Origin of the sequence: Blastopirellula marina (assembly GCF_002967715.1) — a bacterium.
Taxonomy (GTDB): domain Bacteria; phylum Planctomycetota; class Planctomycetia; order Pirellulales; family Pirellulaceae; genus Bremerella; species Bremerella marina_B.
In genome coordinates, this window is the sequence record NZ_PUIA01000074.1 from 230,687 (window position 1) to 288,357 (window position 57,671).

Annotated in this window: 5 protein-coding genes (2 of these 5 running past the window's edge); 2 read left to right on the plus strand and 3 right to left on the minus strand. The window is 52.0% G+C overall.

Translation table 11 applies throughout. From position 1 onward, the window contains the following. The 3 genes from C5Y96_RS23290 to C5Y96_RS23300 form a co-directional block, all read right to left on the minus strand. Positions 1–1,028 carry the beginning of a Calx-beta domain-containing protein gene (locus C5Y96_RS23290; protein ID WP_158261380.1) on the minus strand. 5,746 nt of this gene lie to the left of the window's left edge, so 1,028 of the gene's 6,774 nt are visible here — the first part of the coding sequence; its start codon is at positions 1,026–1,028; its stop codon lies off the left edge, out of view. Between the two features lie 201 nt (positions 1,029–1,229). Next, positions 1,230–11,399, minus strand: a complete 10,170-nt coding sequence (locus C5Y96_RS23295) for a beta strand repeat-containing protein (RefSeq protein ID WP_158261381.1) — start codon at positions 11,397–11,399, stop codon at positions 1,230–1,232. Between the two features lie 84 nt (positions 11,400–11,483). After that, positions 11,484–48,410, minus strand: coding sequence for a leucine-rich repeat domain-containing protein (locus tag C5Y96_RS23300; protein WP_146115783.1), 36,927 nt, complete (start codon positions 48,408–48,410; stop codon positions 11,484–11,486). A 787-nt stretch (positions 48,411–49,197) separates the two neighbouring features. Here C5Y96_RS23300 and C5Y96_RS23305 point away from each other — a divergent pair. Both C5Y96_RS23305 and C5Y96_RS23310 read left to right on the plus strand, forming a co-directional pair. Next, positions 49,198–53,127 carry a beta strand repeat-containing protein gene (locus C5Y96_RS23305; RefSeq protein WP_114322204.1) on the plus strand — a complete coding sequence of 1,310 codons (3,930 nt, stop codon included), beginning with the start codon at positions 49,198–49,200 and terminating at the stop codon, positions 53,125–53,127. Positions 53,128–53,438: 311 nt separating this feature from the next. After that, positions 53,439–57,671: the 5' portion of a Calx-beta domain-containing protein gene (locus tag C5Y96_RS23310; protein WP_158261382.1), read on the plus strand. 390 nt of this gene lie beyond the right edge of the window; only the first 4,233 of its 4,623 coding nucleotides appear in the window; its start codon is at positions 53,439–53,441; its stop codon lies off the right edge, out of view.

The following is a 57,671-nucleotide window of genomic DNA, read 5'->3' on the forward strand; positions in this document are numbered from 1 at the left end:
CCAGCAATGTGGGGAGATGCCTGGCTCGTACCATGTTGCGTTACCAAGCCCCCGGTCGGCCCCGCACCGGTGATCGGAGCCCCAGGGGCCATGATTGAGGTGAGTTCCGGGTGCCGTTGACTGAACGGAGTGATCCGTCCGGGGCCGATCGTATAGGCCTGTGCGCCCGAGCTATAGGTAAACCCGCTTCCAGAAGTATCGTAGACGGCTCCTACCGACAACGAATTAGGGTCCGCAGCGGGATAGGCAACGCCTTGTTGGCTGTTGAAGGTAAAAAAATCGTTGCCGGAAGAGGAAGCCACGATGACATCCAAAGCAGCGAGTGCTGCTAATTCATCGTTGATACCAATCGTGGAAGAAAATGTCTGAGAGGAAGTGTAGTTATTCGTATTTCCCAACGACATGTTAACGCTTGCGATATTGTAGGTGCTGACATTATTCACCACCCACTGCAGTGCCTGTTCGACGTACCCAAAGCTGCCGTTTCCTGAGTCCGTGAAAACCTTTAAATGAATGATGTTTGCTCCCGGGGCCATACCTGTCCAAGTTGTATCGGATGAGGCAACGATGCTTGAAACGTTCGAGCCATGCCCATTTAAATCGGAAGCATCACTGTCGCCGTCGGCAAAGTCGTAGCTATAGACAATGCGATCGGCGATTCCGTTGCCATCGAGATCTGGGCCGAAGAAAGGATGATCTAGATCGATACCCGTATCGAGAATGACAGTGGAAAAGCCATACCCATCGATCAAACTAAAACGAGGGTCGGCTCGGAAGTCATCAATGTTGATCAACGTTGACGATTGTTGCGTCGCCGGAAGAAGCCCGCTATCGGCTGGTAGAACCTCCCCGTCACGATATATGGGGACGTCAGAGCCCGTGGTGCTAATGGCATCGATGGCCGAGAGAACAACCGAATCCTGTAACTTCACATTTTCAGCCGAAGCGAACTCTGGAAAACACACCGTTGCCGATATGACCGTGTGTTCTTCCGCATCCCACCCCAGTCCCGGGTTGACCGATAGCATCTCCCGAAACTCAAGACGTTCCAACAACACGGGGCGACGGAGAGGTTTGCATCGCCAGGTAATCACTCTCGAGGAACTTTCCGCATTTTTGCTTGAGTCTCGCAAGTGTGCTAGTAGTCGTTTGAAGGACATGGGAATACTTGAAAAAAACGGGCCATCAGGTTAATCCGAAATCGGTCACACACTCGCTGCTCGACAGAATCAAATGTCGAATCTATCGTCGTAAAATTCATCACCCCACCAATCGTTAGCAGGCTCAGGCTCGAACGGTAATTCATCGTCTCCAAACATATCCAGCTCAGATCCGCCTGCTGGGATCAAGGTCAGAAGTGCTGTGTCGACCACCTCAGCCATGCTAGCCGAGTTAGGAACCAGCGACAAATCCTGGATGTTCTGGCGTATCTGTTCCGTCGTAATATTGGGGTTACCACGGAACGGTTGCAAGTCTGGCAAACCAAAAAGAACTGCCAGGATCAAATTGCCGTCGGTGGAAGCATCAACGATACCATCTTCATTAACATCTAATGTTTTGTCGGCAATGAGCGACTGGATGATGGTCTCGATCTCTTGACTAGTCAACGGTGAACCACCTCGGAACCGGTTGAGGTCGTTTGTCGGAAAGCCAAACATGACTGTTACGATCAAGTTGCCGTCAGTCGATGCATCTACGATGCCATCATGATTCACATCAAGCGGAGCAAACTGACTGGTGTCATCCGTGCGAATCGTTCCATCAACCACGATGCTGGAACCTAGTTGAGCACCATTTGGGTTGGCCAAGGAAACAGTGAAGGTCTCATCCGCCTCGACGGTCGTATCTCCACTCACCAGGATGGTTACGACCTGCTCTATCTCTCCAATGGCAAAACTTAAGGTAGTGTTTGGAAGGGTTCCTCCAAAGTCGGCAGCATTAGCGGGATTCGCTCCGCTGCCGGCGACAACAACATCAACCGTCGCGGTGCCGGTAGTGTCTCCTGACCGGGTGACTCGGAAAGTGAAGGAAGTTGTTCCACTATCTCCTTCATTCTTGTCGGCATCCAAGGTTTGCAATGCGAACTCGGCGTCATCGTTGCGAATCGTGCCCGTTGCAATCGCAGTCCCCAGTGTTGCACCAGTTGCGTTGGAAAGTGTAACCGAAAATGTTTCGTTGAGCTCGACCAGTATGTCGGCGTTAACATCGATTACGAGAGTCTTCTCCGTTTCGCCGTCACCAAACGAGATGTTTCCACTGGGTAGAGAACCACCAAAGTCCGCGGCGTCAGCTACGTTAGCTCCGCTTCCGGTTACCGCGTAATCAACGCTGGCCGTGCCGGTTGTGCTGCCAGAGCGTACTACGGTAAAGGTAAACTGGGTCGTACCCGTATCTCCTTCGGCCTTATCGGAGGAAAGGGGTGAAATGGACAGTCCTCCATCATCGTTTCGAATCACTCCCGTTGCGAGGGACTGCGTTCCCAATTTGGAGCCGACAGGAGTGGTCAATGTGACCATGAAGAACTCGTCAAGTTCTTCAAGCGTGTCACCGCTGACATCGATCGTAATGATCTTCTCCGTTTCACCATCGCCGAAGTTCACCGTTCCTCCAGGTAAAACGCCCCCGAAATCATTTGCGTCCGCAGGGTTGGCTCCTGAGCCTGTGACAACGTAATCTACGCTGGCTGCACCTGCCGCACTGCCAGAGCGGGTTAACGTGAAGGTGAACGCAGTGATTCCACTGTTGCCTTCGGCTTGATCGGCGGCCAATGGCTGAATTTCCAGTTCACTATCATCATTGCGAATCACACCTTCTGCCGTGGCAACCGTCACGGCAGGTCCACTCGAGTTGGACAAAGACACTGTAAAGGATTCGTCCAATTCGATGTTCGTATCTCCGCTGACATCGATCGTGACCGTTTGTTGTGACACGCCATCTGCAAACGTCACCTGGCCAACGGGGAATGCGCCTCCAAAGTCGGCAGCATTGGCTGGATTGGCTCCACTTCCACTTACGGTAAAGTCGACGGTTGCCGTTCCGGTGGTACTGCCGGTTCGGGTGATAGTGAACGTGTATGCCGTTGTTCCCGAATTCCCTTCGGCCTTATCTGCTGCCAGTGGTTGAATGGCCAACTCGGCGTCGTCATTCAGGATCTTTCCTGTTGCTTCAGAGTTGGTCAGGCTAGCTCCCAAAGGATTGGAGAGTGTCAGAACGAACTCTTCGTCCGTTTCGACGGTGAGATCGCCGGCTACTTGAATGGTAATTATCTTTGTTGTCTCATTCGCTGCGAAGTTAATCGTACCCGATGGCAAGACCCCGCTGGCGAAGTCGCTGGCATCCACAGGTGCGCTGCCGGTGCCTGCGAGGGTATATTCGACACTCGACGCTCCATTTATCGCGCCGCTGCGTGTCACGGTAAAAGTAAAATCTGTTGTTCCAGAGTTTCCTTCGGCCTTGATGGCATCCGTTGCGGCAATCTCAAGAGCGGCGCTGCCAACTTGAATCTCAAAGTTTGCTAATGCAATGTCCCCGTCGTCATCAAACAAAACGACGTTGACCGTATAGGTTCCTGCTGCTGCATAAGTGTGCGTACCATCAAAAGATGCCAGTGTTGGGTTTCCGTTTCCACCTACCTGATCGATCGTAGCCTGACCCGAGTTGGGCGGAGTCGAGTCGCCCCAATCAATTTGGTAGATAAAGTCCTCAGTCGCAGTGACACTATCAAACCCGGAATCGACAACTTGTCCCAGATTTTCAATCGTGAACGACTGCCCCACGAAAACAGTTTGCGGACCGACCACGGAGAGAATCGGAGCGGAATTCGTAACTGTAACATCAAAAGACTCAGTGCCCGTCCCGCCGAAGTTATCCTCTACCGTGACCTGAACGGTGTACACGCCATCGTCTGGGAAGTAGTGAGACAGCGTGAACTGACGATTCAACTGATCAACCGGCGCAGCCTGAGGGCCCGTGCCGTCGCCATAGTCAACGGTAACGGTCCATGAATCACCGCCGAAGTCTGTAAACGAGCCTGTTCTTTGAAATAGAGCGCCCTCGACAACGGTTACATCGGGACCGACATCGGGCACGGGATCCGCATTGACATTAATCAGTTGGATATTTGCGACATCGATGTTCGTGAAGGTAACGGGAGCGAGGCCGGGCGTTCCGGATGTAATGATCTGGCCGTTTTGAGCATCAATGGATACGGAACGACCTTGAGCATCGAAAATCAGAATGTCGCCGCCTTGTAAAGTGCCGCCGCGAACAGAACGTTCGACCGGCAGAGCCTTGATGTAAAAGGTGTCATCAAACTCCGTGCCGATGATTGATTCGATATACGTATCAACTGCCGTATCGTCGGAATGAATTATCACCGATCCGCCCCCAGGCAGGACTTGCGGTGAATCGAACAAATCCAAGTTGATCGTTGCTGGGCCACTCAACGCAGACAAGTCGAGTTGGTCATTCGTTCCGATTCGCTCAAAAATTTCGACTTGGCCTCCATCGGAAAGATGGAAGACATCGCTGCCGATCGGGCTGATACCACCCGTGCGAGTCTCGCCGTATAGCATCGATTTCCCGACACCACCATAGATATGGTCGGAAGCGCCCGAGCCTTCGATCAATAGGCCACCGCTAAAAGTTTGCGCGTCAAAGCTATCGACGGTAGCCTTGCCGGTAAGTACTGCCTCCTCCGTGCTTACCAACTGCAACATGCTGCCATTGGCGTTGTTGGTCAACGCAGTATCGCTTAGGACGAAATTACCACTTCCACCCGAAAACTCGATTCCGTCAGTTCCCTCACCTCCGTCGAAAAGGAAAGTGCCACCTACAACTGCCAGGTCGACTGAGCCACCCAGCATGCGCAATCGGTCGTCACCAATACCGGATTGGAAAGTGAAATTCTTCAGGGAATCACTTAGCAGCCCACCATTGGATTCGATGGTAATCGTATGGTCAAAATCCAAGTTGGGTACCAATCGCATTCCGTTGTCTGTTTGAACCCGCGGGTTGTTCGCTTGATATAGGCTGATTTCGAGAGGCTGAAGTACTGCCCCGGTACCCCCGGTTGTTCCGACGGTGGCACTGCGACCGTTGTCTACCTGGATAGCTCCCCCGTCCAAGTCTCTGTAGAAGAACTCAATGGAACCGTCGGCCGAATTAAGAACAGCCTGAAAAGTGATGGGTTGGGTGGCAGTGTTATCTAAGAACTCGACATTGTTCCACTGCACGACAAGTTTTTGGTCCTCGCCTGGATTGCCAAGCACTTCCCAATATATCGTTTGAGTCAACTCGTCACCGAAAGGACTGATATCCATGCCAGGAACGACTAAGTTATCCCAAAACGGAGCGATCGCAGGCAGATCGAGTTCGGCGATTGGGCCATTGTCCCATTCAATTGTTCCGGCTCCAAATGTAAGGAGTCCATTGGTGCTTACGAACAGTTCGCCATAGGTTTGTCCACCGAAGCCGAATTCAAACCCATTCAACAGGGCGGCAGTCAGGCTGGCATATCCATTGTCACTATCGCCCATTACGAGATCATCGTTGGTGAGTGCTGCACCTGTGGTTGAGATATCATTGAAAAGCGCCACCGTTTGAGGAGTAATCTGAACGCTCTTGCCGGCTCCAACCAGGTCGTTGCCGCCCTGATTGTAGGTCAATAGCAGCGTGTCATCCGGATGGGTTGCCGCTCCTGGGCCCTTGATGCCTACGGTGTAATCACCACTAAACGTATTGACGCCGGTGTTGAAGTAGTTGAAATCAATACGACCATCTGCTTGATAGAGCACGACCTGGAATGTCACGGGGTCGACTTGTCCTGCGAGCGTAGCCCCCGACCATTGAACCGTTAGGGTCATTTCCCCCGCGGATCCTGACAATTTGTACTTTATATCCGTAGCAGTTAGATCACCCCAGAACGGTGCGATTAATGATTCGACAGGTTCGGACTGCAGATCGGTGTTCAGACCTGATACGATTCCGTTGTCGAATGAAATGAGGCCGTTGGTACCGATAAATAGTTCGTCATGCACTTCGCCGCCAATGGGGAACGTGAATCCTCCCAAATCAGCTGTGGTCAGGTGATCATACCCACCAGTTGCATCTCCTGAATCAAGAGTTACGAGTGTGCCATCAGTGCTGATATCGGCAAACAACGGCACCGGCGTTAAGACCGTAGAAAGGCCTGTGCCGACGTTATCGTTGGGGCCATTGTTCAACGCCAGAAACTGCTGACGCTCTGGATTTACGCCCGCTTCCTTAATAGCCACCGTCGCACTGGCTCCCTCGGCACCAGCATGTTCAGTATCGAGGTCCTTGTAGATCAAGTGAACCGAATTATCGGCTTCGCTTAGAATGAGTTGGAAAGTAATGGGACTCGTATTGACGAATTCAATGGCGTTAGAACCGTACGTATTCAATTCCATCTCATTCCACTGAATGATCAATTGTTGCTGATCGCCAGATCCGCGTAGCTCCCAGAAGATGTTTGAGTTCGCGTCGGCCACCGTCCGTGTTACCAGGTCATCCCAAAACGCGGCGATCGCTGGTTGGCTGAGAAAGCTAAAGGACTGGTTATTGGGACTGGTACTGATGGGCGTACTACCGAAGCCCACTAGTCCATCCACAGAAAAAGACAGCGAGTCAAAGGTTTGACCGTAGAACTCGAAGTTAAACTCACCATTAAGTTCATCGGCGGCGTCCAACACCTGGTAGCCGTAGCTCAGACCATTCCCCGCCGTCGGCGTGCCAACTGGATCAATGAGACCGCTGTAGTCCGGTATCATTGCCGTGCCCGTGTTTTCTCCCTGCGGACCAATGTCAATAAAGTCGATGTTGGCGGTCGTAGTCGTTTCTACACCGTACGAACTGAATCGCTGCTGACTGCGCAGTGCCGGTCGATCGGCAACGGGGCCTATGACGTAGGCTGTTTCAGAACTAGCAGCATCCAAGATGAAATTGTCGACACTTGAAAATCGCAGAGGAGCGAACTGGGGGACTTCGGGACCAAAATTTGGCGAAATCAGAAGTGACGTCGTGCCAGTATCGACTGAGTCTGATATCCGAATGTCGTCGCGACTCGTCGACGTTTGCATCGTCAGATTGCTAATCTCTTGAATCTGGACTTCGGTGACGCCCGAATAGACGATTTGGCTGGTACCGATGCTAACGGTCCCTGAGGAAGAGTCGAATCCGCTTGGGCTATAGACACCCACAAGCTGACCTTCTGTGCGAACGTCGTTGACCGTGGTTGCGTCGCCTAAGATCTCCAATGTATCGCCATCGTCGACTTGGCCGACAAACTCGATGATCAAGCCAGGCATCGTGTTCCCATATGCCAAGACCTCCGCGTCTGGCTCGGCGGCCTGCAGTTCCGAAAGGAGACCGTTATAGTCAACCTTCAGGGAATTTTGCCCTTGTTCCCCAACAATATACAAACGACTGACCGCCCCGAAGAGTGCTTCTTGTGTATAGCCGTTGACTTCCCATTGGATGTAGATTTCCTTGCCAGGGTCGACAGATTCATCCTGTTTGTCATCTGCAATCAAGCGAACGATGATGGTGTCGGCAACGCCTGGGAAGCTCCGATACAAAGGTTCAGCACGAGTTACCACGACATCATTGCCATCCCCGCCGACGTAGCTGATTTTGAATTCGTTGCCGTCAATGGTGAAAACTGCACCCTCAGGCAAATCCTGGAAAGTTCCCTGAACCGTTCCCATTCCCACGTTTTGAATGATCGTGAACTTTTCTCCCTGCGACGGTTCAAATCCGGCAAGTAGGGAAAGCTCCAAAACGGCATCATTCAAGAACAGTCCATCGGTAACCTGGACTTGATCGTAGTCGGTACCTGGCGTGCCAAGTCCCGCTAGTTCGACTTGTAACTTCGCCCCAGACTGCATCTCCAGCGACTTCAGTGCAAGCAGTCCCGGGCTGTTCCCAGGGGCGACAATCCCATCGTTCGTGACGACCACCGCACCATCGACGGTTCCATTGCCAATTAGACGGTCACCGGATCCTATCTCAACCCCATTTGTGGCGACAATCGTACCGTTTTCCAGAATTGTGCGAGCACCTAGCTCAGCAAGATCGCTATCGACCAAAGTGAATATCGCACCTGCTTCCACAATAAGATCGCCACCCAAGACGACCCCGCTCGTACTCAACGCATCGCCAGCAGTGACCTCGGAGTTTGCAGAGATTGTCAGCGTGGTTTGCGGACCATTATCCTCCAGTGGACCTTCCACTGTTCCATTTCCTTGGAACGTGGTGGCACCATACGCCAAGAGAGAATTGTTGGGAGCGACCACGCCACCAGTGCCGAAGTCTAATATGCCACTCAAGAGCGCTGCGCCCTTATCGTTTAATTCAACCCGGTTGCCATTAACCAGAAGCGAGCCTTCGAAGAACGCAAAACCGTTATCGCTGTTCACATTCCCGAGAACAAGATTCCCACCGACGGCCTCGATTTTCGTCATCGCGGGATCAGCAAGGACACTCGTGCGGATATCCCCCTCAACTGTGCCAAATCCGCTCAAAAGACTGTTGTTCAACTGTATGCCATTTGCCGCGTTCAATGTTCCGCCAGCCAGGCTCGTTAGTGTTCCCAACTGAGCGGTATCAGAGTCGAGCAGTGTAACCAAGTGGGAGCCGATATCCAGCGTGCCAAACATAGCGTAGCCGAATTCATCCAAGGCATCCCCCAAGATCAAGTCGCCAGTGGCCGCGATATCGCCGGATCCCCAGATGTGCCCATCACCAATCTCGCCTTTGAAGATGACCGACGCGCCGGCGTCGACATAGAGTCCCCCGGTAACCGTTCCGAAACCGGTCAGTTGATCCCCAACGCTATCGAGCCAGATCTCGTTGGAAGCCCCGGAAGGTGCAATCAGCGTTCCTCCTGCTAAGGTGGTAAGCACGCCCATCTGCGCATCACCCGCATCGAGCAAAGTTACCGTATTACTTCCCACATCGAGCGTGCCCCACAACGAATATCCCGACTCATCCGTTGCATCGCCCAGTGTGAGTGGACCGTTCGCGGAAATTGTTCCAGGCCCCCAAACATGACCGTTGCCAATGGTACCAGTGAAATCGACCATCGCACCGGTATCGACAAAGAGACCACCACTGATGGTTCCATTGCCGGTAAGTTGATCACCGGGATCGTTAAGCCAAAGGTGATTGTCAGCTCCCGTAGGGGCGTAGAGTGTTCCCCCATCGATCTCGGTCAGAACACCCAAGATGGCATCGTTTCCATCTCGGATCGTTACCGTATGACTGCCGACGTCGAGATTGCCCCACGACCAAAAGCCAGAGAGGTCGCTTGCATCACCGAGAGTGAGAGAACCTGTTGCCGTGATCGATCCTGGTCCCCAGACGTGGCCGTTACCGATGGTCCCTCGAAATTCTACGGATGCACCATTATCGACGAAGAGTCCACCGCTGACCGTACCATAACCAGTTAACTTATCGCCGCTGTTGTTCAACCACAATTCGTTGTCGGTTCCACTGGGAGCTACGAGAGTTCCCCCTGCAATTGTCGTTAATGTTCCCAGCGGAGCGTCCCCAGAGTCGAGCACTGTCAGCGTTGAAAAGCCAACATCTACGGTACCTTCCGAGAAGAACCCAGATCCTGACGACGAATCGCCTGCAGTCATACTACTGGTGAGCACGAGGGAACCGCCAGTATTAATGTTGACATTGCCGTTGAGCGTGCCATAACCTTCGATCCTCTTTCCATTGAGGACAGTGATTGAATTGCCAGAATAGTTCAGATCCTGACCAATCACGATCGAACCATGGTCAGGGTCGATCTTACCTCCATACACATAGAGAACTGGAGTGGTGACACTTCCGGCACCAGTCAGCAAATCACCTGAGCCCAGAATGACTCCGTGGGTAGCATTAATATCCCCCCAATAGCCGCTGCCATCACCATCTGGGTCGCCATCGCCAAGATCGGTTATGGTACCCAGGCTGACTTCGTTCGAATCTAATAAAGTGGCTGAAGCCCCTTGAAGATAGAACGTACCCTCGTGAAAGAATCCGGAACTGCTATTTTTGTCACCAATGGAAAAGCTGCTTGTTGCTTCAATCTTAGTGCCCGACTCGCCGTAGAAAGGTGCTGCAAGCGTCCCATAGCCGCGCAGAGTGGCTCCGTTCATCAGCCGGATCGTATCGCCGCTATAGTACTGCTGGTCACCAATGACGATATGGTTGCCACCCGTGGGATTTATCGTAGCTCCGTACATGTTGAAAATCGGAGTATCGATACTTCCGGCACCTGTAATCGATCCGCTGCTGTAGAACGTTACCCCATTGCTGGACTGAAAGTTTCCACCTGCCCCTAGATTAACGGTGCCATTTATCTCAGCGCCATCCTTATCATCGAGAATTAGCCCCTGCCAATTGTTTAGGTTGAGACCTCCCCAGATTTGAACACCATTGTTGGATGACGTAGTTCCGATCCGCGCGTTACTACCCCACACCTGCATAGTTGATCCGCTATCTACCCACACTTCGCCATTGATGCGTCCACTGAACAAACGGAACAGAGAACTATTGATATTGACGTTACCGTTGATGCGGGAAGCACCTTCAAGGTCAAGCTGTGAATTGTAAATAACGCTTAACTCGCCGGACCCTACATTGAGAATTCCCCCCCCATCGACAGACAATTCACCCGGGCCGCCGAACGTATCTGACGAAGAACGTCCAACATTCATCCAGTCTTCAACGTTTAGTGTCCGTCCGTTCAAATCAAAGCGGGTAAAGATAGGAGTACTGGTTTTGGTTCCAGCATTTTGCGCCGTCAAGATGATAGATTTGACCGTCGCGTCCTGTGCCAGAATTGGCCCCACCGAGTCATTAGCAAAAATAGCTTGAGATCCCGACCCAGGATAGGTTCGATTGATAGTACAACCTGATTCACAGTCTTCAAACATCCAGTTGTTATTCGTATCGACGGCCCAGTCTTGACTTCTATTTGTTGTGCCCAGCCAATACCGAACCGAACCCGAAGGGGCAACCTCCGTCACTAGTTCATTCGCATAGATTGGAACCAGATCGTAGTCCGGTCCACCTTCTTCCCCAGGAACCAGGCCGATCCCCACCAACACAGGCTCATACTGAAGGTCTTCCTCCTGTTGAAAAACAGGGACATCGAAGCCCTCTTCCGACGTAGTGATTGACGCATTCTCAGGATCCGTTGTCGACTCTGCTGGGTAACATACAAAATCATCCATGAATACAAACGTATCGCTCGACAATACCCGGCGTTCCTCCAGCATCTCCGGGTTACTGAGACGTTTGTTCGTAAGATTTGCTCCTGCCTTCCGTTTATTTAGTCGTTGTGGCTTGCGGTTCTTCCGTACGCTGTTGCGAGTCAACATCATTGCTTCTCCAGAGCGTGCCAAGCTGGCCAATTTGATTTAACGGATTGTCTTGTTCACTTGAGGTATGTAGTACTTGCCCTTGGACTAAGAAGATGAACCATCTTCCGAGTCATCTTCTCCCGATAGCTGCCAAACCTCTTTCGCGAGCAGATCAAGGAGTTCTGCTTCGTCGTATTCATTCGGCAAATCGTTCGTATCTTCCAAATTCTGCTGGGTTAACCATTCTTCAGCGGTTAATGGCCCAATCTGGTCTTGGTCGAAGAGCAGATCAGCTTCCTGTTCGTATCTTCTTAGGCCGCTCTGATGCAGGCGAACATGCTGCGAATCAATGCGGCTAATCATTCCTTCCGAATCGTCCTCTTCACCGAGATACCATTGCCATGGGTCCGCGGCCGTTTCTTCAATCTGACTTGTTTCGCGAGGTATGACTTCACTCGGTGCCGTAGAACCCGAGTGAACTTCTATCGCAGATAATGGAGCGACATCTAAAGAAATCGTTTCGATCTCGCATACCGACAGCGTCGGCGTAAGTCCTATATCTGTAGAAACGTTATCGACCTCTACCGTGGGTGTTGATATTGGGACCTGCTGTTCGGACTGGTCCGCGAAGGCAGCCGTGGGATTTTCACCGAGAGTCAGCGACGCACTTGCTACCATCAGGTTAAGTACATTCTGCTGAAGTTCTTCGTTGGTCAGACTGGTGCCACCACGGAATGGGTACAAATTGGCAGCGGGGAAGCCAAAGAGCACAACCTGGATAATGTTCCCATCGGTAGAAGCTCCGACCATGCTGTCTTCGTTGACATCAAGCATGCCGGAATCCCGTAGCTGAATAATATTCTGCTCTATTTCAGCGGCGGTAAGCGTTGAGGTTCCCTTAAAAAGATCGAGGTTGGACTGTGGGAAACCAAAGAGAACCGAAAGGACTAGGTTGCCGTCGGTTGACGCGTCAACCTGGCCATCTTCATTCACGTCAAGTGGAGCGAAGCCCGACGCATCATCGTCGATAATCGTCCCGGCAACGCTGGTCGATTGGAGTGTCGCATTGATCGGATTGGAAAGCTTTACCAAAAATGTCTCGCCCGCCTCTTGCAATGTGTCGTTGGCGATCGGCACACGGATGGTCAGAGGGCCTGTACTGTAAGGGGCAAAGGTGATACTTCCAAATGCGCGACTATAGTCGCTTCCTCCAATTGCTCGACTGCTTGACTGGGCCGCGTAGTCGACTCCTGTATCAAACTGGAACGACACCGGTTCCGCGCTTGCATTGGACAACGTGACTTGGAAATAAATCGCCGCTCCGTCCGCCTCGGTTGCTTGAGCCGGCGCAACAGTCACAACTGGCCGCTGGTCGTTCTCAATAATCCCGACAGGCAGAGCATGTACAGGCGTGCCCGAATAGGCGGAGTCAGATCCGGTCACCATTGCCTGGATAAGTGAAGTCGCCTCGTTTGCACCTTCAAAGATGCTATCATCGAAGGCTGTTACCGATACCTGCTGGACTAGACTACCGCCGGGCAGGAACGTCAATGTGGTTTGCGATAGCGTAACTTGCGAATCGTGAATCAGCGTGACCGTTACTGGTGCGATTGGGTCGATCGAAAGAGCAATCGCAATATTCCCCGAAGCAGCCCCTTCTTGCAGCGTGAGCACGCCACTTACAGCAGTGAGCTTAACCTCGGCGACCTGGACCATCCAAGTTGACGGAGTAAGATGCGATTCCGTATTTCCTGCGGGTGCCAAACCAAGGTCATTGATGGCAACGGAAGCTGTATAGTTTCCGCCCCGCGAATAAATATGCCGAGCAATATCCGCTTGTCCGGTAACGACAGGTACGGTTAACGTACTTCCTGTTCCCTCAAAATCAATCGTTGCCCGATGAATGTCGTCAAGGCCAGGATCGACAAAGTTGAGATTACGCAAAGAGACGACTTCGCCCACTCCGACTCGACTGATTCCCGCCCCTGCCTGACCATCCAAAGCGAAGCTCAATGAGGTGGGTTCAACATTCGCGATGGAGACAGGGTAGATGACCGACGCCTCTTCACCGCTGTCATCAACTATCAAAAGCTCGACAACATAGTTGCCTTCCTGGCGGGCGTCGAAACTAATCGTCGGCAACGACTGCCCTGCGGTAAGATGCCCTATCTGCTCGACGACGACTCGCTGCTGCGAGTCAACAATTCGCCAGCGATAGTCGTGTTGGTCCGTTGTGCCCGGATCACTAAACGATCCAGTAAACAGTAGCGTCTGACCTTCGACGGGAGGTGTAGCAATTGGATCGAAACCGATCACCAACCCCTGCGGGGCCACATTCTGAATCGACAACTGGGATAGTGCCTCAACCACTCCTCCGTCGCCGTCATCAACGCGTAAACGAAGTGTCTGGCTGAACGGCCCCCCTTGAATTCCAAGGGATAATAGTGCCGACCATGGGACAGAAACATTATCGCCAGTCGCAATCCCTAGTTCTTGACCTAAGAACTCGCCGTCGCCGTCGAGATCAATGTCCCAGTGGAAGGTCAATGGGTCAACGTTTCCGCCTGCATCGTTAGCAATAGCAGTTAGTGTTAGACCGGATCCTTCGTCGATCGTGAATAGTTCAGATATATCCGCTATTAATGGCGAGGTATTTGTGATCTGAATTGGCTGGGACAGTGAGCCGGTGACCATTCCGCCATCCCCATCAGTCACTTCAACACTGACAAGGTAGTTGCCGTTATCAGCATAAAGATGCGTAATTTCGAGAAGTGTTGCCCCAGAGGAAAGAGTGACCTGTTCTTGCTGGCCATCTTGCCAATCAATGTTGAATGTCAGCGAGTCTCGGCGGCCGGGATCTGTTACCTCGACCACCAGCGTGGCAAGCTCACCTTCAGATGCCGAGCTTGCAGACAACGAAAGGATCTCAGGATCGAGATTATTGACGGTGACAGCGAAGGTTTGTGGGGCAGACTGAATTTGACCATCACTCAAGATCACGGTGACCATGTACTGGCCTGTTGTTCCTTCGTCGGCATAGAAGTGACTCAGAAGTGTTTCAGGGAGCGTCCTCGTTAGTGATGTTCCATTACCATGCAGTTCGAACTCTACATTGTCTGAGCCGTCTCCCCAGTCTACCTGCACAGTAAGCTCGTCCGAAGTTCCTCCCTCCCAGACGAGTCCGGAAAGCTGTACGGCCTCTCCTTCGTTGACGGTCGTAGTCAAGGTCGCATCGAGAATAGGAGCTACGTTATCCGCGACAAACACGAATGACTCGGATACAAGTAGTTCGGGATTATCATCATCTGATACGTGCAGCGTTACCCAATAGGTACCTTCATTCTGGGGAATCAATTCGTATTGACGCCCAATGTAGGTCACTTCCTGCCCATTGTCCGAAGTGATCTCCCAGGAGAATACGTAGTCATCTGCGACCAGATTACCAAGCAGCGGATAAATGTCGCTTCCGTTGACAATCTCCTTCACGAAATTCGCTGCATCGAGAATGACTGGTGTGCCTTCTTCTCCTTGAGTTGGCGCTTGAGTAGCTCCACTCGTGAAGTCAATCGCTAGTTCCGCGTTCGAGACATTTGCGAGAATGACATCTTCGTAACGTGTCCCTTGATCCAAATCCATTACCACGAGTGTCAGCGTATAGAGCCCCTGATCGGGCGCTAAGAAGTCAAAATGCGGCTGACTTACGGTCGGATCGAATAGAACTTCGGAGCTTGTATCCGTGACTACACCCAACTGATTTTTGACAATCCATTGATATGCGTAGTTACTACCATCACTCTGGCCGGCGTCCGATACGGTGGCAGAGAAGGTGCGCAGTTGCCCTTCGACGATCGTATCTCCCTTGTAGCCCGCATCTCCGTCCTCGATTCTTACAACAGTAAATCGCCCGAAGTCGACACCACCTAGCAACACATTGCTTGTCACAGGGAATCGCGAAATGTCAAACGCATAGACATTGGAAACGGGACCGTTGATGTCATTTCCAACCAGATCACTCGCGAGACCTGCAAAGACCACAACGCGACCATCGCCACTGACGGTGGCTGCAACCGAAGAGTCGTCAGCACTACCGGTCGCGTCATTGTTCATGCTGACGAGAATGGTACGGTCTGCCTGGAAGTCGTAGGCAAACACATCCTCAAGCGTTCCGTTTAAATCATTAGGGATCACCAAAGGTGAAGTACTGCGATAGACGACAACTTGCCCGTTATCGCTGATCCGGGGAGCATATGCGTCTCCCGAACCGCCGCTACTGACCTGCTCTAAATCACCTGTGATGCGTTCGAGTCGGAACACTTCCTGTTCAGCCAGAGGAGAGGTAGTTACGAAGGCGACAAATTGTCCATCTCCACTGATGACCGCATCGGAAGATGCGCCGTATCCGGTCGTGAGGTTCTGGCTTATCGGAGTAATCGACAGTTGCACGCGATCGTAGAGAAACACGTCGGCCACATCGTTGATGTCTCCGCCCTGAAGCAAATTCGCGGCATCACTCTCGAAAACAATGAACCTTCCATCATCGCTCAGCGAAGGCCGGCTTGATACGCCCGCGGCTGACGTGGCACTTCCGGTTCCTACATTGGCTGCACTCACTAGTGTGACGACTTGTCCCTGACGGTCGAAAACGTAAACGTCCCGATTTCCATTGAGATCATTTGAAAGGAGAGGAGCTGTCGACGAGAACGCAACGAAGTTTCCATCACCGCTGATTGTGACTTCGCCGGAGACTCCAATGCCAGTCGTCCCATTCGATCGACGACTGGCGAGTTGTACCGTACTGGTCGCAGTGTTGTACACAAAGACATCTGTGAACCCATTGGAATCAAGCGTACCGGCCGTCAAGTTCGAAGCATTGCTTAAAAACGCAATATATTGACCATCGTCGCTGATAACGGGATCGAAAGAGTCGTCGTTGCCACTCCCCGTACCTAGCGAGTCGACACTTACCAGCCGTGTTTGCCCTGACACGAGATTTCGGACGAAGATGTCACGGCGATTGTCCGCATCGGAGGATGTCAAGTTTCCGGCAACGCTCTCAAACGCTACGTAGCGACCATCTCCACTAATCACGGGATTCCCGGACGCGGCGTTACCTGCCGCAATGCCATCAGGCGTAACACTAATCAGGAACACCTTTTCAGTCTGGCGATCACGCAGATAGACGTCATCTGCATGGTTTGTGTCTTGCGATACAAGTGCCGTGCCGGTGACAAACACAACGTAGCGCCCATCGTCACTTAATTGTTGAGAACCGATGCGGTCATTACCCAATTCACTTCCCAGAAGCGGAGTAGACGGATAAGAAGGCAGGGCAGGGGAATGGGATGACGCTAACAAGTTGATCGGAGAGGACTCCCGCCAATTGCTTACGAAGAGGTCCGGAAGATCATCAAGGTCGGCCGGGTGAACGTCAACCGCCGTGCTTTCAAAGCTGATCAGCAGACCGTCAGCACTAATTGCCGGAAGCCTCGCGGATCCTTCAGCCGTGTCAAGACGATCCTCACGAACACTAATCGCATAGTTGATCCCTGGCTGCTGGACGTCATAGGCAAACACATCCGCCTGGCCGTTGCTGTCATTGGCAACCAGATTGTCTGCATCACTGAGGTAGGTAATATACCGACCATCTTGGCTGATCAATGGGGAATACGAGGCACCATTCCCCCCCGCAGTCCCTGAATCACTGCGGCTTATCAGGATGTTTTGCTGCGTGGTCAGGTTTCTCACCACAACGTCATTCAAAGAAGACAGCGTCACACCAGGAACTAGGTTGGTAACTTTGCTCTCGAAAACAACAGACGTTCCGTCTCCACTGATCATTGCGTTGCCAGACACGCCAAATCCGCTGCTACCTGTGGTCAGAACGCTTACCAGTTCCGTGGTGGTATCAGTGACGTTGCGGACAAAGACATCCTGTAGAAACGAGTTGGCATCATTTAAGACAAGGTTCGAGGCACTGCTCTCGAAGGCAATCAAATTTCCATCATCGCTAATCGTAGGCCGTCGAGAAACGCGGCTACCTGCGGCAGCCCCCGTCTGATTCACCGAAATCAGCACAACCGAATTCGATTGTAGATCGTATCGGAAGACGTCGCTTGCGTTATTGGTATCTGGCAAAGATGTTAGATTCTTTGCCCGGCTCTCGAAGGCAATATAGCGACCATCTGGAGTCATCGTCGGTCCGGACGATTCACCATCACCACTGCCGGTTTTCGCTACATTGATACTTACAAGATGAGTTTGCCCACCTGCCAAGTCGCGTGCATAGACATCAGCAACTGTTCCATTGCTGTCCAATTCACCAGCCACCAAATTACTGGCTTCGCTCTCGAAAGCGATGACGCTGCCGTCTCCGTTGATCACACTTCCGAATGAATTTCCGTTACCCGAGCCGTTGCCTTCGGAGTTGACGGAAACCAGCACAATTTCACTGGTTTGAATATCGAATCGATAAATATCCCATCCTGCATCCATATCAAGTGGTGCCAGATCAGTCGATGCACTCTCAAAGGCAACGAACTTTCCGTCAGCACTAATGACTGGGTTTAATGAGGCATTATTCCCGGAAAGTCCCGTCTGCGATTTGCTGACCAGGCTTACCTGAGCCGTTTGACGATCGAAGAGATAGACGTCGGAAACGCTATTGGTGTCTTCCAGCACAAGTGGATCAATGCTCGAGAAGACGTAATACCGACCATCGTCGCTCAGGACACGACGGCGATGCTGATCTGAAGTCTGACTTCCAGATACCTTCGGCGTAACAATTGCTACATTCTCGACGCCGTATGTCACCGACGGAATGGACGTGTTCAGGGACTGACTGGAAGTGTATTGGCGAACAGTTTCTCCCTGCGGATTGATGCCATGGAAATGGTACTTACCCGCAGTATCCGAAACTGTTAATGGTTCTCCGGCGTCATATTGTGAATTGTCATTGCGATCGAGATAGAACAGTGTTCCTTCCTGCGGGGGTTCGTAGTTGGCATCGAGTGGGTTTGTGCTTTCGCGGATACCACTGGCATTGAGATCCTCGAAACTCGTCCCTTCAATTCCGCCTGCGGATACGATTACTGAGAATCGCTGTTCTGCCGCACGACCTCGATAGGCATCATTGCCGACATAGCGATCGGTCGCTGTTACAGAAATCGTTGCCGCGCCGTACATCTCCTCACTAGCATAAACGAATAATTGATCATCGATTACGGTCAACTGGATTCGCGGATCACTGCTTATGGCGGAAAAGATTACCTGGGCACCCCCCGGATGGTTGGCCGAAAGTGTGATTTGGCGTGTCTCGAATGAGGATACCAACTGCGTCGGAATTCCAGCGAAGGCAATTGGATCATCCTCATCCTTCTTGACCAGAATTCCAGCATGACTGGAGGCCAGTGTCGGCACAATATAGTCGTGCGCTGCATCATCGAGTGGGTTCCCCCGCAGGTCGATTAGATTAAGTTCCGACAGTACCTGCGGTTCACGCACTAGCCGCACCGCGTCAGCGGCCAAATTACCATTACTCCCATTGGTGAGCGTTACTTGAAGTTCGCCGTCCAGCGTTGCAGCCGTGCCAATCTTCTGCCAAATACGTGAATCACCCTCTAAAGTGGTTCCCACTGGATCGACTCGCTGGTTGATCACCGCCGCAAACAACGGATCACTCGATTGCGAATCATAGGCTTGGTAAATGGCTCGGCTCGTTCGGCTTTCGTGACTAGGCCACGTTACATAGACCGCGTAAACTCCATTCTCAAGGCCATCGAACGCGAACTCGGCGGACGCTCCGGTGTCTAGTCCCGGCGTGATGCGGTAGTCACCCTCGAACGCGTTCTCATTCGAGCCACCGCTCCAGAAGTTGCCTGTTTCGCTATAACCACGGTCGTGGTCATCAACCATCGCCTGGCCAGCCAAAACATCGATACTGGACAAGAAATTATCCCTCAGGTTGATCTCTCGCAAAGACGCCAAGTTGCCCAGCGGTCGCGGGTCTGCGATGTGATTTCCTGACAGATCGAGATACTCAAGAGAGACGAGGTTATGGAGTGGGCCAACACCGTCTGTCAGATCAATATCCTTGTTTGGATCGGTCGGATCGTAATCGTCACGAATCATTAAACCGGCTACGCTTAACCAACGCAGATTTTCCAGTTCTTTCAGGTGTGAAAGCTCGATTTCACTGCCTGATTGATAATCGAGACTAACGTACGTCAAGAATAGTAATTCGCTTAGCGGTGCGAGAGCATCTATTCCGTCTAACGAGTTGAAATCAGCAACGAGTCCCCGAAGGAGTCGAGCGCCACTCTCAGTGCCTACCAGATCAATAGCCGCTTGCTCGTTCTTCGATCGAACAAGATCTAACCCGTCAAAATCCTCTCGCCCCGTGAAGCGTCCAGGGGTAAGAGGTGCAAGATCTAAGATTGAGTTATTCGCGATATTCAGATGCTGTAGATTGGTCAGGAACTCTAGACCGCTCAGTGAGGTGACACCGCGATTACTTACATCCAGGTAGGTAATTTCCGCTAGGTCTTTTGCAGAGAAGGGAATCTCCAAGCGAGGATCGTTGGCTTGAAGCGGGGGATTGGCGTAAATAAGTTCAGCAATCGCCTGTCGCAACTGGGGGTCTTCGATCTCAACATCTGGGTTGATATTCCGGGTGACCGTTGCTCCCGTTTCGCTGGCAACAGAGTCTATCTGGAATTCATCCGTTGCTAAGTCACGAATCTCCGATGGATCCGCAACGAATTGATCGTGACCTGTATCTCCAAAGACAATGTCAACATCCTCATTCGAGAAGATCGTATCGTCCCCATCACCGCCATGGATCACGTCACGGTCGGGGTTATGGTAAGTTACCCGTGTTTGCCCTGCGAAAGGCGCGTTGATTTCGAAGGTGATCGGCAATGAGGTTGGGTTTCCATCTCCATCCACGGGTCCGCTTCCACCGCCAGTAACCTCGGGATCATACAGGCGGACAAAATAGGTTGCCGCATCGAATTCCCTCATGTCAACAAGACTCGCTCGTTCTGCCATCACCGCGCCATCACTGCGAATGATGTCCATTAAGATGCCATTCGAGCGAGGATTGATCTCCAAGCGAGTTTCCCCGACGGTATCGGCGGCGGGATCAACCGTGCTCCGCTGAATATTCAAGCGGATATACGGGTCCTGCATTTCTACTCGCAACGATACACGAGTTAACCCCCTGGCTACAAAATCGCGTAATGTCTCCAGAAGCCACGGATCTTGTGCATCTTCAGAGCCAAATCTCGCGACTCCTGTTTCGTCAAAGATTTCAAGTTCTCGAGATAGGGCCGTCTGAAGGGGATCATGATTGTCGAGGTAGTCTAGATCAATGACGCCATCCCCCTCGTCCGCTAGGACGGTGATTCGTAAAGAAGCACCGAGATCTTCAACAACGGGACGTGCATCAGTTTCACCAAAAGACCTTTCGCCTTCAGCAAATGTTTTCCAAAGCGTCTGACCGGCAGCTGTCGTAAAGAATACCCGTCCTTGACCATCCGAACGAGCAAGCACGTCCTGCGGATCAATTAGGCTCTGGTCCGATTGAGCAGCGACTTGTTCGGCAATTTGTCCATCGGAAAGATGCCAAAGTCTCTCCGCGCCTTGTGCATCTTCAGCGATAAAATAGAGGTCTGAGCCGCTTGGAATTAGCTGCGAAGGCAGAGAAGACGTCGTCAAGACAAAGCTGGTAGTAACCGCAGTTCCCATCGATCGCCACAGGCCTGTGCCACCACGTCCATTGTCACTTGTGGCATAGAAGTAAAGATCATTACCTACAGCGGTGGGAAGGGAAATGTCGTCAAAGTCAGATGCCAATAGCTCTGCAACGGTCGGTGCAGACGGATTGACGACAATGAGGTCCTGGTTGGGTATCGAGCGAACGACGAACAAGCGATTTTCGCTGGCAGTGACACTTTCTACGCCGACGACCTGTTGTCCGCCTTCGGTCACAACATCGATTCCACTGCCATCGGGTTTAACGTACCAGAGCCGGAAATCCGTATCTTGATTGCGAGCGCTCACGTATACATGCTCGCTGGAAGGACCGAACGCTGCAATTTGGTTCACGGAAGAGATGGTGTCGATCTGCTCGGCTTGCGGAACGAGTACCGCTTGAGTGCCCGGCGTAACACGCCACAGCCCAAAACGCCCATTGATTGCGTTGTTTGCCAGGAAATACAGCGTATCCTGCCCTCCAAATTGGGCGGCAGTCAGGTCTTGTGTAACAGAGAACGATTGTCCCCCGCTGCGGGTTAACTCGGAGATGGTTGATCCATCAATCTGGTAGAGTTTGCCACCGTCGCTGAAGAATATGTGACCACCAAGCGTGACAATTTCATCGGTGGCTGATAGATCGAACTGAATGGAAGAGGTCAGGGGTTCGGCGACCGTACTCCCACTGGGAACCCGCCACCACTGATTATCCTTCTGGCCTAAAAAGTAGAGATCATCCGAGTCGTTGACAATAAAACGGCTCGGCTCCGGCAGGGTTCTGCCTAGAGCATCGGTCACTAGATGTGTATCGGCCACCGTTCCTTCCGTGGTTCTCCACAATGCTCCATCAGCGCTAAAGAACAACTGGCTGCCAACAAAGGCCGCGTGCTGCAAGTTGATCTCTTGCGGAAAACGCAAAACTTCTGCCTGATAATCGAGTGCTAGATTCGCTTCGCGTAGCAACTCCTCCGGATCATCTGCATACTTGGCCAGTGACGACAAGTCAAACTGGAATAGTCCGGCTTCCGTGCCTCCATTGCCAACGCGAAGATCGCTCGGACGGACCGTTGTTGGCTCAAGGTACGGATCGGCGAGCATATCGAACGTTAGCGAAACATTATCCGCATAGTGCCCTTGAAATTCCGATGCGGACACGTCGTTATCGAAGCCATCTTCTACTGCGATCAGCGAAATCGCCAGGTACGTTGCTCCAACTGGTACCGTGTATGTAACACTCGCTTGCTCCCATGTCGACTTGTCGGTATCGGAAAATAGGCTCGAAGTCGCCTGACTGATGGCAGATTGTTGTGCCGAGCCAAAGTCTTCCATCGATCCGCTGTAGGCCGAGATCGTAACACGAAATTCGGTATCAGGCATGTCTGGTGGTATGAGCGACTCATTTACCAGTCGATTGAAGTAACTGGTGAGTGTCGCTTCAACATTTCCACTTTGACCGATACCTGGATAAGAACTCAAATCAACTAACTGAACCGCGTTTGATTGAGTGAACGTCGATCCGCCAGGCATATCAGGAGTAGGTGTCGTCCGATCAAATCGCAGCATGTAGCCGCCGTCTTGCGGTATCACCAGCGATCCAAATAGATCGTCCGAGGTCACTACCGAGGTTAGATCCCCGCCCCAAATTCCCGGCAAGGTCGGCAAATCTCCAGGTGAATGACGAGAGAGATTTTCAAAGCTCGAATTCTCGAGTAGGCGTCCTCCCAAAAGTATCTGGACAGCATCCTGGGATTCCAAAGAGAGTGGGGCATAAGGTTTCGGACCAACCTGAATGTAATTCCCTGGTAGTCCGTCACCAAGTGTTGTGAACTGGAACCAACTCTCCCCATTGTCAAGCTCAGCTCTAAAGGATTCAGGACGGCCGGTAGCGCGATTTACAACAAATTCGCCACTACCTGTGATCACGCGATTGGCTAAGACCTGAATTCCTGAATCCGGAATCAAGTCTCTATTACCGCTGCCTTCAACGACGTAGATCCTACCGGCATCGGTGATCAGGTTACCACTGGCAACGTCGAAGCCAGACGCCCCCAATACAATGTCATCAAAGCGATCGGCGTTCGTATTTAGCCCAGGGGAAGTGGCTAAATGGGTAATGACCCCAGCACTACCGCCGCCGATGATTCGGACATCTGCCGAGGTGACGCGAACCTGTCCCGAGTGCTGAAGGATGTCCCAGAAGACGTAAGCGGTCCCTTCGACTGCCTTACTTCCAACCTTGGTGACTTCCAGTACGGCGACGTCCGTCTTGAAATCTCCGTCATAATCACCGGCGGTTGCCTGAAGCGAGACTGAAGCGCCACTTTTGGTAGACGCTTTGATAGTAACAACATGCTCACTTCCACCATTAGTTCCCAGGTAGATGGCAAGATCGTTGTTAATTGCCAGTGCATAATCATCAAGGCCATCTCCGTTCAAATCACCTAGATCTACCCTCGACTCTGGAGAAGAAATCACCGTCGGAATTAACGTAGTCGGATATCGCTCAGGAGTGCGACTGCCGGCGATGTATCCCACAGGACTACCGTCTGAGGCGAGCACAATATCGTCGTAACCATCCCCATCGATGTCCATCGGCCCGACAAGGAGGTCCGGGCCATCAATGTTCAATTGTGCATGATTGATAACCATGTCCGCCCGCGAAGAGATCGACTCCACAGTGCTAAAATCGATTGGACCGAGCAGAACATAGCTCTTGGTTGTTGCGTTGGGCGAAGCCCCGGTAGCGATAAAATCTTGGAATGAGTCACCATTGATGTCCCCCAAAAGCCGCAGTTGAGAGAGCTGTTCTGAGGCGAAACTGCCCAGGAGTCCCATTCCATTGGCAACACTGACCTTTTCTCCGGATTGCAGGTCAATATCCTGCTCAGTTGCTGGCGTCACAAACCCTGCCGGTGTCGCCAGGGGATAGTCGAAGAATGAATCGGGATCGTCCAGACCGCCAGTAAACTCAGGTGGAGATTTGACAATTGGTTGTCCGGTCAAGACGTGGAGATTGATATCTACCAAAGAATCCGCAATGGCAAGTTCTGCAAATGGATTGCTTTTGTCCGGATCGCTCGACAATCGATTCGCGTTAACATTGCCGACTGTTCCAAAGAAATAACGTGGGGTTTCGTTGTCGTCTTCCAGATACAGCGGACTGCCTGTTTCGATCACCAAGTCCGGGCGCTGCAACAGCCGGGACGTGCTAAAGTCGCCGACTTTGCCGCCCAGCACCACATGACCAACGGCATGTTTTAACTGGGCACCACTTCCGTCGATTCTAAACGAATCTTCAGCAACAATAGTTCCTACATCGTCCAGCCCATCGCCATTAATATCTCCCAGTCCTATCACCCCAGAAACGCTTTCAAGATGAATCGGGGAGAAGCTGCCACCACGGAAGATATATGATTCGGTGCCTAAATTTAATGCGAAATCCTGGCGAGGCGATGGATCTACGCCGTTTCCATCGAGAACGATTCCACTGTCCGGCAGAATGTTACCCAACGGTTCCAAAACAGCATTGGAATACATTGAAGAGGACGTCCACGATACATCAGCAATCGATGTAATCACGTCAGAAGTGATTCCATGCTCGCCGTATAACACGTATACGCTGCTTGCGGAAGCCCCAGCTGTCCTTTCGCTGAAGATCGCAATGTCGCCTCGATCGCCATTTACCTTGTTTCCGAGACCATTGAAGTCACCGATGCCAGCTACACTCAATCCAAGGTGATCACCAGGCTGAGCACCGACAATGATGGTATCGGGGGTAATGACTTCTTCGAGTTTCGTTCGAACAACTATGTCATCGACATACCAACCTTCGTAGTTATTATTCGAAGAGTCTCCAGTATCGAAGCTGAATTGCAATCGAACTTCTTGCCCCTGGAAGGCGGAAAGGTCCACTTCGATCGATTCCCAAGCTCCAGCCGTATTTGCGGAAAGGCTGTCATCTTCGGTGGATAGCAAGAGCACCGTCCCAGATCCCGTAATCAGGCTCACTTCAGCGATATCGAACGACGTGGCGAGTTCCCTGTCCAATAAGTGATTGAAGTGCAACTGGATAGCCTGTCCCGTACCGAGATTCGGCAAGACAATCGGGCTGGACACCAAGACTCCGCTAGTTCGGGAATCGGTGTTGTAAGTTCCGGTTTGCTCAACTCCAAACCAAAAGCTTGCATCACCAGTATGGACAGAATCGTTTCCACGTCGCTGTGTTACATGCCAGAGCCCCGTCGCTTGCCAGTCATCACTTGTTGGAGCAGCCACAGAATCGCTGAAGTCAACAGAATACACAATACCCGTCGATCGCCATTGCTCCGAGCCATGATATACCCGTACTTCACCAGCTGCATTGGCTTCGTCAGGCAAACCAACAGCAAGATCATCGGCCCCATCTCCGCCGACATCGCCGACCGAAGACAACGATAACAAGCCTGTGCCAAGGTTCCGAAGTACGATATCCGAGGTTAGCGGTGTCGATGCATTGCCCAAATTAAATACATTGGGATCAAGGACGTTTGCCGTTAAATAGATTGTCTGTGACCATGGATTTCTCTGTCCATCGATCCAACCCAAGTTAGCCCGAAGGGGGTGCTCTAGGTCCATCGGGATGATACCGGTAGGATCCTCGACCAGGGAGATTTCTAGCGACTGGCCCGCAACGAGACGCAGACGAATCCGCCCCGATTCGTCTACCAAAGCGGTTACTTGTGTTCCGATTCCTGCTCGTGTCAGGCCCAAATTGAGCGCCGTCAAGTTCCCCTGTGCATTAGCCTCGCTGGCAAGTACTTCGACCGACTGCCACGTACCACCATCGAGCTGAACCCAAAAACTCGCATCCCGGGCAATCGTATCAGGGTTCGTCTTGCCGACGATATCGAATGCGTCATCGCGACCCAGCAGAATATGGACTTGTCCTTCGATACCACTGTTCGACAAACCGATGGCTAGATCAACAATTCCATCCCCATTGAAGTCGCCTGACGTAAAGACAGTCTGTGGGTCTCCGAGAGTTCCGAGAACCGCGGCTGGAATTGCAAAATCTACGGTGCGTGCAGGTGAAATTGATTCACCCCCGAAATAGAGTCGAGCAACATTTCCTTCCACTGATTCCAATACATGCCCAATGAAGTCATCGTAACCGTCTCCATTCATATCGCCGATCGGAATCACGACGGGCCTATCCGCTGCATCTGCTGGAGTTAGCGAAGTACCTTCCTTCGCGGCATCAACATCGATTGTTGTGCCTAGCTTTTGATCCGCGAGAAATTTCAGCTCGTAGGTTGATCCGAAAGGTTCAACGAGGGCTGGATTGCCGAGCTGTTGGCTGCGTAGTGGATTGGACGTATTTTCCTTAAGGAAGAGGTCACTTTCAGTAACGCCATCCACGGTAAGGATCTCTAAGTGCTGACCGGTCGTACTCCAGAAAGCTAGTCGTCCATCCAATTCACCGACGCGAATCGTCGAGGGGAGTTGTGACTGAATCGCGTTGAGCAAATCCGTCATGCTTTGCCGCGAGGCAGCGTACGTCAAACTGACTTCAACGTCCCCTAGGGCCAGCAATGGGTCTTCAGAACTAAACACTCGAATTGAGAAATCGGCGAAGTCACTTATACCAGGCTGTGAGTCGCTGCCGACGGCGAAGTTGGTCACGCGCTGCGAGCCAACCACAGCGTACGAATACGGATTGACAACTCGAATCAGATAATACTCAGGTACACCAGCGAACTCTTCAACAGGTACGACATGGACAGCCTCACTGGGATCAATGTCAATCCCTGGGAATAACTGAACAGTCAGGTCGTTCTGTTGAGTTTCGTCTGACCTGAGGGAGTTAAAGATTTGTTGTGAGATTGCATCCAATCGATCGTCCGATCGTCGGAAGACTACTTCCAACATGTCGCGAGTTAACAGTGCGGACGTGGCATCGCCAAACGAAGCCTGGGCCCCTACGGAGAACGCAGGAGGCGCTGGCACGACAAACCAGTCAGCAAAATCGCCGAGATGGAAGTTTAGTCCTTCGACGACTGGGCTTCGATCTAGCTCTCGGAATAGGACGCTATAGTCGACTGATATCAGCGCGGCATTCGAAGGCTCGTCATTGCGGCCGGCGGCATCGCCGGAAGCAATTTCAAACCTATCTGGAGTAATTTGTGAAGGACCACCAGCAATCCAGTCGTTCTCGCTACCACCGAAGACCTGGTCGTTTCCTCCACCACCACGAATGACATCTAAGCCAGCGCCACCATCGATGATGTCATTACCGGCACCGCCAAACAGGCGGTCATTCCCAGGCCCACCGAGAATCGTCAGATTCCCAAGTTGGGCTTGCTGCGAGAAATCCTGAGGATCGATCCCCCATTCACTTCCACCGATCAGATATTCGGGATCGGCATGAACTTCGTCGTCCCCCGACTGGGTATTTATGACGAATGATTCTACAGTGCTATCCCCGAACTGATCTTTCGTGACTTGGAAGAAAGCATAGTGTTGCAACTCTTCGCCAGTTAAATCATCTGCAATCGCAAATCGCTGCTGTTCGACATTCCAAACTTTGCTAGTTACTTCGTATCGGTGAAGAATCGTGTTGTAGCGTACGGCTACATTGTCGGGAACTTCACGCCCCAGGGAATCGAGATCGCCTCCGAGGAACAAGACCCGATCTTCCCCTTCACCACCGTCAAAGCGATCGTTGTATGTTGGAATAAAGGTTCGCTGATCTCCTTCACCAACAAACCGTTCTGTCGATTTAATGAGTGGAAGTCCAGAGGGGACAATCTGGAACGTATCACGGCCTGGACCACCCCACATCAGGTCGCTTGCTTGAGCATCGGCACCACCGTTGAGAACGTCGTCACCTTCTTCGCCGAAAATCCACTCCTCGCCAGAACCGCCTGACAGTCGGTCGTTACCGGTTCCCCCTAGGATAATATCGCGTCGAACGATCGACAGGGTATTCGACAAATCGACTACCAATTGATGGCTGGCATCCGGCTTGATTTGGGTGTCCCCAGGCAGGACACCAATTGCTGGAAGCAGTTCGTAGTCTGCGGAGTTTTCGTTGGCAACATCCGTACTCGATACACGGAGGTAATAGTCTCCTTCCGGCAGGCTTTCCAGATGTACAAACACTGTGGAACTAATATCGGTGCGAGCCGTCCTAAGCAGCGGCAGCCCAAAGTCGTCCAATTCAACGGTACCAGTTTCGTCGAAGTATTGCAGGACGTTGCCATTCGCATCGAGCAACTCCAGCAGAATTGGTTTGGTAGACTGAAGTCGCGAGAGGGTAATGCGATCATCCGCAGATCCGACGGACGATTCCGGTAGTGCCTCACTCGAGTTGGGGAGAGGACGAGGTTCAGGTTTGAAATGAAATCGGTAGTAGTCAACATCGTCGCCACTATGCAGTGTTAGGTTACTAACGAGACCGACGTTAGCAATGTCCGGAATACTCGCGGCTTGTGCTAATTGATCATTGCCTGCGATACCTTCCATGAAATCCTGCGTTATGACATCGAGTTGATATCGTGTCGGAACACGGTCAGTATCAATATGAAGGTAATACGGCGTGCCTGCGGTCAGCCCCAGCCCCGCCAAGTCGAGACGGTGTACGGCACCTCGTTGGGCTGCTGTTTGGGCCAAAACGACATTGCTGTCTAAATCGTATCCGTTTCCATCAAACTGATACAACTTGAACGTTAGGCGGTCTTCGGCGGAAAGACTGGTCAATTCAATTGCATCGCCAGAAGCAGGATCGTCAGCAAGAATGAAAGTAAACCAATCCTCGTCCACGACGCTATCAATCGTCAGTCCGACAATGGTTTGAGACCTGTCTAATGTTAGCTGGTTATCACCAACAAGGCCTTCCGCTGGAATTCTTAATGCGTCTGTCGCAGTGACATTTGGGCTTTCGATTAGCAAGACCGTTTCATCATTCGCCTCATTGGTCACAAAACCAATTGAATCGCCAAATCGTCTCGCAGAAACCAGATCGCCAAGGATAAGATCGCCAGCACCTGCTACTGGGGTCTTGAGCAAACTAGCGTTAATATCCTCGATGAGGTCATCCAGGTTCGCATTATCTGGTAGCTGAAGGTTGTCAACTGTCTGGTACGCTTTGATCGTTACGGTTGTTGGGTCCGAAACGGACGCGCTACCTATTCCCCGATATGGAAGGGACACGATCAGATTAAATTGCGCATCCTGTGACAACTGACCATTGAAATCACCAGGGACAGGCAATCCGACCGCGGCTGTCGGTGCCGTGAGGACAACCGCATTGCTTGGGCTCTCATTTCCCTGCGCCTCTTCGCTCGCATCCGGCAGGATTGCCGAGCCTTCCTGAATGTCAACAATGTCATCACCAGCACCGGCATCGATCCAGACAGAGCGTGTCACTGTCGGACCGACAATAACTTGATCATTCCCATCTAAAGCATCAATAATGATCGCCTGGAAATCTCCCTCTGGCGGCAGTAGTCCACGAACATCGACCTCGTTTCGCTGCTCGCGAATAGAAATCTGACCTTCGCTGTAGTGAAACTGCTCCGAAGCGACTGCATTCATTCCCATGATCGCCAAGGCAGGTTCGGCCCGCTGCTCTGGCGTAAGTTGAGTACGAGAGAACTCTGACGCAAGCTCAAACCGAATTGACTCGCGGCTCTTACCGTTGAGCTGCGTTTCAACCACTTTACGGGCTTCGATTTGGTTCAGCCCCATTGAGGAGTTACGGAATCCACTCGCTAGAAGTGCATCATTGAGATCTTGCACCAAGTCATCGATACTTCGGTTATCGAGCGTTGCAGCTTGCAACACTTTGACCTCGACAGGCTGACCTCCAAACAAGCTAAGAAAGAATACCGCGTCGCCGGTAAGCTGGCCTTGCCGGTGTTCAGCCAGGTCGACCAGCCCGAGTGCGAGTTCTGCAGCCGCGTTGGGCGTTTCTATGCGTAAGTGGCGGGCAGACGATAGTTGTAATCGTCCGTTAACAAGTCCTGCGGTCACTTGGCCTTCTAATCCGGCAGATACAAGCGCGGCCTGGACTGCCACGAGCACTTCCTCTGAGGAGCCATCAACAGATGTCTCGGCTGCCGGAACGGCAACTTCGACTGACTGCCCATCGTCAACAACTAGCAGGAACGTCGCATCGCTGTTCAAGGAATCAGGTAGAGTGGCGTTGCCCGTGACAAATGCCTGAACGGGCAATTGCCCCGTGAGGTGGTGATCGAAGAATTGATCTTCCGGGTTCCAGATCGGGGCCCCATTTTCATCCACGGCGTCAAAGTCGAGCTGAACCTGTGCGTCAAACGTGAAGTTGCCGTTGTTACCCGTAAGACGGGTAATCAGATGACGACCTTGAAGGACGCTATTGGGTTCGGTGACGTAGTCGACTGTAATCACGTCGTCCAGGTTGCTGCCGCCGTAGTACCAGACCTGATTCGACTGCTTGGCATATTCTTTCCACTCGTCACCTGCTAAGTTTCCATCAAGTGATTGGAAGGTTTCTCCACGTCGATTGAATAGCGTATCCGACTGACCAGCAGGAGCGCCGTTACCATAAAGGAAATCAAGGCCCGTTCCACCAAACAGAGAATCCGCGGCGATTGAGCTGCCAAGCATCCGGTTAAGCCCGGTATCTTCCGCAGAAATGGTAAAGTCGAGTTCCAACACCCCTTCGGCACCCACACTTGGCAATAGTTCATACTGTAGCGGGAAGTCACCACTTCCGTACACTTCCAGCGTATATGTGCCTGCGGCCCTTCCGACCAGGCTTAAATCGATATTCGGCTGTAGAGAGGTATCGATTGCCAGGACTTCTTCGCCTGCGGAATCGAGAATCCGCGCAATGAGAATCCCAGTTCCTTTCAGATGGCGAAGAGAGATGGTATCGTCTGCCGTTCCAACCTCACTAAGCTGAAACTTGATCCTATCAACATCATCTTCCGCTTCGATAGCGAGGCCGAAGATTCTGGCAAGTGATTCAATCGAGATCAGTTGTGCCTGCTGAAGCGTCAAGCCGGTAAACTGACTGAGTTTTTGTGCGTCGTCCAAATCGATGGCGACGCGTGTGTCGTCTCGCAAGTTCCCAGCGGGGTCGACAAAGACACCGAATTGTCCGGTATCGATCGAGAGTGACAAGACATCTGCAGAGAACGTCAGCTGCCCTTCCGACAACATTCCAACGGTTACCGGAACGATCATCGAATCCAATACCGATTGCAGGTCGTCGACCAGGTCCGCCCGACTTTCATTGTCGACGGTCATCTCTGCTGGCAAAGTAATATGGACCGGTTCGTGATCGTCCCAGGCCAGGACGAATTCGGCTGGTTTGTTCAGTACCCCATTTACTGGCATGGGCGCGAACGCACTCAAAACGGCTAAGCCGTCTTCCCGATTCGCCATAGCTCCATCCATGAAATGCAAGGGCCCCGATGGCTCGACGCTCCAGGCGAACAAGATGTTCTTTCCACGGCCCCCTAGGACGTCATCGTTACCAGTACCAGCGTATAGCACGTCGAAGTCCGAGGCATCGCCTACTCCCGAATCGCCCCAGATTCGGTCATCTCCTCCCATACCGAACACCAGGTCACTACCAGACCCGCCATCGAGACGATCTCTTGCATTCGATCCGCGAAGAATGTCATCGCCGGGACCACCATCAAGAACCGCAACGAAGTCATCACTACGACTGATCAGCGCAGAAACATCCACCGCGCTGAGGCCTTCCGCCATCTCGATTACGTCATTTCCACTTAAACCGGAAATACGGAACTGCTCTACGAGAGGAGAACCGTCAGCCCGACGCCACTTACCAAGTAGCGTTTCAACATGCAAATCAGGGCGTTTGAGTTTCGTCACCAGGCGTTCTGAACCCTGCAGTCCAACCGCCATCCCCAATTCACTGAGGTTACTTCCGGCAGTCAATGCCAACTCGGCTTTCCGTCCCAGCCCAGTGGTTACGAATGCAATTTGCCGAGTCCCAATGGCAACGGCCTCGACCAGGCCAGACAATGGAGTCGAATCAATGACCACGGATATCGCAGCGGCCAAGTCACGAATCGTACCATGATCGAAAACCGGAAGTGAAATGCTACCTGTAATCTGTTGATCCAGAGTAAGCGTCAGTTCGACAGGCCCGGTGATGATCGGATCAATTTCGACTTCGAGACTCGAAACAACAGCGACTTCTTCAGAAAGTCGGATAATGTCATCCCCTGTCGTTCCCTCGATAAGAACAATATCGGTGGCGTTGTCATCCGGCCCGCTCAGTTGATCTCCGAAACGGTAATGCCCATCCAAGTCGTCACCGAATTCAGAGTAGGTGCCCGTATCGAGCACCATCATATCGATGCCGCCATCGCCAAACAGCTGATCGCTTCCATCCTGACCTTCGATCCAGTCGGAATCGGCTCCGCCACGAATGAAGTCGCGACCACCACCGCCATACAACTGGTCCTCACCCGAACCGCCGCGGATGATATCGTCACCACCTAGCGTGTCAGCTTCCGAGTTCGTCGCATAATTGGGGCCCCGCAAATAGTCACCTAATATGACATCATTGCCGGCACCCCCGATCAAGACTTCCCGACGAATATTGCCATAAAGAAAGTCACCGCCACCTCCCCCGAATAGCTGATCGCCCGCCATGCTGATTTGCGTCACGCGATCAACTTCTGCATAGGCATACAGGTAGTCGATTCCATCGCCGCCAAATAGTCGCTGACCATCCAAACTACCAAAAAAATCCCCAACGTCACCGAACACATGGTCCGAGCCAGCATCACCCATGACGACATCAATTCCTGCGTCGCCATGCACAATATCGTCGTTGGCCCCACCACGAACTAAGTCATTGCCAGAGCCTCCTAGAACCAGGTCATTCCCTGAACCACCATCGATATAGTCAGGATCTTCCTGGCCATCGATGTCGTCCTGATCTCCACCGCCGAACACGAAGTCACGGCCGGAACCTGCCCGGATCATATCTTTACCGTCGTCAAAGTCGCCTTCGATGGAGACTCCACCAACAAGGACGGGCATTAAATTCAGGGGCAGGTAACCCGTGGCGGTAGGGAACTCTGCTTCGGCATTCAAAACATCAACAGGAACCTCGAATGCCGCTGGATCATCCCGGTTCAAATCATTCGGGCCGAAGACCTGGTAGCCACCGAAGATGATATCACTTCCCCCACGGCCGAAAATCAAATCGTCTCCAAGGTGCCCTTCAACCCAGTCGTCACCGTCGCCAGCATCCACATAATCATCGCCAGTTCCCGCGAAGACGATATCTTGTCCCAGACGGGCGATAACGTAATCGTCTCCTGAATCGGCATAGATGAGATCATTGTCACTTAGCGTTGGATTATCTGAACCTGAGTCGATATAGTCGTCTTGCGCTCCAGCAAAAACTTCGTCATTGCCACCGTAAGAAAAGATTTTATCTTCGCCGAACGACGATTGGATAAAGTCTGGGCCTTCATCGGTGAAGATTGTGTCACTGTGATCTGACGGAACACCTGGCATCGCCGAAGCATCGACGCGATCACCGTAGATCACGTTCTTGTCGGTGTCTCGCCCGCCACCGAACTGGTAAAGCCCCGCAACAATGATGTCCCTTCCCCAGCCACCGATGATGAAGTCTGATCCACTACCACTTTCGATCGTGTCGTCGCCATCTCCTGCATCGATTGTATCTGTGGATTCGATGTCCAGACGCTGCAGGTCAACAAGAACCCCAAACTGGTGAAATACAGCAAGTTCTAGGAACTGAACCTGTGATTCACGGACGGTCGAGTAGATTCGATCGTCGCCATAACCACCAGTAATATGATTGATACCACCAAAGGCAACCACCAGGTCACTTCCGAACCCGCTATCGATTGTGTCGTTGCCGTGGTCGGTATAGATGCGGTCGGCATGGTCTTCCGCATCCCCAGGAAAAGCACCGCTATTGACCGGATCACCGTAGACAACATTGTGGTCGAGAACGTTTCCTAACTCGTCGACATGATCGCTACTACCAAGCAGGTCGACACTGGCGACAATCAAATCCGCTCCCCAGCCGCCGTAAATCGTATCGCTGCCGCGGTATGTGTGCACTTCATCGTCACCTTCGCCCGCGTGAACGATGTCGTTTCCTTCGTCTGTAAAGATCAGATCCCCATGATCGGAGCGATTGCCAGGAATGGCTTGATCATCGTCACGATCACCCCACACGATGTTTTCATCCGTCTGGCTTCCGCCACCATCACGTGAAGCACCCGCGATGATCGTATCGGCCCCCCACCCGCCGACGACAAAGTCACTGCCTTCACCGGCGTCAATTTCATCGTCTCCAACCCCCGCGCGTATCGTATCGTTGCCTGCGAAGGTAGTAATAATGTCCGATCCAAAACCGGAAATGACGATGTCAGGGCCAGCATCGCCAAAGATATAGTCGCGATGCGATCCAAGTTCGTTGCCTGGATTCAGGTCGCCATCTTCCAGATCGCCGTACACGGTATTGGCATCATCTTGACTGCCATCTCCTTCGACAGTCATACCCGCGATGATAACGTCGCTTCCCCATCCACCAGTGATGGTATCACTACCTGGACCGGCATTGACGTAATCATCACCCACACCGGCGCGGATCACATCGGCTCCACCGAACGTCGTAATATGATCGTCACCGGCACCTGCATAGACGATATCCGCCCCTTCATCGGTTGTGATTCGGTCAGCGTGATCGGCCCGCGTGCCTGGCATGCTAGCGGCATCTCCGCCGAGTTCACTCCCATCGACGTCACCCCATACCAAATTATGATCACTGCTGAGCCCGCCCCCTTCGCTGGAGACACCTGCGGTAATTTGATCGCTTCCCCAGCCACCTCGAATGGTATCGGAGCCAGACCCCGCTTCTACGACGTCATCACCATCTTCTGCTTCGATAACGTCGTCGCCGGCCAGCGACCGAATGGTATCGTTACCAGCACCGGCCCAAATGACATCGTTTCCAAGGTCGGTGACCACGTAGTCATCTCCCGGATTCTCGACGAAGACACCGGGCATATTGTCAGAGAAAACGGTATTCATATCGTTTGTAGCGACCGTTGGATTGCGACTTACTCCTGCAAAGATCATGTCGCTTCCACCGCCACCAATAATCGTGTCGGAACCGGACCCCGATTCGACAAGATCATTGCCGCGGCCAGCATGAATGAAGTCGGACCCTTCAAACGTCATGATCGAGTCATCTCCCCAGCCTGCGACCACGAGGTCCACACCGCGATCTGTCGAGATCACGTCGGCATGATTGCCAGGATGACTTGGGACGTTGGTTAGCGAGTCCAATTCATCGCCTGTCAGCTCCTTGTCACCATAAACCTGGTTGGAATCCGTTGTGGCTCCGCGGCCGAGCACGCTCGCACCAGCCACGATTAAATCACTTCCCCATCCACCAACGACTTTGTCAGAACCGCTTCCCGCGTCGATCGTGTCATCACCGTCGCCGGCATAGACTTTATCTGACCCGCCAAACGTGAAGACCGTATCGCTACCCGGTCCACTAACTACAAAATCAGAACCTTCATCGGTGGTAATGAGGTCGGCGTGATCTTCCGGACGCGAGGGATCTGGTATCGTTGGTCCGCCGTCATCGACACTTTCGTAGTCGCCTGGTAGCGGTTCGACATCGCCGTACACGGTGTTTCGATCGCCGATTGAGCCTCCCCCCTTATTGCTTAGGCCAGCAATAATCGTATCAGCTCCCCAGCCGCCAATGATCGTATCCGAACCGCTACCTGCTTCAACAATGTCGTTTCCAAAACCAGCATCGATATAGTCCGAACCTGCCAAAGACTGGATCTTATCGTCTCCGGGGCCCGATATAATGGTGTCGATTCCGAGCCCACCCAGAATGGCATCACCATGATTGCCCGTAGGTATAGAAGACTGAGTAGGGTCAAGTTGAGCAAAATTGAACGTCCCTTTGTTAAACGCGTACGCGGCGCGATCTCGTTGCCAATCTCCTGCCGCCAATGGCCCAAGATCGCCGTAGATCACGTTCGATTCCTGAGCCGATCCGCCATCATTTGGGGCAGCTAAAATCTGATCCGCTCCCCAGCCGCCGACGATTATCTCGGAACCGATGCCCGCATCAATCATGTCGTTTCCACTTCCGCCGTCGATCAAGTCGTTACCGGCGAAAGTCATGATCGTGTCATCACCGGGACCAGCAAACACCGTATCATCTCCGTCATCCGTTGTGATTTTGTCTCGATGATCCGCCTCAGCACCTGGCATGTTGGCTAGTTGGGCAGGATCAAATGCAGCAGTTGGGTCAAATTCTTGCTTAGCGTTGACCGGACCAATATCTCCATAGACAAGGTTCTGATCGTTACCATTTGCCCCCGAGATTCCGCCTGCGTATATCTCATCCCTCCCCCAACCACCTGCGATGGAGTCGGAACCTGTTCCTGCATCGATGTAGTCGTTGCCATCACCTCCATCGATGATGTCGTTACCGCTGAAGGTGTAGATTCGGTCGTTTCCAGAGCCAGCAAAGACCGTATCGGCAGAATCGATATCCCCGTAGATTACGTCATTCCCAGAACCACCAATCAACAAGTGATTGTCACCGCGCGTCTGCTCGTCCGGATCACTCTCGGTATTGGCTACAAGAAGGTCATCGTCATCTCCACCATCAAGCGTGTCGCTACCACCCCCGCCATAAAGCTTATCGTTTCCTCCCTGGCCATAGATGATGTCGTCGTTCTGAGCACCATCCAGGAAGTCATCCCCGGCACCGCCGTAAATGATATCGTTGCCGGCAAGCCCTAATGGACTGGCATGGATGTAGCCTTCACCGCTGATCCAGTCGTTGCCACCACGTCCGTCGAGTATGTCGTTACCATGGCCACCGACAATATAGTCATCGCCCCCACCGCCACGAATAAAATCGTCATCGCGACCACCGTCAATTCGCACAGAGCGATTAAGATTCGGATCGATGATGAAAACGTCATTTCCAGCATTGTCAGCGTGGCCTGTATTTGGATTTGCCACCGTGGCAATCAACGTCAACGTCGACAGCGGAACACTGATTTCCTCTAAGATAGAACCGCCGAAAGTTTCGTTGCCGTAATTGAAGGATTCAAACTTTCGGGCAACCGCCGAACCACCTTCGACCGTGACACTCCAGTAATCGGCAACGTCCGTCGTGGGAATCTCCAGAACACCGCTAGATGCATTAAAGCTGGGTGGAGCTTCACGAACCTGGGCGAGAAATGCACCTCGATCTACTGAACCAGGTACCTCGGGACGACCATCATCCGTCAATTTGAGCTCTGGAATCTCTGGAACTTCCGGAATCTTCGGTCGATTCAAGTCGAACTCAAGGAGAGTAATATTCACCGGCTCTTCGTAGACGTCTACGATCGTCCACGACTTCGTAATCTTCTTGAAACCAAGGTTGACTTTGAGTGATGCTTCCAGCTTCGCAAAGTAGAACAGTCGCGCATCGATTTGCCCACTGCTCTCGAATACATACTCTGGCCCTAAATCCAGCAACTGTTCAAATTCATCCAGGTGAATTCGCCCATCGTTGTCGAGATCGGTGAGATCAAGCCCAAGTTCCAGAAAGAGTCCGCCGCCTGCTCCTGCAGAAAAATTCAGGTTTACGCCAGGCGCTAGTGAGAGAGGCGGAATTCGAGGGGGTTCGATGGTTAGTGTAACCGAACCGGTCAACACGGCTTCTGGAACATCGGGCCCTGTTCCATCCGCACTTGCCGTATCACTTACGTAAAACCCGTCCAGGATGTCTTTCTCATCTCCAGTGCTGAGATACTTGCGAATACCGCGTGTGTCAAATCCAAAATTCATATCGACCGATACGCCGACACCGGCATTGAAGTAGCCAAACAACCACGGAGGAAACACGGGAATCGGCGGCTGGGCTGTAAAACCGAATCCAACACTAAATTTTGGAAGATCCAGGGTAAAAAGAGGAATATCTTGCCCCAGCAGCAGTTGAAAAGCGGCCAGGGGATTCTCGATCAATGGGAAAGCAAATCCTGAACCATCAACGGTAGCCGCCGGAACAAGCTCTCCTTCCAAAGCGGACGAAGATCCCGAACTCATGTTGCCAATGGCTTGGAAATACTTCTTGACCGAGCCGCTCAGCGAGTCGACCGGATTGGCAACCGTACTGAAACCGCCTCCACCAAGCGCAACAGGAACGATATCCTTCCCATCGAGCGAAGTCAGTGGGTTCGTGCCAGGCAGCTTGATCTGAGAGAGAGTCGTACTGCGTAGATCAATCCCGGTATCCGCCGAAAGTACCAGGTCTCCAAGCTTGACCTCGACACCATCTCCGACACTGGGTACCGAAGCAATATCAGACAGGAAATCGACGAACTCTACAAACTCAATGACCGCATCGAGATCGACATCTTCCACATCTCCAAACAGCCTGGCCAAATCGAGCATGTTTGTCGGACCAGCCAAATCCGATACAACAGGCAGAGGGTCTGTCAGAAAGTCGAGTACGGGCTTAACCGGACCAAGCAGATCGTTAATCTGCCCCACAATCGGTTCGACAAATCGATTGACAAACTGACCGACGTTTAGCCGGACATTATTAAACGCTATGGATGGGACATCGAGGTCAAAGTCACCAACGTTCGAGTCGTAATGCAATTCCCAATCAAGAGCAAAATCGCTACGCAGTGACGGGAGATTCGCTTCGCCGCCGAAACTCGCTACCAGATCAAGATCCACGTCGGCGAGAATATCGATCTTTGCTGAAAGCAAATCCGTAGGAGAATGACCGAATAACTCGTTCGACGTCAGGCGACCATCACCGCTTGGATCAAGAAGATTCACACGGAATGCACCGCTACCGTCATTAGGGCCAGTCACGTCGTAAGGTGTAATCGATCGGTTCTTCGCGTCGGTGATATCCACCTGAAGGAAGCCCATTCGCCCGGAAGCCTGAAGGCCTGGAATTCCGGCACGGATGTCAAAAACAAGCTCATCAGTTCCTGGTCTTGTGGCCAGATAGATCCCATCCGACTTGCTGATCCCGATGCCTAATCTCAAATCAAAGCGTGACTGAAGTTCAATCAGGCCTGCCACATCAAGCCCCAGGCCTGGTACTGCGAAATCAACCACGACCGGCAAATCGATCTTCTTCCACCCCTGTGTCACATCGAAATCGAATTGCACGTCATCCGTGGTAAAGTCGATTTCATTTGGCTTTGCAAGATTACCGTCCACTCGCAGGACAACATCCTCGACAGTAATCACACCGTCAGGAACGCCTGTTTCCCCCAGACCGTTGACATCTTGCAACCACCCAAGTCCGCCTGGCCCAAGCGCCTCGAAAATGCGCTGACGCACGAACGTGAGTGACTTTTCGCCCGACTGTGCAAAGCCGTCGGATACGCGGTTTTTGATGTCGACAATAAAGGTAGCAACGCGTTGAAGTTCATCGCCGACCAAGGGAATATTCTTGCTGAATACTCCATCGTCGACGGCCGTCTCGAACACGGCGAAGATTTGATCCCAACTTCCTATCAGGCCGTCCAGGTTCGACGAGAGATCGATACCGTCAAACTGCGACAGAAAGTCTGGCACCAGCGAAACCGTGGAACCGGGAATATCCGTCAGGTCACCGATGGACACAATTAGATCTGGTTGGTCAGGATCCAAGGGTATCGACTCTGTTGGAAAGCGAATCGGCAGGATTGCGTCGAATGAGCCCTCAAAGCTGCCATCCATCTGCAAGCCAATCGACTCTCCCAGGTAATATCGCCCATCTGGGTCGTCTGGTAGCTTGACGGTGAGAGCGATGGGATCGGTCAGATCTCCCCCCCCGTCGACATCGAGCTGAACGCTACCATTCTTTACGAACAATCCCAGCGGCCCAACAGCTGCCGAAAAATTCAAATTCTTGCCGTTTGCTCGAACTCCGATCATGCCGCCAGTCGTATCGTAAACGAACGGCTGTGGATCGGATGGTATCGAGAGATCAATCCCCAAATCAAAATGCAGATTGGCTATCGTATCGACCTGGAAGCTGCCGCTTCCTTCGACATCCACTAAACGGCCGACCCCAGGAATGCCAGCACTTGAAAGATCAAAGTTCACCGGGAGTGTGTGAGTTAGCGACTTATCCAGCTGTATATCAATTCGCAACGCCTCCGCTCCAGCAGTCAAATCGAGACTCAATTCAACTGTATCGCTATCGGTACCAACAGTAACCTGAAGTCCGAGTGCGGTTTCAAACGCGGTCTCGACATATTCCTCAAAGCCGTTAATCGAGTCCAATGCCGACGCCGACAACGAATCAGAGAACTCCTGAAGATCAAGATCCACGTTGAGCAGTTCAGACAAATTTCGGTCGATCACCGGCAGATCGTCCACCCAGAGCGATGCATCGAAACTTTGAAAAAGCCGATCGACACTATCGACCGCGTCAATCAAATGCTGAGGATCCAGATAACGAAGCACACGTAGTGGTTCAAGAGCAGGCGAGAGGTTTAGATCAACGGTCGGATCAAGATCAATGTCAGTACGAGTCCACGATGCGACAATCGGCTCGTCAAATATCTCAAGCCCAAGGATGTCCAAGTCGACCGGAAGTTCAAGCGAAGCCGTCGAGCTATAAGTGGCTTGGAAGATTCCAGCTGCTTCAGGGTCTGACACACCGTCAAATAACGCTTCTAGGGATAGCCTGCCCGAAACGCTTTGCAGATCAATGCTAGCCGTGGTGGTCGCTTGAAGCTCGCCATCATTTAGGGCGAGTGAGACAATCCCAAAGCGAGCTAAGGCATCCAGTTCATTCACTGAACCATTCAACTCTAAGCTGATTTCAGGACCGGATACTTCATCGGTCGAAACAAACGCGTGCCGTGCCAGACTATCCGTATGAAGTGGAGCTCCAACGATCTGCAAGCGGCCATCTGCTGACAACTGAGCAGATTGACCCACGAGGCCGAGACCTACACCCGCGATGCCCCCCAATGAACCATTGAACGCTATCACCGTGAATTCGTTATTACCCGTTGTCTTATCAATGAGTGATAGCGACTTCTGATCGGAACCGATACTGGCTTCAAGTTTGCTTGTGTCGCCGTTGATAACAGACAATACATCGCCAACCGTAACGAGCCCGTCGAGGTTGATTCCGAACACAGTCCCGTCACTTAACGTGATCGCGAAGTCGACAAAGGAGTCAGACGTTTCGATACCGTTGAATCCCAGCGCCGACAAATTGGCAACATTCGCAATTGAAATCGCACCGACCGAACTGTGGGTGGTTTCGATGGTCAATCTTCCGTCACGTGTCTCGACTCGGATCTTTCCGTCGAAAATCGTACCGGACAATTGCTCGCGAACAACCCGGTTGAGATCACGGCCCAATGCAGCCAAGTCGTTATTTGTCTCTGTGTCTTCAGATGGCAGAGTGACTTGAAAGACTTGTGGGGCCCCGCCCACCGAGGGAATTATCGAGAGATTAAAGGTAACGTCGTTGTTCAATCGCAGCGCGGCTGGAGCGTTTGAAGCGCCAAGTCCAACCTGCGTGGATACACCGCGGTTAACTTGAGTCGCATCGAGCCCATTCAGATGACTTAATGGAGTACTGGCATCGATGCTAAACGAGGCTCCCAATTCAGTGAGCTTGGCACCAACCGTCAGAGACAGGGCAGCTGAACCGGAAAGCGAAAGCTTGCTACTGGTACGTAGTTGTCCCAGATCACCTAGATCGTCGTTGAAAGCCAGATCGAGGTCGTCCGATTCACGTTCCAGGCCAATCTTCAGATCGAACAATATCTCTTGGTTGTCAGAATCGTAGCGGACATCCTGCACGATGGTCCCGAACAGGGCTAAGATATTTTGAATGGAACGGTCACTCGCTTTGGTAAGCGTTGATTCGATTTCCTGGAACGTCGTTCGCCATCCTTCTTCGAGGTCGATGAATGAACCGAGCGTTTCTCCCTGGATAAAGTCAATATCCGCAGCGAGGACCGATGACTTTTCCGCTTCGGCCAGCCATTGTCCCACTTGGCTGAACAATCCCAGTATGTCTTGGGGTGCCAGCGTCCCCAAAACGTCGAGTCCAAGCGCAGTGAGATCGGACAGATTGACCTGCGGGTCTCCTGCGAAGACATTTCCTGAGGTGAGCAGGATCGTAGGCGTCCCCGGGGCAGTAAATCCACCAAAAGCGACATGCGTCGGAAGGGACACATTGACCGTTCCAGTGCCAACAACCGAAGTATCAAAGATACTTCCGATGGTCACCGACTGCAGTTCAGACCGAGAGAATGACTTGCCTGGAACGGTTGCTGAGACATCAAGCATCGCACTCATAGCGACGACCGCGTCGTTGACGTCGAGTCGTAGTGCTCCGAAATCAAGGCCGAAGTCAAAATCGTCCGCCGTCCCAATATCAATTGTCGTAGAGATCGAAAAGTCATCAGGCGTCACATAGAACTCAGCCGTATTTGCCGCGTTCCGCGTTACTCCCAATTGAAGGGGAACGATTGCCGTCGTCACCAGGGGAATGTCAATTCCTGACTCATCGTCGTCGAACTCCGAAAATGTGAGTCCCACGTCTGCCGCCAGTTCGCCAAGGTTCAGGCTTCTAGTGAACGTCTGCTCGATGTCTAGTGCAATGTCAAACGCAAATTGGCTGGAAGATGCAGCCGCAACGCTGGCGGTCACTTTCAAAACCAATTCGGAACCATCTGTGGTCGTAAAAGATATCTCAAACGCTTCGAGGAAGTCGGCAAACTGCTGAGGAGTCGCATTGGGATGATTGGTAAAAAACTCGTCTACAGCTGGTAACAGCGCCTCACGAATCGTGGAGTCTAAATTCAACGCCTCCCCAGTGGTCAACTGGGTTAACAGGGTGTCGACATCATTCGCGGCGTTTGTGGGGCCAACTAACGGTAGAGGCTTGGAAAGGTCAGAATAGGATTCCAGTTCTTTGAGGCTTTCTGCTAACGCTTCTAAACCCTGGACCAATTCTACCTTGTCTTGCGCTGTAAATCGGTGGACGACAGGACTTACCGGCACGAATTCGATTTCCGGTGCAGCAAAGGCAATTCGTATAACATCAGCCGCAAGTAGCCCTGATGATTGGAGAGTCAGAGGTGTGCCGTTCTGTGGGTCTGAGTAGCCACTAATCACCGACGCGGCACTCACGCTGCCCAAAGTCGAAATAACCACCTTCGCATCACCGGTTCGTCCGGCACTATTGGCCGACACGCGCTGGAGGAAATCGATCACCTCCGATACCGAGAGCCCGGCGATACTGAATTCAGCCTCGAGGCCAGGGTTGCTATTGCCTGTGTTAAGACCTCCCGTTCTTCCGTTTAATGCAGCAAGGGCCAGTAACTCAGGCTGACCATTGCTACTTGAGGTGACCAAGTTCCCATTGGAAGTGGAAAGCTCTAAAGCGGCCGCCAAAGTCGCCACAACCCAGTCGGGGCCAAAGTTATCGACCGTGCTTGCCAGACCGGGGATATCAAGTTCGCTCCACACTGGTGCGTTGACGGAGCCCAACCAATCTCGCGTCGCTGCATCGATTTGCCCAGGCGTCGAAACAAACTCTCCCAGGGGATCGATCACAGCCTGAAACAGTTCCAGTGCGGAAGTTGTCTTCGGCCCGATAATCCCATCAACGGCTAGTTTGTCCCCGTTCGAATCACGAAAACCTAGATAGTTAAGACGTTGCTGCAAGCGAACGGTATCGACAAAATTAGCCGCACCATCAACACCGCCAAAGTTGCCCAATGGCTCGGCCCCTGGGCCAACCTCAAAATCAAAGCTGTATGCGTCGCCGTCTACGCCAAAATGTAGCCGCAATTTTCCTTGGAAGCCCCGGAAGTCCGGTCCTAGCGAAGTCGGACTAATGTCTCCCGGCACTCCATCGCTCGTCTCTGGAGCAAAAAACAAGTTGCCGGTCGACGAGAATGAATTTGCCGTGATGCGATCGGAAGTGAACAGTTTGCCGACCGATGTGTTTCCGGCTTGAACCAGAAACTCCCCTTTGCGGAAGGAGTGTTCTATTAGAGACAATTGGGTGGTCTGCCCGGTTGAAGGGTTGACCAGGCCCATACCCAGTAGCGAAAAGACATGAGTATCGGAGCTTGCTGCAGGATCCGCACTCGTTGCAACCCCAGAACCACTCGAATCGAGAATCTCAGGCAAAGAAAGTGAAGCGACGCTTCCGGTATAATTTTCCGATGCTGTTACTTCTACTGGAATCGTTGTGCCGTCATCAACGACGGCAGAGAATATCATCGACGAGAAATCGGGTTGGTTTGTCAACGGATCATTGGCGAGAACGGATCCAGTACCATCCCACACCGTGTCGAGTTCAAGCGTAATTCCACCTTGCCCGTTCGTCGAAACCTGGAACGGCACATCCTGAAGGATCCCTAACGCACCTGACTTTACGAGTGTCCCTGACTCCGGTGCAGCATTCGAGGAATTCGGGGCAGGTTGGTTTAAGATCTGCTCAAGTTCGGCTCGACTGAATGTGAATTCATCCAGAATAATTCCGTCCGCGACTTCTGCCCCAGAATTGTCGGCGAGTGTGGAAGGATCATTGACCATTAGGACTATACGAAACTTATCATCTGGGCGTTTCACCCGAATGACCGAATCGAGAAAATCGACGTCCTCGATTCTCATGGTCAACTGGACGCCTTGGTTGCTCGCATCTTGAGATAGCTTGACAAGCTTTCGTTGAAAGGAGGTAACCGACGGAGGCAAGATTTGCTTTGAGATGCTTGTGGTAACCGTACCCAGCCCGGCCGCGCTATTAATGTCGTCCGCTTTTGTAAGCGCAAAATACCAGTCGCCTGCTTTCACGCTAGTTGGGTTATCGATCGAGATCCATTTAACCAGTTCAACATTCCCGCTTGCGGCCTTACTAGAAGTCAATGAAATCTCGTCAGCAAACTTCACCCAATCCACAGACTGGTTCGTAATTTGCCCCTGAGCGTTGACGACATAAAACAGATTTTCATTGTAGGCTGCGCTTCCATCCCCTTGCCAAAGAACAAGATCGCTATTGTTAGCTCCAGCACCTGGAATACGTACCCGGGCGCGTGGAATGCCGTCATTCTGTGTCCAGCGGAGCATCACAGCGGCCTGATTCAGCGGCTGTGATGCAGGAAAGTTATACTTCGCTTCGGCAACGTTCCCGCCAGGAATTAGCGCGACGGTCTTCTTGTCTACCTCCAGCAGGCTATTGATCGGTTCGATAGAAACCAGTTCGCCGTCTCGCATGACTTCATTGAAGTAAAGACGGTAGCCAAAACCGGCTTCGAAGAATGGAATCTTTGCTGACGCATAGAACGCGAAGAAGTCGTTTTCACGACTCGCTGCATCGTTCGTGACGTCATCAATCATCTGAAGACGGAATCCGCCTTTGAAAAGCTCCAGGTCTTTTCCGAAGTAGATTGGCAAGATATCGGACAGTGGAATATTGACATTGATGCTCCCACCCGCTGTCGCGGCGAAGCGATCTGGCAGAAAGCCGTTGTCGTCCGTGTAAGCAGCGACGGTAAAGTCAAAATTCCCGGTTCCCAGAGACTTCGTGCCCGCCGTGAACAAACTGCCGGTGCCAGACGTTGTGAAGTATTCTTGCCTTCCATTCAGCGTTAACTTGTCAGTCGTCAGCTTAGCAAGAGACCAGCCTGGTATGATCTCACCCAGAATTGAAATTTCATTCGTAAAATCGAAACTCTGCTCAGGTTGTAAGTCATTTAAGTTCGTTGCGGTGCCAGGTTGTCTTAGAATCAGGCCATCGTCATAGGCAGCCGCGACAATCACGCTTCCCTTGGCAAGCGAGTACTTCGCGTTCGGTGGGTTCGACGCCGTGTAAGTGGGAGGATTGACCGTGTCGATACCAATCACGTTAAACAGTTGCTTCGTGATCGGATTGTCGAGAAACTTAAATCCCTTAATCTGCGGCCCAAATGTGGTGGATACGCCCCCGATAAGCTCCCACGACGGTGAAGCCAACTGGGTGACGCCTGCCAAGATATCTTGCACATAGAAACTGGGGAGGAACGCGGGGGTGTTGAGGTCTTTTCCCTCAAGAATGACCGTGTTGAGCTCACCATCTACAAACCCAATTCGGCCTCCAACCTTCGGCCCCCATGGTGTCACGAATTCAACGGCACCATTCCATCCTTTGCTTGTTGAAGACTGAATCTGGGCATACTCCAGTTCAAATTTCGATATCCCAAAGCCTGCCCAGCTTCCCGTTGTATTACCCTCCGAATCGGTAGAGGCACCGAAATTCTTCAGTGAGATCTTCCCAGTGATCTCGGTCCAATTCCAACCAGTGGGATCGTAGCTTGGCGGAAGCGTGACGCGTAGTGAATTGTTACCCGTCATCGAGACGTTAACGTTGAACTGATCTGTGTCGATCGATCGTTCGACTTTGCCGTTTTTTGTTTCGGTCTTGACGAAACCAAACAGCAAATCGCCTTGCAGCTTGAATGTTCCGCTTGTGTCGCCACCGCGGTTATCGATTTCAGCGAAATCAACCTCGGTACGTAAGCCTTGCCCTTCAGGCAATCCAATGATCGTTTTTAGATCGTACTTACCCGACTGTGCAGCAGGAGAACCGGACGATACTTTGACGTAATAAACCCCTTGGTTTAAAGTGCTGCCGACAGAAAGCGGATTTGCTTCATCCGCCGCTCCATTGACCTCGGGGTACAAGTCGACGTGGAATGCACCACCATCTTTTCGATCTGCCGAAAGTTCAACCACTTCTTGGCCACCATTAGGGATGGTGAACTTGAACCAATCGACATCATCCGCGTTATGGAGAAATGTGTTGTTGTAGCTACTGATTTTTGTGGCGTCTGACGCCCCTGGAATCGCACTCAGGTTAGTCGCTCTGGCAGACGTATTGTTATCAACTGACGACTGGTAGGAGATACTAAAATTACTGAGTGGCTGAAGCGCAAAGCCGCCGTATAGGTCGATAATTGGGAACTTGGCTCCATCCCCTTTTAAGACCTGAAGTCCCGTAATATCCTTGATTCCGTCTTTATCAAAGATGAGAAAGTCGTTGTCATCTGCCGTTGTCGACGGGTCACCGCCGATTGAGACGGTCAACGCGTTCTTCACGGTGACAAATAAGTTATCCAGGGAAGGGAGCGTTCCGCTGATCGACAGCTTCCCTTGAGCACGTAGTTCCAACCGACTATCGAGCGATACCGGATTGCCAGTTTGCGGTGGAAGAAACAATTCAAGGCTGTCAAGCTCTGCGGTGGCCAGCTTGAGAATCTGAGCCTTCTTCGAAGTCGTAGCAAGTTTGACATTGCCACCTTCGTTTATCTCAAATGAGCCCGTGAAAATATCATAGAAACCGGAATATCCCGGAAAGGTCTCGAGACTTCCATTGAGCACCTTCAGGTTCTGTTTTTGCGTTTGAGAGTCAGTTTCAATCCAAAACACAAAGTCGCCAACAGAATTGAGTACTTCTACCGGATCATCTTGAGAACCCGACTCACGGACAGCCAAGCCAAGCGAGTCACCAAGCTTGCGTACGAAAACCTTCGTACCGCTAGTCGCTAACTTTGTAATTCCCTCGAGCTGAAAAGAGTTCCCTTGAACATTGGTAACGACATACCCATTTGGTTCACTTAGTTGTTGACCGTTCAGCAGCGTGGGCCTTGCCCCAACGCTTCCCAACACGATACGATCACCGTTTTGAAGATAGCCACCGTTACTTATTGTGAACGTCGCATTGCTCACGCTAACCGAAACATCGCGACGAGTCGAATAGAACGTCCCCGCTGGAACCTCACCAGAAAACAACGACTTGATCGACGAATTCTCGACTTGCCCCTTTGTGAGTGAGGTAAAGTCACTGGAATCCATAAATAGATCTAGGTTCGCTGTGTTACTACCGACACCAGTCGGAACCTTGATGTCAAAAAGTTCGGTATAGGAGCCAGTACCGTTCGTATTGATCTCCAGGCTATCTGGTTCAGCCGTATCCGCCGTCAGCTCAGGAGTACAGAATCCGTCTTCCGTAGTTACCACCGTTCCTACGAACGATGAACTATGATTGGCATCCGTCTGTACACGCAAAGTGTCGTCGCCGGGAAGCACAGGCCCGTCAGCCAACGTCCAACCAATAAACGTCTCGCTACTAAGAACGCGACGGTCTTCCAGTTGCTCTAAACGATTTCGCCTACGTGAAAGACGACGAGTCCCCTTACGTCCCACACGAGACTTATTGCGCCGAGTCATTCCAACGCCCCATATTGCCAGAAATTAACCGCGTTGTTGATGCATCGGAATTTAAGGGATCAAATTCAGCTGGCCAATCCCGTAACACCAATGCAGCAACTAATCTGACGCGCAGCGCTAATCGATACGCGTGCGCCAAAAAAGAGATTGGGGAGCAGTCTATCAAACCGCAATTCACGAATGCAACTATTGCCTGAAAGATTAATCGAATATCTATTACCGGGGGGAACACAACATGTATATCCCACCTAGTAATTACCTAACGCAAGAGAACCGACTCCCATGTCGGAATGAATGAAGAATAAAAAGACGAATCAGTCACACAATTGCACCGTAAACAGATGCCTTCCTTTCGATAAATACCAAGTTCTCTCGCCCCCCTGACGCAATCATGACTTCTGCGATATGTTTCCTCGGCAATAACAACGGAAGACAATTCCACTCTTCCAAGTGAAAGAGTTCTAGCCTATCGCACCTTGTTTTTAGATTAAATTATTCGGGAAGTAGTTGACGGGCGATCAATATTTGGGCACAACTATCTGCCGATTAAGAAGGTTTACACTGCCACGCCTGCACACCTTGCCGGAGAGCCGCAGAACGAACACCTCGTTTCATGCCAACCGCCTTCGGGTGTACATAGCCACGAAGACCGAAAGGCGTTCAACAACGACAACTCGGTGCTCATTCTTAGTTTCTACCGGTTGTGCAGCAACTGACCCTATTGACGCGTATATGATATACGCGCTCATGCAAGACGCATAACACGTCATATAGACTAGGTTGAACCATGAAGCTTCAGTCGTGTCGGGAAGTTCGTCGTCGTAAACTTACTCGCACGCGGCTCGCATGCGAGAAGTGTGAGCCTCGTCTTATGCTCGTTGGCGACCTACAGTTCGTGAGCGCCGCGGATGCCAGTGTTGCTCCTGGAGCCCAACTGAGCGTGCCGGTACTTTACCAGACGCTCGATAGTAACCGAGACCCGTCGGACCAACTCGCCTCTGGACTTGGACTCCGATTACACTTCAACTCTTCCTTACTCACCTTCGACAGCCTGGCCCTGGGAGTTACCGAAGACGCATTCTTCAACCCCAACACGGTCGTTGCCCAGGACGATATCAACGACTTCGATAACGACCCCACGACCGACAAGTTTCTCACCGCCGCTTGGAACGACCTCATTCAGGCCGATGGCGGATGGCCTTCCGCTTCCGCTCAGCCGGTTACCCTCTACACGGCCAACTTCACCGCGGCTGGCGGCTTTACCGGTCAGACGCTTATCAACTTCAGCAGCAGCAGTACCGGCACCAATCCATCCAACGGACAGTCGTTCGCCTTCGATTCTCAGTCGGCGACGATCTCTGCCCAGCCCCCTGGCACCCTGAGCCTCGCGGCAACGGATGCCGACAAGCCGGAAGGCGACAGTGCAACGACCAACTATACCTTCACCGTGACCCGCAGCGGCAGCACGACAGGTGCCGCCAGCGTGGACTACGTTGTGAGCGGAAGCGGACCCAACCCCGCCGATGCAGCCGACTTCGGCGGAACCTTCCCCAATGGCACGGTCAACTTCGCCGATGGTCAAGCCACCCAACTGATCACCATTGCCGTAGCTGGTGACACGGCAATTGAGGAGAACGAAGGATTTACCGTGACAATCTCTAACCCCGCCGGCGCTACCCTGGGGACAGCGACCGCGGTGGGAACTATCCAGAATGATGACGTGGTAGCGACTCCGCTACAGTTCGTGAGCGCCGCGGATGCCAGTGTTGCTCCTGGAGCCCAACTGAGCGTGCCGGTGCTTTACCAGACGCTCGATAGTAACCGAGACCCGTCGGACCAACTCGCCTCTGGACTTGGACTCCGATTACACTTCAACTCTTCCTTACTCACCTTCGACAGCCTGGCCCTGGGAGTTACCGAAGACGCATTCTTCAACCCCAACACGGTCGTTGCCCAGGACGATATCAACGACTTCGATAACGACCCCACGACCGACAAGTTTCTCACCGCCGCTTGGAACGACCTCATTCAGGCCGATGGCGGATGGCCTTCCGCTTCCGCTCAGCCGGTTACCCTCTACACGGCCAACTTCACCGCGGCTGGCGGCTTTACCGGTCAGACGCTTATCAACTTCAGCAGCAGCAGTACCGGCACCAATCCATCCAACGGACAGTCGTTCGCCTTCGATTCTCAGTCGGCGACGATCTCTGCCCAGCCCCCTGGCACCCTGAGCCTCGCGGCAACGGATGCCGACAAGCCGGAAGGCGACAGTGCAACGACCAACTATACCTTCACCGTGACCCGCAGCGGCAGCACGACAGGTGCCGCCAGCGTGGACTACGTTGTGAGCGGAAGCGGACCCAACCCCGCCGATGCAGCCGACTTCGGCGGAACCTTCCCCAATGGCACGGTCAACTTCGCCGATGGTCAAGCCACCCAACTGATCACCATTGCCGTAGCTGGTGACACGGCAATTGAGGAGAACGAAGGGTTTACCGTGACAATCTCTAACCCCGCCGGCGCTACCCTGGGGACAGCGACCGCGGTCGGAACTATCCAGAATGATGACACCAACACGCCTCCAACAATTACCCTCATTGCCGACGTAACGATTGACGAAGACACGTCGACAGGCAACCTTGCTTTCACCATTGGAGACCAAGAAACGGCCGCTGGAGCATTGGTCGTTACAGCAACATCAGACAATCAATTGCTTGTTCCGAATGCTAAAATCGCGCTGGGAGGAAGTGGTACAGATCGAACGATAAGTGTTACACCAGTGGCGAATCTGTCAGGCACTGCTGAGATCACTGTGTCAGTGAGTGATGGCACTACGGTCACGGTCGAGTCTTTCATCGTAACGGTGAACGCAGTCAACGATCCTCCTTCTATTTCAGCCATTGCCGATCAGGTTGTTTTTGTTGGCACAGCGACAGCGGCTCTCCCGTTCACGTTGGACGATATTGACAACGCAGTGGGCACCCTTTCCGTCAGCGCCGTTTCAGACAATCAAACTTTGATCCCCAATGCCAATATTGTATTGGGTGGAAGTGGAGCCAGTCGCAATATTATGGTAACACCTGCTTCAGGGCAGACTGGCACGGCACTCATTACCGTTACCGTCGGCGACGGCACGGACACGACAACTGAAGTGTTTGAAGTCAATGTAACCGCCGATGGATTGGAGCTACATTACGTCTTCACGATTCCTGGCATCGGAACAGTGACTCCTGGCGATAACTTGGTCCTTCCACCCAACACCGAAGTCATTGTCTCCGTCGTGGCAGATAAGATGCCTGCGATAAATGATTTAGTGAGCTACCAGTTGAATTTCCAGAATTCGGACCTTGGATCTGGCGGGCTAACGCTTAGCGATTGGGAGACCGATTTCCCCATTGTTATTGACGGCAATCTCTTGACGCCGAGTGATGCATTTGTCGCGGCCGCAAACCTACAAGTCCAAACAACGCCTGTCATCCTCGGCTCCTTCAGCCTGACTACTCCTGCATTTTCTCAAGGAGGGCCCGTAGAGTTCCTTCTGACACTGGACGAAGTCTCCGGGAATGAAATCACTAGCACCACGATTGGTTCGTTAAGTGGTCAGTCCTATTTTATTAGTGATTTTGGCGACGTCATGATCCAATTCGATGTTACGCCACCCCAGGTCGTTGACGTGCAATTGAACGTCGGCCTGACAGATCCTGCAAACCTTCCGTCCGGTGTGCAGCCAACAAGCTGGAGCACCCAACGGAGCGACATTCGAAACATCGTCGTCACATTCGATGAGGATATCAGCAACATCACTGCAGATGACTTAGTGCTTACCAACCTAGGAATCAACGCCCCGGTGGATGCCGACCAGACGATATCGCTCACCGATGGCATGCTCAGTGTTAACGGGAATTCCCTGACTATCACCTTCGCACCGTATCAGTTACCTGACGGTGTGTTCGAACTCCAGGTCCTCTCCACTGTTACCGACCTATTGGGCAATGACCTTGACGGGGATGGAAACGGAGAAGGTGGCGACGCATATAGCATCGCTGGCAACTCGACTAACAAACTATTCAAGCTGACCGGCGACTACAACGGCACCGGAGGTGTTAATATCCTCGACTCGGCCGTTCCAATTTATTGGTTTGGCACGACGCTTCCCGCAGCACCGGAATACGTCGACTTGAACAAATCAGGAGCAATTAACGTTCTCGACTTTTCGGGATATATCGCAAATTTCGGAAAGGCCGTCACCTATCCTGCAGCTCAAATTACACCCGAGGTTTCCGGCGTCCCACTGTTAATGGAACCACTCGACACGGATCTCCTCTATGCCTTGCTGGCTGAAGCAGTGGCCGCAAAGAATAGCGTGCAGTCGGCGATTGTAAACAGTGCTCCATTACCGGGAGAGAGTTTCGAGCCCGCACATTCGGTCGACCAGTTGGCAGTTATGCCGGTCGTATTTTATTCGGATCCCTGCAAGATTATTCCGAACGACAATGTAGGCAACGCAATTCCAGTCGTTAGCCCAGATCTTTCGCTAGGTGACAAGATGGACTTTGGTGAGCGACTGATCGAGGATACTGCAGACCAAAATATCGCCGCCATAGACGAGTCGTTTCGCGAGCTATCCAACGATGATGACTTCATTCCAGATGAGTTTCTCTGTTTGGACAACGACTGGATTTTACTTAGCTATGCCTCTAAAAAGAAATCCTATTGAGACCGGCCATTTCAGAGGTGGCGGAACAATTCGCAGTTTGGAGATGCACCACTCTTCGCCATGTCCGTAGGAAAATCGGAATAGACTAGCTAGAGGCACTCTCTCCAAGTCCGTCAGACGACCAGGGGCATTGTTCGCTTGGATGAATTGTCCCATTTACTTGCCCCGAAGCGATGGAAAACGTCGGTTTGATAGCAAGAGTGCAGGATGCTTCGCCGAGGGCAAATTAGTCCTATTTGCTATTGAGAGTCATTAAATCGGGTCGCTTACGCTAAGCGATGCAACTACCCCTTAAAGAATCAGCGACTATCGTGGCAAAGAATAAACAACAACGAGGTTTACATCTTCCTCGTCGCAGGTTCTCGACAGGACGTTACCCAAGTTTCAATACTTCGCGGATAGAAAGACTTGAAAGCCGCTGGATGCTTTCAAGCACGCCAATCGACCTGCAAGTCTCGTCCGATGACCAACTGGTTTCCGATTCTCCCATGATGGTCGTTAACTCGGGACCTGTCGAACCTGCATGGCTTAGCGAAATGATGATTCAGTGGGGATCCACCGAGTCAATCGAAGAAGCGATTGACTCGGAGGTGGCATGTCTTCCAGCCGAAGAGGTCTACCTACGAGACTCTGAGATAGAACCAGATTGGCTTGTATCCAGTATCCCGACCGAAAATTCGGTTTCGATCGAAGCGATGTTCCCATTGTCGGAAACCTTCAAGCTCCACAGTAAGCCCGACTCCAGCTTTACCATCTATCTCGATTTCGACGGGCACACAACCGTAGGCACGACCTGGAACACTCAATATGGGGTGACAACAATCGAAAGCCCGGCTTACGACACCGACGGTGATCCCAGCACATTCAGCAACTCAGAATTGCAACGCATTCAGGACGTATGGGAAATTGTAGCCGAAGATTTTGCCCCATTTGACGTCAACGTTACTACTGAAGATCCCGGTTCCGAGGCCCTTCGCAAGTCGGGCACAGGGGATTCGCAGTGGGGTGCACGAGTCGTCATTACGGATGATACGTTTGCCGATTGTGGCTGCGGCGGGCATGCCTATATCGGCGCTTTTGAGGATCCACTTGACGAACCGGGATTCGTCTACAACACCAGCTTGCTAGGCGTGGCAGAAGCAGCTAGTCACGAAGTTGGGCACATGCTTAATCTCGCCCATGATGGCCTAACCGATGGCACAACCTACTACGGTGGTCACGGTAGCGGCGTTACCAAGTGGGGACCGATCATGGGTGCCTCGTATAGCGTAGCTGTCTCTCAGTGGGATTTCGGTGAGTACTATAACGCCAATAACAACACCTCTTCGGCGAACTACAGCAACGGCAAGGATGACCTTGATGTTATTACCACCACCAATGGGTTCACCTTCCGTGCCGACGATCATGGCAATGGAATTAGCACGGCAACCTTGTTGAATTCTGGAGGAGAATCGTCGTTCAGTGGGTCCGGTATTATTGAACGGAATACGGACTTGGACGTATTTGCTTTCACAACCACTGGCGGCGTTGGCTCCTTTCAATTTCAATCTCCTTCGTCACGCCCCAACCTGGATATCTGGGCAGGTATCTATGACTCCAACGGTAATTTGGTTGCTCAATCGAACCCAAGCAATAACTTATCGGCATCCTTGAATGACATCTTACTAGAAGCGGGAACTTACTACCTGAAAGTTGATGGTGTCGGTAGCCATGGTGTATACAATCCCATCACCGACAAGGTTGAGGATCCTTCCTCGCCGCCATGGCTGACAAGTAGCCCGGTAGGGTATTCACAGTATGGAAGCCTCGGACAATACGTTTTGACGGGATCTATTGTTGAAGCATCGAACGTTTTGCTTTCCGTCGCCGATGTGAGCGTTCTCGAAGGAAATACCGCGACCATCGTAATTTCTCTTTCCGAACCGACGACGGATGTCATTCAAGTTACCGTTAAGACGCTCTCGGGAACGGCAGATCAAACCGACTTCACTTCGCTGAACCAAGTTATTTCCATTCCGGCGAATTCCACCAGCTATTCTTTTCAGTTACCTACAGTGGAAGATGTCGAAGTAGAATCAGACGAGACCTTTGCCGTGGAACTTAGTAACGCGGTGAATGCTACGATCGACGATGGTTTGGCTATCGTAACCATTCAAAATGATGACGCGGGGCTGCAAATCTTTAGTTTGGCTGCTTCGAAAGATGAGTCAGATAGCGGGACGACAGATTTTACATTCACGATTGCGCGTACAGGAAACACGAGTGGGGCCACTACTTTCAACTACCAGGTTCTAGGAAGTGGTGTTAATCCGGCTTCCGCAAACGACTTCGGAGGAACATTCCCTTCGGGAACACTTAGCTTTGGCCTCGGCGAAACAAGCAAGCTATTAACCATATCAGTTAGTGGCGATTCACAGGTGGAAGCCGATGAACTCTTCAAAGTGCTTCTAAGCAATCCCACGGCAGATACAAGCATCCTTGTGGCGGAAGCAGAAGGGGTGATTCTCAACGATGATGCCGAGCTGCTGCTAGCGCCGACTCTAATTAGCCAATCCGAAGGAAATTCTGGGACAACCATTTATCAATACACGGTTACCCGTCTCGGCGACCCTCGCCAGCTAATCGAACTAAACTACAGCGTTTCCGGATTAGGAGTGTCCCAGGCCAGTGCGGAAGACTTCGCCGCTGGAGTACTACCTTCCGGATCGTTGACGCTTCTTCCTGACCATATGTCAGGCAATATCGACATCTTGGTGGCAAGCGATAGCACGGTAGAAGCGGATGAGGGCTTTTCGCTGAACGTCACTGTGGTAACTGCCGGCATCCCAATCGATAAAACGACGGTCGACGGACAAATTGCAAACGACGACGCCGCAATTGGGTTTGTCGTTCCCGCACAATCCTACGCTGAATCGGACAATGACACGGAAGTGGTTGTCATTCTGCAGCGGAGTGGCGACATGAGTGTTTCGCATAACGTCGACTATGCGTTCAATGGAGGTGACGCCGATGCAGCCGACTTCGGTGGGATAATCCCCAGCGGAACAATCACGTTTGCGCCTGGCGAAGATAGCCAAGTGATCCGAATTACTCTGGCGAGCGATAACAACGTCGAACTGGACGAGTCGTTTGAGTTGAAGCTCAGTGGACCATCTACTGGCGCAACCCTCTCCAATTCTATCTTCACAGGCACCATCTTGAACGATGATACATCGATTGAGATTGTTCCCGTAAACTCGCAAAAACAGGAAGGGGAGGGCAGCTCTACAAGTCTTACCTTTATCGTTAACCGCACAGGAAACTTAACTAGTACTTCCAATATCCGATTTGATGTATTGAGTGATGGAATTGCTGGTGCCACTGCTTCCGATTTTGTCGGAAATGCCCTTCCCTCAGGCCAGTTAACCTTTGCTCCTGGTGAAACTCAGAAACAAATCGACATCAAAGTACAGGACGACTCAGAGGTTGAAGAGGACGAGAGTTTCATCGTTGAACTTTCTGAACCATCTTCCGATGTGACCATCTCAACAGACCAGGCAATAGGTTTAATTATTAACGATGATGCCGCTTTCTCAATTACGCCACTTACGAACGAGGCTGCAGAAGGAGACCAAGGACTAACACCGTTGACCTTCCTCGTTACACGTTCAGGGGCTGTAAGTGCCATCGCCTCCGTTGATTTCGCCGTCAGCATCGAGACCAATGATACCGCAGATGCGGTTGACTTCGGTGGATCTTTGCCGCAAGGCAGCGTGCTCTTTAATGCGAATGAATCACAGCGAACAATAACAATCGATGTTCAGGGTGACGACGAAGTTGAGACAAATGAGACATTTACTATCACCCTTTCTAATCCATCACTAGGGCATGTGATTGAGACAGCAGTTTCCGGCGGCATTATCAACAATGACGACATCGGTGTGCGAATCGAAGCTGTTATCAGTGGTGTGAGCGAAGGTAGCATTTTCGCCTATCGCATCGTTCGAACTGGCGATTCCACGCAAACGACTACCATTCAGTACGCTGCCCAAGGAAGTGGTGCCTCCCCAGTCGATGCGGCAGATTTTGGAGGTACACTACCCAGCGGGCAAGTCGTATTCACACCAGGGCAAACTTCGAAACTAGTTACATTCAGCTCAAGTCAGGATCTGCTTGTCGAAGCAGATGAGACCTTTACCATCTCGATTACAGGTGACGGAAGTTTCGTTATCTCCACAGGCTCACTGACGGGCACTATTTTTAACGACGACACATCGACGCAATTTGCTCCGCTCGATGTAAATGAAGACGGGACAGTTGATGCGTCAACCGATGGCAACCTGATCCTCACAGTAATGTTCGGCCTGCCTGACTCGAACTTGACCCCATTTCGAGGAAGTTCCGTTCTAACCGAGGCACAGATTTCCAATAACGTGGCCGCGTTGATCTCGGACAATACTCTGGATGTGAATGAAAGTGGAAACGTCGACGCCTCAACCGACGGAAATCTGATTCTCGCTGTGTTATTTGGCTTTGCCCCGCAAAACCTAACTCCATTAAGAGGC

What these genes read in the sequence shown, in the direction of transcription:
- C5Y96_RS23295 (WP_158261381.1), bottom strand. Translation starts at nt 11,399, where the DNA reads ATGATGTTGACTCGCAACAGCGTACGGAAGAACCGCAAGCCACAACGA.
- C5Y96_RS23300 (WP_146115783.1), bottom strand. Translation starts at nt 48,410, where the DNA reads ATGACTCGGCGCAATAAGTCTCGTGTGGGACGTAAGGGGACTCGTCGT.
- C5Y96_RS23305 (WP_114322204.1), top strand. Translation starts at nt 49,198, where the DNA reads ATGAAGCTTCAGTCGTGTCGGGAAGTTCGTCGTCGTAAACTTACTCGC.